The sequence below is a fragment of the Kitasatospora purpeofusca genome (assembly GCF_034043715.1).
Taxonomy (GTDB): Bacteria; Actinomycetota; Actinomycetes; order Streptomycetales; family Streptomycetaceae; genus Kitasatospora; species Kitasatospora purpeofusca_A.
Genome location: NZ_JAXCLC010000001.1, coordinates 170121 through 227498, shown reverse-complemented (window position 1 = coordinate 227498; position 57378 = coordinate 170121). Strand labels below are relative to the sequence as shown.

General features: G+C 73.9%; 47 protein-coding genes, 2 tRNA genes and 1 pseudogene (2 of these 50 running past the window's edge). 16 read left to right on the top strand and 34 right to left on the bottom strand.

Annotated elements, in window-relative coordinates:
* Positions 1–190, top strand: partial view of an RDD family protein gene (locus SM793_RS01045; protein WP_320436028.1) — the 3' end only. 281 nt of this gene lie to the left of the window's left edge; 190 of the gene's 471 nt are visible here — the last part of the coding sequence; its start codon lies off the left edge, out of view; the stop codon is at positions 188–190.
* Positions 191–369: 179 nt separating this feature from the next.
* Here SM793_RS01045 and SM793_RS01040 read toward each other — a convergent pair whose 3' ends face one another.
* The 7 genes from SM793_RS01040 to SM793_RS01010 form a co-directional block, all read right to left on the bottom strand.
* Positions 370–1062, bottom strand: a complete 693-nt coding sequence (locus tag SM793_RS01040; RefSeq protein ID WP_320436027.1) for a DUF4191 domain-containing protein — start codon at positions 1060–1062, stop codon at positions 370–372.
* 211 nt (positions 1063–1273) lie between these two features.
* Positions 1274–1483 carry a hypothetical protein gene (locus SM793_RS01035; protein WP_320436026.1) on the bottom strand — a complete coding sequence of 70 codons (210 nt, stop codon included), beginning with the start codon at positions 1481–1483 and terminating at the stop codon, positions 1274–1276.
* A gap of 235 nt (positions 1484–1718) precedes the next feature.
* Complete coding sequence (locus SM793_RS01030; RefSeq protein WP_320436025.1) at positions 1719–2708, bottom strand: lipoyl synthase; 990 nt, start codon at positions 2706–2708, stop codon at positions 1719–1721.
* A gap of 202 nt (positions 2709–2910) precedes the next feature.
* Positions 2911–3681, bottom strand: a complete 771-nt coding sequence (gene lipB / locus SM793_RS01025; RefSeq protein WP_413815847.1) for a lipoyl(octanoyl) transferase LipB — start codon at positions 3679–3681, stop codon at positions 2911–2913.
* Positions 3682–3788: 107 nt separating this feature from the next.
* Positions 3789–5924, bottom strand: coding sequence for a helix-turn-helix domain-containing protein (locus SM793_RS01020; RefSeq protein WP_320436023.1), 2136 nt, complete (start codon positions 5922–5924; stop codon positions 3789–3791).
* A 130-nt stretch (positions 5925–6054) separates the two neighbouring features.
* Entirely contained in the window at positions 6055–7437 is a 1383-nt protein-coding gene (locus SM793_RS01015) for an MFS transporter (protein ID WP_320436022.1), read from the bottom strand.
* Positions 7438–7652: 215 nt separating this feature from the next.
* Positions 7653–8414, bottom strand: coding sequence for a 3-hydroxybutyrate dehydrogenase (locus tag SM793_RS01010; RefSeq protein ID WP_320436021.1), 762 nt, complete (start codon positions 8412–8414; stop codon positions 7653–7655).
* A 309-nt stretch (positions 8415–8723) separates the two neighbouring features.
* On the opposite strand from SM793_RS01010, the gene SM793_RS01005 reads away from it, so the two are divergent.
* The gene (locus tag SM793_RS01005) at positions 8724–10679 is read left to right on the top strand and encodes a regulator (RefSeq protein ID WP_320436020.1); all 1956 of its coding nucleotides are present in this window, start codon (positions 8724–8726) and stop codon (positions 10677–10679) included.
* 28 nt (positions 10680–10707) lie between these two features.
* Here SM793_RS01005 and SM793_RS01000 read toward each other — a convergent pair whose 3' ends face one another.
* From SM793_RS01000 to SM793_RS00990, 3 genes are all read right to left on the bottom strand, one after another.
* Positions 10708–11940, bottom strand: a complete 1233-nt coding sequence (locus SM793_RS01000; protein ID WP_320436019.1) for a cation:proton antiporter — start codon at positions 11938–11940, stop codon at positions 10708–10710.
* A 245-nt stretch (positions 11941–12185) separates the two neighbouring features.
* Entirely contained in the window at positions 12186–13514 is a 1329-nt protein-coding gene (locus SM793_RS00995; RefSeq protein WP_320436018.1) for an NAD(P)/FAD-dependent oxidoreductase, read from the bottom strand.
* A gap of 453 nt (positions 13515–13967) precedes the next feature.
* On the bottom strand, positions 13968–14873 hold the full coding sequence (locus SM793_RS00990) for a TIGR01777 family oxidoreductase (RefSeq protein ID WP_320436017.1): 906 nt from the start codon (positions 14871–14873) through the stop codon (positions 13968–13970).
* Positions 14874–14971: 98 nt separating this feature from the next.
* On the opposite strand from SM793_RS00990, the gene SM793_RS00985 reads away from it, so the two are divergent.
* Both SM793_RS00985 and SM793_RS00980 read left to right on the top strand, forming a co-directional pair.
* Positions 14972–15493: an N-acetyltransferase family protein gene (locus tag SM793_RS00985; RefSeq protein ID WP_413815839.1), complete on the top strand. Its 522-nt coding sequence runs from the start codon at positions 14972–14974 to the stop codon at positions 15491–15493.
* Between the two features lie 130 nt (positions 15494–15623).
* Positions 15624–16664 carry a DUF2510 domain-containing protein gene (locus SM793_RS00980; RefSeq protein ID WP_320436015.1) on the top strand — a complete coding sequence of 347 codons (1041 nt, stop codon included), beginning with the start codon at positions 15624–15626 and terminating at the stop codon, positions 16662–16664.
* A 100-nt stretch (positions 16665–16764) separates the two neighbouring features.
* On the opposite strand, the gene SM793_RS00975 is transcribed toward SM793_RS00980, so the two are convergent.
* From SM793_RS00975 to cobU, 7 genes and pseudogenes are all read right to left on the bottom strand, one after another.
* Positions 16765–17280: a DUF4240 domain-containing protein gene (locus SM793_RS00975; RefSeq protein WP_320436014.1), complete on the bottom strand. Its 516-nt coding sequence runs from the start codon at positions 17278–17280 to the stop codon at positions 16765–16767.
* 201 nt (positions 17281–17481) lie between these two features.
* Positions 17482–19278: a 2-oxoglutarate dehydrogenase, E2 component, dihydrolipoamide succinyltransferase gene (gene sucB / locus SM793_RS00970; protein WP_320436013.1), complete on the bottom strand. Its 1797-nt coding sequence runs from the start codon at positions 19276–19278 to the stop codon at positions 17482–17484.
* A 59-nt stretch (positions 19279–19337) separates the two neighbouring features.
* Entirely contained in the window at positions 19338–20744 is a 1407-nt protein-coding gene (lpdA, locus tag SM793_RS00965; protein ID WP_320436012.1) for a dihydrolipoyl dehydrogenase, read from the bottom strand.
* A gap of 388 nt (positions 20745–21132) precedes the next feature.
* Complete coding sequence (locus tag SM793_RS00960) at positions 21133–22641, bottom strand: leucyl aminopeptidase (protein WP_320436011.1); 1509 nt, start codon at positions 22639–22641, stop codon at positions 21133–21135.
* A 297-nt stretch (positions 22642–22938) separates the two neighbouring features.
* A complete protein-coding gene (locus tag SM793_RS00955) occupies positions 22939–23712 on the bottom strand; it encodes an adenosylcobinamide-GDP ribazoletransferase (RefSeq protein ID WP_320436010.1) in 774 nt (257 codons plus the stop codon).
* Positions 23713–23805: 93 nt separating this feature from the next.
* Complete coding sequence (locus tag SM793_RS00950) at positions 23806–24921, bottom strand: nicotinate-nucleotide--dimethylbenzimidazole phosphoribosyltransferase (protein WP_320436009.1); 1116 nt, start codon at positions 24919–24921, stop codon at positions 23806–23808.
* Between the two features lie 154 nt (positions 24922–25075).
* Positions 25076–25636, bottom strand: a pseudogene (gene cobU, locus SM793_RS00945) (bifunctional adenosylcobinamide kinase/adenosylcobinamide-phosphate guanylyltransferase); the annotation flags it as partial.
* A 175-nt stretch (positions 25637–25811) separates the two neighbouring features.
* Here cobU and SM793_RS00940 point away from each other — a divergent pair.
* A complete protein-coding gene (locus tag SM793_RS00940; protein WP_320436008.1) occupies positions 25812–26015 on the top strand; it encodes a hypothetical protein in 204 nt (67 codons plus the stop codon).
* A gap of 63 nt (positions 26016–26078) precedes the next feature.
* Here SM793_RS00940 and SM793_RS00935 read toward each other — a convergent pair whose 3' ends face one another.
* Positions 26079–26774, bottom strand: a complete 696-nt coding sequence (locus tag SM793_RS00935; RefSeq protein WP_413815846.1) for a class I SAM-dependent methyltransferase — start codon at positions 26772–26774, stop codon at positions 26079–26081.
* A 230-nt stretch (positions 26775–27004) separates the two neighbouring features.
* Entirely contained in the window at positions 27005–27604 is a 600-nt protein-coding gene (locus SM793_RS00930) for a DUF3043 domain-containing protein (protein WP_413815838.1), read from the bottom strand.
* A gap of 299 nt (positions 27605–27903) precedes the next feature.
* Between SM793_RS00930 and SM793_RS00925 the strand changes: the two genes are divergently transcribed.
* Both SM793_RS00925 and pspAA read left to right on the top strand, forming a co-directional pair.
* Complete coding sequence (locus tag SM793_RS00925) at positions 27904–28707, top strand: PspA/IM30 family protein (protein ID WP_266310872.1); 804 nt, start codon at positions 27904–27906, stop codon at positions 28705–28707.
* 71 nt (positions 28708–28778) lie between these two features.
* Complete coding sequence (gene pspAA, locus SM793_RS00920) at positions 28779–29072, top strand: PspA-associated protein PspAA (RefSeq protein ID WP_320436006.1); 294 nt, start codon at positions 28779–28781, stop codon at positions 29070–29072.
* A 127-nt stretch (positions 29073–29199) separates the two neighbouring features.
* On the opposite strand, the gene nadA is transcribed toward pspAA, so the two are convergent.
* The gene (gene nadA / locus SM793_RS00915) at positions 29200–30384 is read right to left on the bottom strand and encodes a quinolinate synthase NadA (protein WP_320436005.1); all 1185 of its coding nucleotides are present in this window, start codon (positions 30382–30384) and stop codon (positions 29200–29202) included.
* A gap of 200 nt (positions 30385–30584) precedes the next feature.
* Between nadA and SM793_RS00910 the strand changes: the two genes are divergently transcribed.
* The 5 genes from SM793_RS00910 (at position 30585) to SM793_RS00890 (ending at position 37394) form a co-directional block, all read left to right on the top strand.
* Complete coding sequence (locus SM793_RS00910) at positions 30585–31508, top strand: NADP-dependent oxidoreductase (protein WP_320436004.1); 924 nt, start codon at positions 30585–30587, stop codon at positions 31506–31508.
* 222 nt (positions 31509–31730) lie between these two features.
* The gene (locus SM793_RS00905) at positions 31731–32195 is read left to right on the top strand and encodes an Lrp/AsnC family transcriptional regulator (protein WP_320436003.1); all 465 of its coding nucleotides are present in this window, start codon (positions 31731–31733) and stop codon (positions 32193–32195) included.
* Between the two features lie 211 nt (positions 32196–32406).
* The gene (locus SM793_RS00900; RefSeq protein ID WP_320436002.1) at positions 32407–33789 is read left to right on the top strand and encodes a pyridoxal phosphate-dependent decarboxylase family protein; all 1383 of its coding nucleotides are present in this window, start codon (positions 32407–32409) and stop codon (positions 33787–33789) included.
* Between the two features lie 251 nt (positions 33790–34040).
* Positions 34041–34274: a hypothetical protein gene (locus tag SM793_RS00895; RefSeq protein WP_320436001.1), complete on the top strand. Its 234-nt coding sequence runs from the start codon at positions 34041–34043 to the stop codon at positions 34272–34274.
* Positions 34275–35306: 1032 nt separating this feature from the next.
* Complete coding sequence (locus tag SM793_RS00890) at positions 35307–37394, top strand: glycosyl hydrolase family 18 protein (protein ID WP_320436000.1); 2088 nt, start codon at positions 35307–35309, stop codon at positions 37392–37394.
* A gap of 289 nt (positions 37395–37683) precedes the next feature.
* On the opposite strand, the gene SM793_RS00885 is transcribed toward SM793_RS00890, so the two are convergent.
* The 3 genes from SM793_RS00885 to SM793_RS00875 all read right to left on the bottom strand — a co-directional run bounded on the left by SM793_RS00885 (position 37684) and on the right by SM793_RS00875 (position 40578).
* Positions 37684–38661: a ribose-phosphate diphosphokinase gene (locus tag SM793_RS00885; protein WP_320435999.1), complete on the bottom strand. Its 978-nt coding sequence runs from the start codon at positions 38659–38661 to the stop codon at positions 37684–37686.
* A 201-nt stretch (positions 38662–38862) separates the two neighbouring features.
* Positions 38863–40332, bottom strand: coding sequence for a bifunctional UDP-N-acetylglucosamine diphosphorylase/glucosamine-1-phosphate N-acetyltransferase GlmU (gene glmU / locus SM793_RS00880; protein WP_320435998.1), 1470 nt, complete (start codon positions 40330–40332; stop codon positions 38863–38865).
* Between the two features lie 172 nt (positions 40333–40504).
* A tRNA-Gln gene (locus tag SM793_RS00875) sits at positions 40505–40578 on the bottom strand.
* Between the two features lie 243 nt (positions 40579–40821).
* Between SM793_RS00875 and SM793_RS00870 the strand changes: the two genes are divergently transcribed.
* Both SM793_RS00870 and SM793_RS00865 read left to right on the top strand, forming a co-directional pair.
* Complete coding sequence (locus SM793_RS00870) at positions 40822–41877, top strand: acyl-CoA desaturase (RefSeq protein WP_320435997.1); 1056 nt, start codon at positions 40822–40824, stop codon at positions 41875–41877.
* Between the two features lie 173 nt (positions 41878–42050).
* Entirely contained in the window at positions 42051–42653 is a 603-nt protein-coding gene (locus tag SM793_RS00865) for a TetR/AcrR family transcriptional regulator (protein WP_320435996.1), read from the top strand.
* Between the two features lie 76 nt (positions 42654–42729).
* Here the strand turns inward: SM793_RS00865 and SM793_RS00860 are convergent, their stop codons facing one another.
* Entirely contained in the window at positions 42730–43524 is a 795-nt protein-coding gene (locus tag SM793_RS00860; RefSeq protein ID WP_320435995.1) for a methyltransferase domain-containing protein, read from the bottom strand.
* A gap of 109 nt (positions 43525–43633) precedes the next feature.
* On the opposite strand from SM793_RS00860, the gene SM793_RS00855 reads away from it, so the two are divergent.
* Positions 43634–44128, top strand: coding sequence for a MarR family winged helix-turn-helix transcriptional regulator (locus SM793_RS00855; RefSeq protein ID WP_320435994.1), 495 nt, complete (start codon positions 43634–43636; stop codon positions 44126–44128).
* 88 nt (positions 44129–44216) lie between these two features.
* Here SM793_RS00855 and SM793_RS00850 read toward each other — a convergent pair whose 3' ends face one another.
* From SM793_RS00850 to SM793_RS00810, 9 genes are all read right to left on the bottom strand, one after another.
* On the bottom strand, positions 44217–45851 hold the full coding sequence (locus tag SM793_RS00850; RefSeq protein ID WP_320435993.1) for a nucleoside-diphosphate sugar epimerase/dehydratase: 1635 nt from the start codon (positions 45849–45851) through the stop codon (positions 44217–44219).
* A gap of 65 nt (positions 45852–45916) precedes the next feature.
* Positions 45917–46936: a response regulator transcription factor gene (locus tag SM793_RS00845; protein WP_320435992.1), complete on the bottom strand. Its 1020-nt coding sequence runs from the start codon at positions 46934–46936 to the stop codon at positions 45917–45919.
* Positions 46937–47368: 432 nt separating this feature from the next.
* Positions 47369–48331, bottom strand: a complete 963-nt coding sequence (galE, locus tag SM793_RS00840; protein WP_320435991.1) for a UDP-glucose 4-epimerase GalE — start codon at positions 48329–48331, stop codon at positions 47369–47371.
* A gap of 117 nt (positions 48332–48448) precedes the next feature.
* Positions 48449–49117 carry a response regulator transcription factor gene (locus SM793_RS00835; RefSeq protein WP_320435990.1) on the bottom strand — a complete coding sequence of 223 codons (669 nt, stop codon included), beginning with the start codon at positions 49115–49117 and terminating at the stop codon, positions 48449–48451.
* Positions 49118–49285: 168 nt separating this feature from the next.
* Positions 49286–49358 (bottom strand) — tRNA-Thr (locus SM793_RS00830).
* 64 nt (positions 49359–49422) lie between these two features.
* Entirely contained in the window at positions 49423–50757 is a 1335-nt protein-coding gene (locus SM793_RS00825; protein ID WP_320435989.1) for an MFS transporter, read from the bottom strand.
* A 117-nt stretch (positions 50758–50874) separates the two neighbouring features.
* Positions 50875–52158 (bottom strand): type VII secretion-associated serine protease mycosin, encoded by a 1284-nt coding sequence (gene mycP / locus SM793_RS00820; RefSeq protein ID WP_320435988.1) that lies wholly within the window; start codon positions 52156–52158, stop codon positions 50875–50877.
* 98 nt (positions 52159–52256) lie between these two features.
* Positions 52257–53894 (bottom strand): hypothetical protein, encoded by a 1638-nt coding sequence (locus SM793_RS00815; protein ID WP_320435987.1) that lies wholly within the window; start codon positions 53892–53894, stop codon positions 52257–52259.
* A gap of 43 nt (positions 53895–53937) precedes the next feature.
* Complete coding sequence (locus SM793_RS00810) at positions 53938–54462, bottom strand: hypothetical protein (protein WP_320435986.1); 525 nt, start codon at positions 54460–54462, stop codon at positions 53938–53940.
* Between the two features lie 406 nt (positions 54463–54868).
* Here SM793_RS00810 and SM793_RS00805 point away from each other — a divergent pair, with 406 nt between their 5' ends.
* Positions 54869–56923 (top strand): FUSC family protein, encoded by a 2055-nt coding sequence (locus tag SM793_RS00805; protein WP_320435985.1) that lies wholly within the window; start codon positions 54869–54871, stop codon positions 56921–56923.
* 98 nt (positions 56924–57021) lie between these two features.
* Here SM793_RS00805 and SM793_RS00800 read toward each other — a convergent pair whose 3' ends face one another.
* Positions 57022–57378 carry the 3' end of an ABC-F family ATP-binding cassette domain-containing protein gene (locus SM793_RS00800; RefSeq protein ID WP_320435984.1) on the bottom strand. 1488 nt of this gene lie beyond the right edge of the window, so the window shows 357 of its 1845 coding nt (coding positions 1489–1845); its start codon lies beyond the right edge, outside the window; its stop codon occupies positions 57022–57024.

Below are 57378 nucleotides of genomic sequence, written 5' to 3'. Positions count from 1 at the left end.
CACCGGGACGACCGTCGGCAAGCGGCTGTTCGGCCTGCGGGTGGTCCGGCTCGACGGCGGCCGGGCGACCATCCCGCAGGTGCTGCTGCGGACCGCGCTGCTCTTCCTGGTGGTGCCGGCCCTGGTCTGGGACCGCGACACCCGGGGGCTGCACGACAAGGCGGTAGGCACCGTCGAGGTCCGGATCTGAGCCGGATCTGAGCCGGATCTGAGCCGGACCTGAGCCGGACCTGAGCCGGACCTGAGCCGGATCTCAGCGGGATCCGAGCGCGGGATCTCAGCCGGATCCGGCGCGAGCGCCGGAATGCCGAACGGCCCCGCCGCGGAAGCTCCGCGGCAGGGCCGTTCTGGTGTCGACGGGGGAGGGACTCAGCGAGCCTGGCCGCCCTTGGGCATCCGGGCGCCCTTGGGCATCGGGCCCTTGGGGATGGGCGCCTTGGAGAGCAGGTCGCCCAGCGCGCGCAGCCGGTCGTTGGTCTCGGTGACCTGGGCGGGCGTGATGGCGCGCGGCAGGCGCATCAGGTGGATCTGCAGCTTCTTGAGGGGGACCTCGTCCTTGCCGTCGCCCACCACGATGTCGTGCACCGGCACACCGTCGCCGACGACCCGGGCCATCTTCCTCTTCTCGGACGCGAGCAGCTGGCGGACCCGGTTCGGGTTGCCCTCACCGATCAGCGCGATGCCGGCCCGGCCCACGGCGCGGTAGACCGCGTCCTGGCTGCGGGTGACGGCCACCGGGGTGGAACTCGCGCTCCAGCCGCGCCGGATGTTGTTCAGCACGGCGGCGACCGCGCCCGGCTGCCCCTCCATCTGCCCGAACGCCGCGCGCTCGGCCCTGCGCCCGAAGACGATCGCCATGGCCAGGAAGGCCACGATGAAGCCCAGGATGCCCAGGTAGACGGGGTGCTCGATCGCGAAACCAATGGCCAGGAACACGCCGAAGGTCAGCAGGCCGACGCCGGCGATGATCAGGCCGATCTTGGTGTCGACCTTCTTGGTCATGGTGTATGCCAGGCGGATCTGCTTCAGTCGCCCGGGGTTCTCGGATGTTTCCCTCGCCATAATGCTCATGGTACGTGGCGTGGGTACGGGATATCCAAGCCCGGGTACCCGTTCGCCCCGAACCGTGACCCGGGTGACCCTGTTCCGCCCGGTGCGCCGACCCCCGAAGCGCCCCTCTTCCACCCCCGGCAGCCCCTGCGACGCCCATCGCCGCAGCCCCCGCGGCCCCGCGGCGCCCGACCACCGAAGCCCCCGCGGCGCCCGACCGCCGTCAGCGGCGCGCGGCCTTCGCCGGTCCGCCCGCGGGGGCGCCCGCCGGTCCGCCGTCGAGCTCCCGCGCCGCCGCGTACCTGCGGTTCTCGCAGACGGCGGCCCAGGCGTTCTGCCGGGCCTGGCGCTGACCGCCCGCCAGCAGCATGCTCTCGGCCAGCCGGAGCGCGGTGCCCACCGACCGGAGTTCCACCCGGAAATCGACCCGCATGGCGAAACAGCTCCCCTCGGACCGAGCGAACGCGCGGGCGGACCCGGGACCGGGTGCGCGCGGAGGTGCGGAAGCGCTCGGAGGTGTGGCTGAGAAAAATCGAACACTCATGGAGACGCCATCATCCCCACTCCGTGTTACCAGTCCGTGACCAGCCAGTCAAAGTCCGGTGAAGCGAAAGGGGCGGAGCCGAAGCCCCGCCCCTCCGATGGCGTGAAACCGTCGTCGCCGCCCGTCAGACCGCCGCGACCGGGGCCGCGACCGGGGCGGCCGTCCCGCTCTGCCGCTCGCGGTGCTCCAGCGCCTGTCGGTACAGCCGTCCGGCGCGGTACGAGGAGCGGACCAGCGGGCCGGACATGACCCCGGCGAAGCCGAGCTCCTCGGCCTCCTGCTGCAGCTCCACGAACTCGTGCGGCTTGACCCAGCGCTCCACCGGGTGGTGGCGCAGCGACGGCCGCAGGTACTGGGTGATGGTGATCAGCTCGCAGCCGGCCCCGACCAGGTCGGCCAGCGCCTGGCTGACCTCCTCGCGGGTCTCGCCCATGCCCAGGATCAGGTTGGACTTGGTGACCAGCCCGGCCTCGCGCGCCTGGGTGATGACGTCCAGCGAGCGCTCGTAGCGGAACGCCGGGCGGATCCGCTTGAAGATCCGCGGCACGGTCTCGACGTTGTGCGCCAGCACCTCGGGGCGCGAGGAGAAGACCTCGGCCAGCTGCTCCGGCACCGCGTTGAAGTCCGGGATCAGCAGCTCGACGCCGGTGCGCCCGGCCTCGCGGGCGGCGGTCAGGGCGTGCACCTGGCGGACGGTCTCCGCGTACAGCCAGGCGCCGCCGTCCGGCAGGTCGTCGCGGGCGACGCCGGTGATGGTGGCGTAGTTGAGGTCCATGGTGACGATGGACTCGGCGACGCGGCGGGGCTCGTCCCGGTCGAAGTCGGCGGGCTTGCCGGTGTCGATCTGGCAGAAGTCGCAGCGGCGGGTGCACTGGTCACCGCCGATGAGGAAGGTCGCCTCGCGGTCCTCCCAGCACTCGAAGATGTTGGGGCAGCCGGCCTCCTGGCAGACCGTGTGCAGCCCTTCCTTCTTCACCAGCGAGTGGAGGGCGTTGTACTCCGGCCCCATCTTCGCGCGGGTCTTGATCCACTCGGGCTTCCGCTCGATGGGGGTCTCGCTGTTGCGGACCTCCAGGCGGAGCAGCTTCCTGCCGTCGGGCGCGACAGCGGACACGTGCGACTCCTAGAACTAGACGGGGTACCCCCAGGGTACGCCTGTGCTTGTACGGCCTTGGCCGGGGCCGGGACCCCGCAATCGCAGGGCAACAGGGCTACCGGCAAGTAGATTCCCGGGAGCGGTCCGGCATCCGGGACCAGCTCCCGGACCGGTGCCAGGAACCGGCTCCCGGACCGGCGTCCGGGCCCGGCTCCCGGGCTCAGCGCGGGGCCGTCGGCTCCGGCAGCTCGGCGAGCACCTCGGCCAGGTGCTTCTCGACCAGCGGCAGCGCCTCGGCGACGGGGAGGGCCCGCCCGAGCTCACCGGCCAGCGAGGCGACCCCGGCGTCCCGGATACCGCACGGCACGATCCGGTCGAACCAGGTCATGTCCGGGTCGCAGTTCAGCGCGAAGCCGTGCATGGTCACCCCGCGCGCGACCCGGACGCCGATCGCGGCCAGCTTGCGGTCGTCGCCGCGCTGGCCCGCGTTGGACGGCGCGTACTCCGGACCGGCCAGTCGGGGGTCGATGCCCAGCGGCAGGCCCATCCGCAGGGTGAGCTTGCCGATGTCCACCACCTGCGCGGGGTCCACCACCGCGTCCGGGATGTCCCCGCCCAGCACCCAGACGCCGCTGCGGCCCTCGACCCGGGTGGTCCCCACGCCGAACGCGGCGCAGGCCCGGATCAGTGCCTCCTCCAGCCGCCGCACGTACGCGATCACGTCGATCGGGTCGGGCAGCTTGACGATCGGGTAGCCGACCAGCTGGCCGGGGCCGTGCCAGGTGATCTCGCCGCCCCGGTTGACCTCGACCACCGGGGTGCCGTCCAGCGGCAGGTCCGCCGGATTGGTGCGCTTGCCCATCGTGTACACGGGCTGGTGCTCCAGCAGCAGCACCGTGTCGGGGATCTCGTCGGCGACCCGCAGGGCGTGCAGCCGCTGCTGCTCCTCCCAGGCCTCCTGGTACGGGACGGCGCCCTCGCCTATGCCCATCCGGACGAACCGAACGTTCTCGCTCACCGCTGCTGCTCCTTGCCAGGCGTTCGAGACCAACCTCGCCACTGTACGCCCCGGCCCGTACGGACCGTCCAGGCGCCCGCTCAGGCCCCCGACAGCAGCTGGAGCCGCAGGGCCAGCTGGAGTTCCAGCGAGCGCTCGGGGCCGTTCCAGTCCTGGCCCAGCAGCACCTCGACCCGGTCCAGCCGCTGGACGACGGTGTTCACATGGACGTGCAGCTCGTCCTTGGCCCGGGTGAGGCTGCCGCCGCAGTCGAAGTACGCGCGCAGGGTGCGGACCAGCTCGGTGCCGCGCCGGGCGTCGTAGTCCAGCAGCGGTCCCAGCGTCGCGCCGACGAAGCCGGAGACGTCGTGGCCGTCGCCGAGCAGCACCCCGAGGAAGCCGAGCGACCCCGCGGAGGCGCCCTCGCCGTCCCGGCCGAGCACCCGCAGCGCCCGGACGCAGCGCAGCCCCTCGGCGTACGCGGTGGCCAGCGCGACCGGCCCGGCGGCGGGGCGGCCGGCGCCCACCGTGACCGGGAAGCCGGCCAGCCGGGCGAGCCGCTCGGCGGCCTGTTCCGCCGCCCGCTGGGCGATGTCCCCGGCCGTACCTCCACCGGCCGCACCCCCGCCGGCCGTACCTCCACCGGCCGCACCCCCGCGGGTCGTACCTCCACCGGCCGCACCGCTGCTCGCCGTACAGCCGCCCGCCGCCTCCGGCAGAGCCCCGAACTCGGCCGGAGCCCCGGCCCCGCCGCCGCTCCCAATCCCACTCCCGCTCACGCCCCCGGCCCCGCCGCCGCTCCCGCCACCGTCCGGGACCAGCAGCACCACCGCCTCGCCGTGCTCCGCACTGATGCCCCGCGCGCCGAACAGGTACCGCCCGGCCGCCCCCGCCAGCCGGGAGCGCACGGCAGCCGCACCCCCGCCGACCCCGCCGCCCGCGCCCCGCCCCGGCTCGGCGACCAGCACCAGGTGCGGCCGGCCGAGGTCGACGCCCAGCCGGCGCCCCCGCGCGGTCAGTCCGGCCGGATCCCGGTCGGGGGCGGTGAGCAGGTCGGCCAGCAGCTCGCCGCGGACCCGGTTCTCCGTCTCGGCGACCGACCGCCGCAGCAGCAGGAGCAGCGCGGTCACCACGCCGGCCCGTTCGAACAGCCTGCGGTCGGCGTCGTCGAGGTCCGGCCGGCCGCGCAGCACCAGCGTGCCGAGCTGCTCCTGCCCGGCCAGCACCGCGCACACCCAGGCTCCGCCGTGGCGCACCGCGCGCCCCTCGGCCCGGGACGCCGCCGCGGCCTCGGCCGGCCCGGCGCCCGGTGCGGCGGCCCGTCCGGCGAGCGGCTCACCCTCGCTGTCCAGTACGGCTATCCCGCCGCCCAGCAGGGCGGCCACGGCCGCGGCGACGTCCGGCACCTCGGCCCCGCGCAGGACCAGGTCGGTGAGCCGGTCGTGGCCCCGCTCGGCGCGCTGGACGGCGGCGGAGTGGGCGCGGATCAGCTCGTTGGCGCTGTTCAGCTCGGCGAGCGCGGCCCGGGTGTCGGCGAGTGCCTTGGCGGTGTCCAGCGCGATCGCGGCGTGCGCGGCCAGGGTGCAGAGCAGCGCGACCTCGTCGGGGGAGAACGCCCGGGGCGAGCGGTCGGCGGCGAACAGCACCCCGATCACCCGCCCGCCGAGCAGCAGCGGGACACCGATGATCGCCACCAGGCCCTCGTCGACCACGCCCGCGTCGATGACGTCGGTGTGGTGGAAGCGGTCGTCGGTGCGGTAGTCGGGGGTGGCGTACGGGCGGGCGCTCTGCGCGACCAGGCCGCCGAGACCGTCGCCGAGGCTGAGCCGCAGGGTCTGGAAGAGGACCGACACCGAGCCGTCGGTGACCCGCATGTAGGTGTCGCCGGCGGCCTCGTCCGGGAGGGTGAGGTAGGCGGTGTCGGTGCCCAGCAGCATCCGGGCCCGGCGGACGATCGCGTGCAGTACGGAGTCGAGGTCGCGGGAGGCGGCGAGGTCGCCGGCGGTGTCGAAGAGGGCGGTCAACTCGGCCTCGCGGCGCCGGTGCTGGCGCAGCGTCCGGTGGACCCGCAGCGCCTGCCAGGTCGCGTCGTCGATCTCGCCCAGCACGTCGGCCGGCGCGCCCCGCCGGCGTGCGTCGGCCAGCACGTCGGCGAAGTCCTCGGTGGCGGCGCCGGAGGCGAGCAGGTCCAGCAGTCGCCGCAGTGCGGGCGCCGAGCCGGCGTGGAGGTCGTTCATGGTACGGCCGCCAATCGGCAGTGGGTGTTCGTGTCCCGGGGAGGGAAGCGCGATGCTAGCCGCTCGGCCCGGGGGGCCGTAGCCCGTCGGCGCCCGTACGGGGACGGGCGCCGACGGGCCGGACGGCGCGTCAGACGGTGGCGGCCTTCCCCGCCGTCGCCGTGCCCGGCTCCGCGCCGTCCTCGGCCGGCCGGGCGCCCGTCACCTCCGCCAGGTCGTGCCCGCGCGTCTCCCGCCCGCACAGGACCGCCAGAACGGTGATCACGGCGGCGATCGCCACGTAGACCGAGATCGGGGTCGAGCTGCCGTAGTCCTTCAGCAGCGCGGTGGCGATCAGCGGCGCGGGTGCGCCGGCGGCCACCGAGGCGAACTGCGCGCCGATCGACGCACCCGAGTAGCGCATCCGGGTGGCGAACATCTCGGAGAAGAAGGCGGCCTGGGGCGCGTACATGGCGCTGTGGAAGACCAGTCCGACGGTCACCGCGAGCACCAGCGACCCGAAGGAGCCGGTGTCCACCATCCCGAAGAAGACGAACGCCCACACCCCGACGCCGACCGCGCCCACCAGGTACACCGGTTTGCGCCCGACCCGGTCGGAGAGCGCTCCGAACACCGGGATCAGCGCGAACTGGACCGCCGAGGCGATCAGGACGGCGTTCAGGGCGGTCTGCTTGGGGAAGTGCACGTGCGAGACCGCGTACGCGAGGACAAAGGTGGTCATCACGTAGTACGAGATGTTCTCCGCCATCCGCGCGCCCATCGCGACCAGTACCTCGCGCCAGTGGTGCCGCAGGACCCCGACCAGCGGCGGCTGTTCGGCCTTCCCGCGGGTGGCCGCCCGGGCCAGCGCCTCCTTGAACAGCGGCGACTCGTCCACGGCCAGCCGGATCCACAGGCCGACCCCGACCAGCACCGCCGAGAGCAGGAACGGTACCCGCCAGCCCCAGGCCAGGAAGGTCGCCTCCGACTGGATGCCCGTGAGCAGCGAGAGCACACCGGCCGCCAGCAGGTTCCCGGCCGGGGCGCCGCCCTGCGGCCAGGACGCCCAGAACCCGCGTCGTCGGGCGTCGCCGTGCTCCGACACCAGCAGCACCGCGCCGCCCCACTCGCCGCCGAGGGCGAAGCCCTGCACCAGCCGCAGCAGCGTCAGCAGCACCGGGGCCGTCACCCCGACCGACGAGTAGGTCGGCAGGCACCCGATCAGCGTGGTCGAACCGCCCATCAGCAGCAGGCTGACCACCAGCAGCCGCTTGCGGCCGACCCGGTCCCCGAAGTGCCCGAAGACCAGTGCCCCGAGCGGACGCGCCGCGAACCCGATCGCGTAGGTGAGGAACGACAGCAGCGTGCCGGTCAGCGGGTCGCTGTTCGGGAAGAACACCTTCCCGAACACCAGCGCCGCGGCTGTTCCGTAGAGGAAGTAGTCGTACCACTCGATCGTGGTACCGATCAGGCTCGCCGCCACGACTCTGGGCAGTGAGCGGCTCCGTGCTTGATCCGAGACGGCGGTTGTCATGGGGTCACCACTTCCGGGCCGGGGACAGGACAGGACGGGGGAGCGGGCAGGAAGGAACGGTGGAACGGGGTAGGACGGGGGAGCGGGCATCGCGCGAGAAGCGGGCGGGACGGGGACGTCGCCACAAGGTAGGGAGCCGCGGTGCCGGGGACTATGTGACCGACCCACACACCCCGGCCGACAGCCATGGTCGGAGGAACCATCACGCCCTCCGCTCAGTGCGCCGTCCAGGCGCCGTCGAGCGGGAGCGAGGCGCCGGTGAGGCAGGCGGCGTGCGGGAGGCAGAGGTAGAGCGCGAGTCGGGCCACCTCGACGGGCTCGATGAGGCGCTTGACGGCGGTGCGCTCCAGCAGGACGCGCTCGACCACCTCCTCCTCGGGGATGCCGTGGGCCCGGGCCTGGGCCGCGATCTGCTGCTCCACCAGGGGGGTGCGGACATAGCCGGGATTGATGCAGTTGCTGGTGACCCCGTGCGGCGCGCCCTCCAGGGCGACCGTCTTGCTGAGGCCCTCCAGGGCGTGTTTGGCGGTCACGTAGGCCGATTTGAAGGGGCTCGCCCGCAGACCGTGGACGGAGGAGATGTTGACGACCCGGCCCCACCGTCGCGCGTACATGTGGGGGAGGGTGCGGCGCAGGATGCGGAACGGTGCCTCGACCATCACCCGCTGGATCTGGGTGAAGCGTTCGAGCGGGAACTCGTGGACGGGGGCGACGTGCTGGAGGCCGGCGTTGTTGACCACGATGTCGGCATCGGCCGGCAGGGCCTCCACGGCCTCCGGGTCGGCGAGGTCGGTGACGTGCGCGACGCCGCCGATCCGCTCGGCCAGCCGACGGGCGGGGTCGGCGGCGAGGTCGACGACGTAGACCCGGGCGCCGGCCTCGGCGAGGACCTCGGCACAGGCCCGGCCGATGCCGGAGGCGGCCCCGGTCACCAGGGCGGTGCGGCCGTCGAGGGGGCGGGCTGAAGTGGTGTCCATGGCCGAGAACGGTAGGAATCCGACGGCCCGACTCCTATGTGGTGGTCCTCTACAGCACCCCGGAGAACTGTGGCGTTCTCCGCTATGACGGCCGGCGGCCGGCCGAAGCCCCGAAAGCCAAACCCGGCCTGAGGGGTCTTCCCCACAATGGGCGCGGATGCTTCACCCGTTCGGAGGATTGCTCGGTCAGAACCACCCATAGCGCCCGAATGCTCGCTACATTCACGCCGATTCCCGACAGGGGGCGTCGCCACAGGCAGCCGAACCGCTGGTGGAGCCGGTGCGGCGTCCGAGAGGTGTTGACTGACTATGCCCCAAAGGCCTGCAACCGACAGCCCGGCGTACGGACCGCTCGACCCGCTCGACCAGCACCGGGGTCCGGTCGGCCGGACCCTTCCGGACGCCCCCGACGCCCCGACCGCCGACGAACTGCGGTTGCCCGAGCAGGCCACGCCCGACCGGCACGCCCTCGACCGGCCCGGCCCTGACCGGCACACGCCCGGCCCTGACCGGCACACGCCGGACCAGTCCCCGCCCGCCCGGCCCGTGCCCGAGCGGCACGTCCCGGAGCGGCCGCCCACCGAGCGGCACCAGACGGCCGGCACCCAGAACCTCCAGCTGGCCGCCCTGATCGAGGAGGCCGGCTTCTCGCACGCCGGCCTGGCCCGCCGGGTCGACCAGCTCGGCCTGGAACACGGCCTCGACCTGCGCTACGACAAGACCTCCGTCACCCGCTGGCTCCGCGGCCAGCAGCCCCGCGGCGCCACCCCGGCCCTGATCGCCGAGGTGTTCACCCGCCGGCTCGGCCGCCGCCTCACCGCGCAGGACCTCGGCCTGGACGCCTGCGCCCCGGTCTACGCGGGCCTGGAGTTCGCCGAGACGCCGCAGGAAGCGGTGGACATCGTCGCGAGCATGTGGCGCAAGGACAACGGACCGCAGTCCGAGCTGCGCCGGATCGCCTTCACCCCGGCCGGCCTGGTGGTGCCGAGCCGGGACTGGCTGATCGGCCGGACCGACGAGCGGGTCGCCCGCGACGGCTCCACCCTGGCGCGGCCCGACCCGAGTACGGGCGTGCCGCCGGCCGGCCCGCCCGGGGCGTCCGCCGGCCCCGCCGCGCGCGGCCAACTGCCCGGCGCCCAGGCTTCCCACGGCACGCCGGGCATTCCGGTCACCCGCACCGCCGCCACCTCGGCCGGGCCCGCCGGCGGACCGGGCGCCTCGTCCGCGGGCGGCCCGACGACCGGCCCCGCCGCCGGGGCGGCCGCGTTCGGGGCCCGGGTGCCCACTCAGAGCCGCCGCCCGCCGATCGCCGTCGAGCCGCCGTTCCAGGACGCGGCCCGCGAGTCGCGCCCTGCCCTGCGCGTCGGCCGGGGCGATATCGCCGCCATCCGCGCCGTCGGCGACCTGTTCCGCGCGCTGGACCACGCCTACGGCGGCGGCCACGCCCGGCAGGCGCTGGTCCGCTACCTGGAGAGCGAGGCCGAGCCGATGCTGCGCGGCCGCTACGGCGAGCAGATCGGCCGGGCCCTGTTCGGCGCGGTCGCCGACCTCACCCGGCTGGCCGGCTGGACGAGCTTCGACATCGCCGCGCACGGTCTGGCCCAGCGCTACTTCGTCCAGGCCCTGCGGCTCTCCCAGGCCGCCGGGGACCGCGCGCTCGGCGGGTACGTCCTGGTGACGATGAGCCAGCAGGCCGTACACCTCGGCCACGGCCGGGAGGCCGTCCAGCTGGCCCGGGTGGCGCAGCAGGGCGTGGGCACGGCGGTGCCGCCGACCGTTCAGGCGCTGCTGCACGCCGCCGAGGCGCGCGGACACGGCCTGCTCGGTGACGTCCGCTCCTGCACCACGGCGCTGGTCCGGGCCGAACGGGCGCTGGCGGCGGCCCGCACCGGCGACGAGCTGCCGGCCTGGGCGCGGTTCTTCGACGAGGCGCAGCTCTCGGACGAGTTCGCGCACTGCTACCGGGACCTCCAGCAGTGGCGGACGGCCGCCCAGCACGCCGAGAAGTCGCTGCGGCTGCGCTCGCCCGCCTACGCCCGGAGCCGGATCTTCTGCCGGCTGGTGCTGGCCACCGCCCGGCTCGGCATGGGGGACCTCGACGAGGCCTGCGGCATGGCGACCGACGCCCTGCGGGCGGCGGGGGAGATGCGGTCGGCCCGGTCGCTGGAGTACGTGCGCGACTTCCACCGCCGCCTCACGCCCTACCGGGGCAGCCCGGTGGCCCGGGCGTTCGAGGAGACGGCCCGTCAGGCGGGGGTGATCTGAACCGGGGGCTCCGACCGGACCGGCGGAGTCACCAGCTCTCGGCGTTCACCCGCGGCCGGTCGCCCTCCACGGCGGCCGGCGGCCGGACGTCCCCGCGCAGGCGCTGCGCGGCCAGCGGGAACAGCAGCACGGAGAGCATGCCCGCGCCGACCAGGGCCGCCGAGGTGGAGGACGCCAGATGGCCGGCGTCCACCTCGATCGTGGTGATCACCACGACCAGCGGCAGCGCCGTCGAGCCGTAGAGGCCGAGCGCTCCCCGGTCGCGCCGTCCCAGACCGGCGGGGGCGAGCAGCGCCGCGGGCAGTCCGCGCACGGCCAGCAGCAGGACCAGGAAGACCGGCACGAGCAGCAGCGTGCCCGGATCGCCGAGCAGCGCCTCCAGATCGAAGTTCATCCCGCTGACCACGAAGAACACCGGGACGAGGAAGCCGAAGCCGATGCCCTCCAGTTTGGCCTCGATCACCTCCTCGGCGGGCTCGGGGATGTCGGAGAGCAGCAGCCGGGAGACGATGCCGGCGGTGAACGCGCCGAGCAGCATGTCGAGTTCCAGCCAGACGGCGGCGGCCACCATGGTCGCGAGCACCAGCATCACGGTGCGGACGGCGAACTGGCCGGAGGTGCGCAGGGTGCGGCGGATCAGCCGGGTCATCCAGGCCGGCCGCGGCCGCCGGGCGCCGCCGATCGCGGCGGCGGTGATCACCGCGAAGGCGGCCAGGATGACGGCGGTGCGGCCCGCGCTGTTGCCGCTGAGCAGGACGGCGACGGCGATGATCGGTCCGAACTCGCCGACCGCGCCGGTGGCCATGACCAGCGAGCCGAACGGGGTGGGAAGTTCGCCGGCGTCGCGCAGGATCGGCAGGATGGTGCCGAGTGCGGTGGTGGTCAGCACGAGCCCTGTGAAGGCGCCGTCCAGGGGCTTGGGGTTGACGATCGCGCCCACGACGAGGGCGACCGCCACGCTGATCAGCCACGCGGTGCCGGCCCGGCGGAGCGGTCCGCCGCGCAGTCTGGCGAAGTCGATCTCGTAGCCGGCCAGGAACATCAGCATCGCCAGGCCGAACTGGGAGAGCACCTCGATCAGGTCGTCCACGTGCACCCAGTTCAGGGCGTCGGGGCCGATCAGCACGCCGAGCAGGATCTCGAACACGACGGTGGGGACGGCGACCCACCGCAGCAGCCGGTCGGCGATCAGCGGGGCGGCCACCGCGGCGGCGGGGACCAGGATCAGCGAGAGCGGCTGTACCTCGAAGTCGGCGCTCACCGGGCGGCCGACAGGGGAGCGGAAATCGTCCGATCAGCGGTCATATCGGCATATTGGCACGCGGACCGGCACCGTCCGGGCAGCCGGGCCGCGCGCCGCCCCTCACGCGCCGCCCCTCACGCGCCGCCCGTCACGCGCCGTCCCTCATGCGCCGCACGCCGCGTGCCGCACGCCGGGCGCCGCTCCGCACGCCGAGCGGCGCCGGGGGGTGTCCCGCACAGAACACCCCCCGGCGCCGTCCGTCGTCAGGCCGCCTCCGCCTCCTGTACCGCGAGCGGCAGCCCGAGGTCGCGCGCCACGGCCTCGGCCGCGCGCCGCCCCGACACCAGCGCCCCCTGCACGCTGCTGGTGTCGCGGTGGTCGCCGCAGACGTAGAGCCCGGCGAGCAGCCGGACCGGCCGCCGGGTGTTGTGCGGCGGCGGCATGGCGGGCACCGCGTCCGGCAGGTGCCGCACGCTCAGGAACTGCCAGCCGCCGGTCGGGGTGCCGTACAGCTCCGCCAGCCGGGCCCGGACGGCCGGTTCCAGCGCTGCCGGCCCGCCGGCGTCGAAGGTGCGGCGGCCGAGCACGGTGGTGGCGATCAGGGCCTGTCCGGTCGGGGCGTACGAGGGGTGCAGCTCGCTGAGCACCAGCGAGTGCGACACCAGGGACGGCTGTCCGCCCGGCCGGTCGCCGTCCAGCAGCAGGGCGGCCTCTCCCAGCGGGGTGCGGTCGGCCGCGTGGTAGAAGGTCGTGACGGGGTGGAAGTCCGGCAGCCGCAGTCCGGGCAGCAGGTCGGCGGCGGAGCGGGGGTCGGTCGCGACGACCACGGCCTGCGCGCCGATCCGCCCATGGGTGGCGGTCTCCACGCCGTCGGCCGTGATCGAGGTGACCCGCACTCCGGTGCGGACGGTGCCGGCGGGCAGCGCGGCGGCCAGTTGGGCCGGTACGGCCGCGATCCCGCCGGCGGGCAGACAGAGCCGGCCGCGCGCGTAACAGCGGAGCACCAGGTCGGCGACCCGGCTGCTGGTTCCGAGCGCGGGGTCGCTGAGCAGGGCGCCGAGCAGGGGCCGCAGCAGGCCGTCGACGGTGCGCGGGGCGAGGCCCCGGTCGCCGAGGGCCCGGGCGGCGGTGGTCTCCGGCCGGGCCTTCAGCCGGGCGGGCGGGGTGTTGGCGAGGCGGTTGAGCCAACTGCCGAGCCGCGCCTTGTCCAGCGGACTGCCCAGCGGTGCCCGGGCGGCGGCCTGCCGGGCGGTGGTCAGCTGCGGGTCCCCGACCCGGTACCGGCGCCCGCCGTTGTGCACGAGTACGCCCGGCGTGAGCGGGCGCGGATCGAGGCGGTCGAGGTCGAGCACGCGGCGGGGCTCGGGGAAGGCGGTGTTCAGCAGATGGCTGCCGTGGTCGAGCCGGAAGCCGTCGAGTTCGTGGGAGGCCGCTCGACCGCCGATCCGGTCCGCGGCCTCCAGGACCTGAACGGCGAGGCCGTTGGCGGTGAGTACGCGAGCGGCGGCAAGGCCCGCGAGGCCGGCTCCCACCACGACGACGTCCGGGTCGGACTGTCGGCGGGTGCGGCGGTTGAAGTCGTACGTGGGCACGGGTGGCTCCCTCCCTGGTCCCGGGATTTCGGGCCGGTGCAGGCAGCGGGTGCTGGGACACGGTCCGACCGGTGTGATGCCCAGTCAGTACGAGTGTCAGACAAGCGCACCGGCCCGGAACCCGGTGGGGAAGGGGAGTGGCCGCATCCGGTGGCAGTGTGGTCACGGACTGTGATCCTCCTCGCCCCTCTTGCCGTCCGACGGGCGCGCACGGTCACCAGGGGCGCGCAGCGCGCCCGCCGTGTGCTCCCGTGCGCCCCCTTTCGGGGCCCTGCGCCGCAGTCGCCCGGACTCCGCTCCGCATATGCCCCTGGCCAGGGCGGACGTCGTAGCGCGGCTACGCGAGGGGGCCGGACGCGACCACTCGCCCGACCCCGCCCGCCCCGCTGGCAATGCCGTGGACGGCCGCCCCGGAGCCGCCCGTCGGAGAGCCGCCCCTCGGAGAGCCGCCCGTCAGAGAGCAGCCAGCGCCGCCGAGTCGACGTCCGGGTGCGCGAAGCGGAAGCCCGCGTCCAGCAGCCGGCGCGGCATGACCCGATGGCTGCCGATCACCTCGACCGCCAGCTCGCCCAGTACGGCCTCCAGTACGGCCTTCGGCACCGGGAACGGCGTCGGCCGGCGCAGTACCCGCCCGAGCGCCGCCGTCAGTTCGGCGTTGGTCACCGGTTCGGGGGCGGTGAGGTTGACCGCCCCGTCGAGGTCCTCCCGGTCGATCAGGAAGCGCAGGGCCGCGACCTCGTCGGCGAGCGAGATGAAGCTCCAGTACTGCCGGCCGTCGCCGAGCCGGCCGCCGAGGCCCAGCCGGAACAGCGGGAAGAGCCGTCCGCCCGCGCCTCCGGCGGCGGAGAGGACCAGCCCGGTGCGCGGGTGGACCACCCGGATCCTGGCCCGCTCGGCCGGCCGGGCGGCGGCCTCCCACTCCACGCATACCTCGGCCAGGAAGTCGTCCCCGGCGGGCGAGGACTCGTCGACCACCCGGTCCCCGGTCTGCCCGTAGTAGCCGACGGCCGAGGCGCTCACGAAGACCTTCGGCGGTTCGGCCAGCCCGGCCAGCGCGGTCGCCAGGGTCTCGGTGCCCAGGACCCGGCTCTCCCGGATCTCCCGCTTGTAGGACTCGCTCCACCGGCGGTCGCCGACGCCGGCGCCCGCCAGGTGCACGACCGCCTCGACCCCGGCCAGCCCGGCCCGGTCGATCTGGCCCAGCAGCGGGTTCCAGCCGATGGCGGTGGTGCCGTCCGGCCGGGGCCCGGTCCGCGAGCGGTGCCGGACCAGCCGCACCACCTCGTGCCCGTCCGCCAGCAGTGAGCCGACGAGTGCCGCGCCGATCAGTCCCGTGGATCCTGTGACCGCGATTCTCATGGGCCCATCCTCGCAGCCGGTCGGGGGCCCGCCGGGGAGCGGCGGTCCGGCGGGGTCGCGGGAAATTGCCGTGTACGTCCCGGCCGGGGGTGATTAGCATGCGGCGCATGCACGAAAACGATCAGCTGATCATCCGCCCCGCCCGGGCCGAGGACGAGAAGGAACTCGCCGCCCTCAACCGCTCCACCTGGACGCCGCTGGCCGAGGTCGCCCCCCGGCCCGACGAGGACGCGGGGGTGTTCGACGAACGCCACACCCCCGACCAGTTCCACCTCGCCGTGCTCGACGGCCGGGCGGTCGGCTACGTCCGGGTCGTCCCGCCGACGCCGCTGGCCAGCAACCGGCACGTGCGGCAGATCCAGGGCCTCGCGGTCGACACCGCCGTGCGCGGCCGGGGCATCGGCGTCGCGCTGGTCGAGGCGGCCTGCCGGCTCGCCCGGGAGCAGGGCGCCCGCCGGATCACCCTGCGGGTACTCGGACACAACGCCCCGGCCCGCGCCCTCTACGAGCGCTGCGGCTTCGTGGTCGAGGGTTCGCTCAAGGAGGAGTTCCTGATCGACGGCGCCTACGTCGACGACATCTGGATGGCCCGGTCCCTCGACGACCGGCCGACCGGCTGAGCGGCCCCCACCGTTCCCGCACGACCCGCCCCACTGTGCTGACACACGGTCAGATCATGTGCGCGGGTGGTGCAGAGTCGTGACAGACCCGCCCTGTCTGGAGCGTCACCCGGACGGGTAGGTTACGGCCGTGAGCAACTCGACGCCTCCCGGGTGGTACCCGGTACCGGGTGCGGACGGCACGGCCGGTCATGAGCGCTGGTGGGACGGCACGGCCTGGACCAGTGACGTGCGCCCCGTCCAGGCCGGCGGCGGCCCGATTGCCGACGCCCCGACGCAGGTCGCCTGGCAGAACCCCTCGGGGGGTTCCGCACCCGCGCCGCCGGCCTACGGCTACGGAGCCCCGCAGCAGGGGCAGCCTGGGTACGGCTACCCGGCGCAGAACCCGCCGGCCTACGGCTACCCGCCGGCCGCCTATCCGCCGCCGGAGCGGCCGAACCGGATCAGGACCGGGACGGCCGTCGGCATCGTGGTCGGCGTGCTGGCCGTGGTCGGTGTGGTGGCCGCGGTGGCGCTCAACAGCGGCGGTGCCGGCCCCACCGCCAAGCCGACCCAGCCGGTGGCCACCGTCACCGTCACCGACACACCGAGCCCGAGCGCCACCACCCCCGCCCCGACCAGGTCCTCCCCGCCGCCGCCGACCACGCCGCCGAAGCCGAGCCCGGTGCTCAAGGACACCGTGGCGGACCCGCAGCACGCCATCACCGTGCCGGTGTTCGAGGGCTGGGAGGCGAACACCACCGGGTCCCACTCCACCGTCTTCCTCGGCAACGGCCAGTACACCTGCCCCGGCGGCGGCAGCTGCATCCGGGGCCAGTTCTCGGTGGAGAAGGACACCATCGCCGGCACCACCGCCCGGGCGGCGGCCGAGGCGGCCATGCCGGCCTACGCGGCGGCGATCTTCAACAACATCACCGGGCACACCGACGCGGGCTCCTCCAGCACCACGGTCGCGGGCATCTCCGGGTACGCGGTGCGCTGGCACATCACCACCTCGGACGGCAGCAAGGGCTACATCCTGATGGCGGCCGTCCCCGCCAAGGGCGGCGGGTTCGTGGCCTTCGAGGGCGGGGTGGACGACGCCGCGGGCGCGCCCGACCCCTCCGTGCTGGACCAGATCCTCAAGGGCGTCAAGCAGGACACCAGCGAGGCGGCGGGCTCCAACACCTGAGCCGCCGCCGGGCCGCCGCCGGGGCGGGCCCGGCGGCGCCCCGGGCCCGCCGGGTTCGCCCGGCCCCCTCCCGGTCCGTCCCCGGTCCGCCCGTGCGCGGTCAGTCCCCGTACCGCTCCCAGAGCTTGGGAAACCGTTTCGCCATGACCTCGGAGTCGTCGAAGTCGAACGCGGCCCCGAACGGCTGCGCGGGCTGGCGTCCGCCCACCTCGGGCAGCGGCAGCCCGGTCAACTGCTCGTACGCCTCGTCGGCCGCGTAGCCGAGGTCCTCGGCCTCGCCGTCCTCCTCCTCGTCGAAGCCGGGCAGCAGGTCGGCCAGGTCGTCCGGCTCGTGCAGCCCGCCCTCGAAGACCTCCCGGCCCTGGCCGATCAGCCAGCACCGGAAGTAGTCGAAGGAGTCCTCGGAGGCCCCGCCCAGCAGCAGGTACGCCGCGCCCCACAGGTCGTGGCGGTAGGCACGCTGGAACCGGGCCTCGAAGAGCCGGGCGAAGTCGATGACGTCGTCCGGGGCCAGCTCGACGAGCCGCTCCACCAGACGGTCCGCCTGCTCGTCCGGGTCGCCCTCGGCGTCCTCCCGGGTGTCGTCGATGATCTGCCAGAAGTCGGTCTCGTCCATCACCGCTCCAGCATCCCTGTTCGGCCGCACGCGCGCATGCGAAGAGCGGGTGAATCGCCCGGAACCACACGAAAAACCCGGAACGGCGCGAAGACGCCCGCCGTCCACCGCCACCACCCCGCCCCGGACGCGCGGAACCCCGCGCCGTCCGGGGACGACGCGGGGTTCCGGTGCTGCCGGAGGGAGACCCCGGGCGGAGCCTTACAGGCCGAGCTCGACCTCGAACTCGCCGCTCTCCAGGATCTCCTTGACCGCGACCAGGTAGCGGGCGGCGTCGGCGCCGTCCACCAGGCGGTGGTCGTAGGAGAGCGACAGGTAGGTCATGTCACGGATGCCGATGGCGGTGCCGCCGTCGGCCTCGATGACGACCGGGCGCTTGACCGTCGCGCCGATGCCCAGGATGGCGGCCTGGTTCGGCGGCACGATGACGGTGTCGAACAGCGCGCCGCGCGAGCCGGTGTTGCTGATGGTGAAGGTGGCGCCGGACAGCTCGTCCGGGGTGATCTTGTTGTTGCGCACCTTGCCGGCCAGCTCGGCGGTCTTCTTCGAGATACCGGCGATGTTGAGGTCACCGGCACCCTTGATGACCGGGGTCATCAGACCCTTCTCCGAGTCCACCGCGATACCGATGTTCTCGGTGTCGAAGTAGGTGATGGTGCCCTCGGCGTCGTTGATCCGGGCGTTGACGACCGCGTGGGCCTTCAGCGCCTGGGCGGCGGCCTTGACGAAGAACGGCATCGGGGACAGCTTCACGCCCTCGCGGGCGAGGAAGGAGTCCTTGGCCTTGGCGCGCAGCGACATGATCCGGGTGACGTCCACCTCGACCACGCTGGTGAGCTGCGCCTGCTCGTGCAGGGCCTTCATCATGTTGTCGCCGATGACCTTGCGCATGCGGGTCATCTTGACCGTCTGGCCGCGCAGGGCCGACGGGGCGGCAGCGGCCTTCGGCGCGGCGGCGGCCGGGGCTGCGGCGACCGGGGCCGGCGCGGCCTTGGCGGCCTTGGCCGCCTCGGCGGCGGCCAGGACGTCCTGCTTGCGGATGCGGCCGCCGACACCGGTGCCGGTGACAGCGGTCAGCGCGACGCCGTGCTCGGCGGCGAGCTTGCGCACCAGCGGGGTGACGTAGGCGTCACCGGCGTCGGCCACCGGGGCGGCCGGAGCCGGGGCGGCCACCGGAGCCGGAGCAGCCGGAGCGGCAACGGGAGCCGGAGCAGCGACCGGAGCCGGAGCGGCCACCGGAGCCGGAGCGGCAACGGGGGCCGGAGCGGCCGGGGCAGCGACCGGAGCCGGAGCAGCCGGAGCAGCGGCCGGAGCCGGAGCGGCCACCGGAGCCGGAGCGGCCACCGGAGCCGGAGCGGCGGCGACGGCGCCCGCGGCACCGATCAGCGCGAGCTGGGCGCCGACCGCGGCGGTCTCGTCCTCGCCGACCAGGATCTTCACCAGGGTGCCGGCGACCGGCGACGGAATCTCGGTGTCGACCTTGTCGGTGGAGACCTCGAGCAGCGGCTCGTCGACCTCGACCGTGTCACCCTCGGCCTTCAGCCAGCGGGTGACGGTGCCCTCGGAGACCGACTCGCCCAGGGCCGGCAGCAGCACCGGGGTGGCGTCGGCGGCCGGGGCCGCCGGAGCGGCGGCGACCGGAGCGGCCGGCGCGGCCGGAGCCTCGGCGACCGGAGCCGGAGCGGCGACCGGGGCCTCCGCGACCGGGGCCGGGGCCGGGGCAGCGGCGGCCGGAGCCGCGGCGGCGACCGGTGCGCCCGAGCCGTCGTCGATGATCGCCAGCTCGGCGCCGACCGCGACGGTCTCGTCCTCGCCGACCTTGATCGAGGCCAGAATGCCGGAGGCCGGGGCCGGAATCTCGGTGTCGACCTTGTCGGTGGAGACCTCGAGCAGCGGCTCGTCGACCTCCACGCGCTCACCCTCGGCCTTCAGCCAACGGGTGACGGTGCCCTCGGAAACGCTCTCGCCCAGCGCGGGCAGTGTTACTGAGACCGCCATGGTTTCAGCGACTCCTATTCAAGTCTTGCGAACTGGAAGATGGGGGTGTGGGGGCGCGATCAGTCGTGCGCGTGCAGCGGCTTGCCGGCCAGCGCCAGGTGCGCCTCGCCCAGGGCCTCGGACTGGGTCGGGTGCGCGTGGATGAGCTGCGCGACCTCGGCCGGGAGAGCCTCCCAGTTGTAGATCAGCTGGGCCTCTCCGACCTGCTCGCCCATGCGGGCGCCGACCATGTGGACGCCGACCACGGCGCCGTCCTTGACCTGGACGAGCTTGATCTCGCCGGCGGTCTTCAGGATCTTGCTCTTGCCGTTGCCGGCCAGGTTGTACTTGACGGTGACGACCTTCTCCTTGCCGTACAGCTCGACGGCCTTGGCCTCGGAGATGCCGACGGAGGCCACCTCGGGGTTGGAGTAGGTCACCCGCGGGACGCCGTCGTAGTCGATCGGCACCGGCTTGAGGCCGGCCAGGCGCTCGGCGACGAGGATGCCCTCGGCGAAACCGACGTGGGCCAGCTGCAGGGTCGGGGCCAGGTCGCCGACGGCCGAGATGGTCGGCACGTTGGTGCGCATGTACTCGTCGACGAGGACGTAGCCGCGGTCCATCGCGACACCGTTCTCCTCGTAGCCGAGGCCGGCCGAGACCGGGCCGCGGCCGATGGCGACGAGCAGCAGGTCGGCGTCGATCTGCTTGCCGTTCTCGGTGGAGACGCGGACACCGGTCTCGGTGTACTCGACGCCGGAGAAGCGGGCCTTGAGCTCGAACTTGATGCCACGCTTGCGGAAGGCGCGCTCCAGCAGCTTGGAGGAGCTCTCGTCCTCCAGCGGGACCAGGTGCGGCAGGGCCTCGACGATGGTGACGTCGACGCCGAACGACTTCCAGACGGAGGCGAACTCGACACCGATCACGCCGCCGCCGAGGATGACGGCCGACTGCGGGATGCGGTCGAGCTTGAGGGCGTGGTCCGAGGAGATGACGCGGTTGCCGTCGATCTCCAGGCCCGGGATCGAGCGCGGCACGGAGCCGGTGGCCAGGACGATGTGGCGGCCCTCGATGCGCTGGCCGTTGACGTCCACCGAGGTCTGCGAGGAGAGCTTGCCCTCGCCCTGGACGAAGGTGACCTTGCGGGAGGCCACCAGGCCCTGGAGGCCCTTGTACAGGCCGGCGACGACGTCGTCCTTGTACTTGTGGACGCCATTGATGTCGATGCCCTGGAAGGTGGCCAGCACGCCGAACTCGGCGGCCTCCTTCGTCTCGTCGGCGATCTCGGCCGCGTGCAGCAGCGCCTTGGTCGGGATGCAGCCGCGGTGGAGGCAGGTGCCGCCGAGCTCGCCCTTCTCGACCAGGGCGACGCTCAGGCCCAGCTGGGCGCCGCGGAGCGCCGCGGCGTAACCGCCGCTTCCGCCTCCGAGAATGACTACGTCGAAAACGGTGCTGGCGTCGTTCGCCACGTCACGTCCTCCATGCAATGGGATGTGGATCGCCGGGCCGGTCGCGGTCCGGTGGGTCGGAAGCCCTTGTGGGGCGCCCAGTCGTGCCGGAAATACATCTTCGCACTTGTTCGCGGCGGCTGATGTCCGGGTCCGCCCCAGCGGTGTCCCCAAGGGCGGTCGCAGGGGTGGGAATACCCCGGACGGAGGGGCATCGTCGCAGCTCAAGGCGGGGTTGACAGGGGGCGGGAGGGGGTTTTCCGGGACCCTCGCGGCCGGCGGTTCCGCAGGGTGGAACAAAGTTTCGCCCGCAGCGAACACGGGTGCGGCGCGCGCCCGCGTCCCCTACCCGCAGGTAACCCGCGGTGGAAGCCGGACGGGGTCCGGCGCGTGCGCGCCGGACCCCGTCCTCGGTCGTGCCCCTCCGTCAGCCCTTGCCGCCCGCGGCCTTCTGCTCGGCGAAGCGGACCAGGGTGCGGACCGCCGTCGCGGTGCCGCCCTTCGGGGTGTAGCCGAACGGCGCGGCCTCGTGGAACGCCGGGCCGGCGATGTCCAGGTGCGCCCAGTCGATGCCCTCGGCCACGAACTCCTTCAGGAACAGGCCGGCCACCAGGCCGCCGCCCATCCGGTCGCCCATGTTGGCCAGGTCGGCGATGGTCGACTCGGTCATGCCCTTGCGCAGCTCGGCCGGCAGCGGCATCGGCCAGGACGGCTCGCCGACCTCGCCGGCGGCGGCGTGCAGGCTCGCGCGCAGCTCGTCGTTGTTGGCCATCACACCGAAGGTGCGGTTGCCCAGGGCCAGGATCATCGCCCCGGTCAGGGTCGCCACGTCGACGATGACGTCCGGGTTCTCCTCGCCGGCCCGCACGATGGCGTCGGCCAGCACCAGACGGCCCTCGGCGTCGGTGTTCAGCACCTCGACGGTCTTGCCGCCGTACATCCGCAGCACGTCGCCCGGGCGGGTGGCCGTACCGGACGGCATGTTCTCGGCCAGCGCCAGCCACGCGGTGACGTTGACCTGGAGGCCGAGGCGCTTGGCGGCGACCACGGCGGCGAACACCGCGGCGGCGCCGGCCATGTCGCACTTCATGGTCTCGTTGTGGCCGGCCGGCTTCAGCGAGATGCCGCCCGAGTCGTAGGTGATGCCCTTGCCGATGAACGCCAGCGTGGCCTTCGCCTTCGGGTGGGTGTACGCCACCTTCACCAGCCGCGGCGGGTTGGCCGAGCCGTTGCCGACGCCGAGCAGGCCGCCGAAGCCGCCCTTGAGCAGGGCCTTCTCGTCCAGCACCTCGACCTTGAGGCCGTGCTCCTTGCCGGCGGCCTGGGCGATCGCGGCGAAGGACTTCGGGTTCAGGTCGTTCGGCGCGGTGTTGACCAGGTCGCGGGCGCGGTTCATCTCCTCGCCGACGGCCACGGCACGCTCGACGGCCGCCTTGGCGTCCTTGCTGCCCTTGCGGGTCGAGAGCACCAGCAGCTCGCCGACCGGCTCCTTGCCGCCGTTGCCGTTCTGCTTGTAGGTGCCGAACGCGTAGGTGCCGAGCAGGGCGCCCAGCGCGACCGCCTCGACCTCCTCGGCGGACTCGGCCGGCAGGGCCAGCGCGACCTTCTTGCTGCCGGCCAGCGTGCGGGCGGCGACACCGGCGGCGCGGCGCAGGGCCTCCAGCTCGTACCCGCCCTCGACGGCGTCGCCGAGGCCGACCGCGAGCACGAGCGCGGCCTTCAGACCGGCCGGGGCGGGCACCTTGACGGCCTCGCCCTCGGCGCCGGTGGCGCCCAGGGTGGCGAGAACCTCGGCCAGCTTGCCCTCGAACGCCTCGGCCACGGCCTCGCCGCCCGGGGCCGGCACGAGGCCCTTGGAGCCCTTCGCCACGCCGATCACCAGGGCGTCCGCGCGCAGCGAGGCGGCGGCGGAGGTGCTCACAGACAATGCAGTCACGTAATGCGTCCTGTTCTTTCGCGGTCCACGACCGGTCGCGGCGCGAGTGCCGTACCGGCGCAGCCCGCAGCCGCCGGCCAGGCCGACCGGCCCGGCGGTGTCGGACCCGGGGCCCCTGGCTGCGCGCCCCCACCGTCGCGGCGGCCGCGCGCACCAGAGGCCCCGGCGCCGCGACGGGCGCCGGACGGGCAGGACCTGCGACGGTGCAGGGCTGCGGTGCTCCCCGCATGGTAGTCCGCATGGTGGGATCGCGCGCCGCCCGGTCCACCGCCTTTCGGCACCGGGGCTTCGGAGCCCTTATCCGCGCAGCAGCGCCAGGGCCAGCAGCGCACCCGTCGCGGCGGTCTCCACCGTCGCACCGAGCACGTCCCCGGTGATCCCGCCGAACCGCCGCACGCACCGCCGCAGCAGCGGCCGGGCGGCGCCGGTGCCGATCACAACGGCCAGCGGCAGCACGAGGGCTGACCATCCGTCAAGCAGGCCGACGACTCCGAGCAGGGCCGCCGCGGCCGCGGTCGAGGCGAGCGCCGCAGCCGGCGTCACGGTGCTCGCCACCATCGCGCCCAGCCCGCCCGGCCGGGCCGCCGGCACCGTGCGCAGGCAGCCCCAGGCGAGCGCGCAGCGCCCGGCCACCGCCGCTGCGAGCACCGCGAGCGCGCCCCGCAGCGGGGAACGGTCGAACTGCCCGGCCAGCGCGGCCACCTGCGCGAGCAGCACGAGGACGAGGGTGAGCACGCCGAACGGGCCGATGTCCGACTGCTTCATGATCCGCAGCGCGTCCTCGGCGGGCTTCCCGCTGCCCAGGCCGTCCGCGACGTCCGCCAGGCCGTCCAGATGGAGTCCCCGGGTGAGCACCGCGAGCACGCCGACCGCCGCGACCGCCCCGAGCGGCCCGCCCGCGCGCCAGGCGACCAGCGCCCCCGTCGCCCCGGCGAGCGCCCCGAGCACCACCCCGACCAGCGGCGCGGCCACCATCGCCCGCCCCCCGGACGCCCGGTCCCACCGGTCGACCCGCACCGGCAGCACCGACAGGGTCCCGAACGCGAACCGCAGCCCGTCCCGCACCGTCAACCACCCACTCCTGTCCGGCACCCGGCCGGGTGCCGGAAGCGCGCGTGCCAGGGGCCCGGGACCCGTCCGACGGATCCCGGGCCCCTGCCCTTCCTACAGCCTGCCCAGCAGCTCCGCCGCCGTCGGCAGCCGCGCCGGCTCCTTCGGCGCCGCCGGCACGTACGCCGTCGGCGGCTCGTCGGCCAGCGTGTCCGCCGCGGCCTGGAGCAGCGGCAGCGCCATCAGCGCGCCGACACCCTCGCCCATGGTGATCCCCTGCTCCTGCAGCGGCGTCAGGGTCAGCCGGTCGTAGGCCTTCGCCTGGGCCGGCTCGCCGCTGGTCTGCCCGGCCCGCCACCACTCCGGCGCCCGGAACGCGATCCGCTGCGCGACCAGCGCGCAGGCCGCCGAGACGACCCCGTCCAGCACCACCGGCAGCTTCCGCACCGCGGCCTGCAACAGGAAGCCGGTGATCGCCGCGAAGTCCGCGCCGCCGGTGGCCCCCAGCAACGCCAGCTGGTCACCCAGCACCGGCCGGGCCCGCCGCAGCGAGTCGCGCACGGTCGCGCACTTGACCATCCACACCCGGTCGTCGATGCCCGAGCCGCGCCCGGTGACCGCCGCCGCGTCCGTCCCGCAGAGCGCGCCGACCAGGACCGCCGCCACCGTGGTCGAGCCGACCCCGAGGTCGCCCAGCACCACCAGGTCGGTCCCGGCGTCGGCCTCCTCGTCGGCGACGGCCATCCCGGCCCGGAACGCCTTCGCGGTCTCCTCGGGGCTCAGCGCGTCCTCGACGTCGATCCGCCCGGAGCCGCGCCGCACCCGGTGCGCCGTCACGTCCTCGGGGAAGTCCGCGGCCTCGGCGTCGACCGCGACGTCCACCACCCGCACCCCGGCGCCGAAGCGCCGGGCGAGCAGCGCGACCGGCGCGGTGCCGTCGAGCACGGCCCGCACGCGCGCGGCCGTGCCGCCCCCGGCGGGCAGCCGGGAGACCCCGACCCGGGCCACCCCGTGGTCGGCGGCGAACAGCACCACCTTGGGCGCGGACAGCGGCCGCACGGGGGAGCGCCCCTGCACGGAGGACAGCCAGGCGCCCAGCTCCTCCAGCTTGCCGAGGCCGCCCAGCGGCCGGTCCAGCTCCTGCCACCGCTCCTCGGCGGCGCGCCGGGCGCTCTCGTCGGGGCGCTCGACGAGCGAGGAGAACGTATCGAGATCCACGGTCGTGTCCATCGTCCGGAAGGCTACACGCCGCGGGTGTTCACCGGACGGGCGCGCCGGTGCCGAACGGGAGAAGGGCCGAGCCGCCGACGAAGGAGGTGGCGCCGTGCCCGCCGACCTGTCGGTGCCGGGCCGGAACGCCCCGGAGGGAACCGGGCGCAGGTCGTCACCCGGCGGCGGGCTTGACGGTGAGAACCTGCCCCGCCACCACCAGCAGCACACGCTCGGAGGCGTCGGCGACCGCCATGTTGAGCCGGCCCAGGGTGTCGCGGAACCGGCGGCCGGCCGGGGTGGCCGGGACGACGCCCATGCCGACCTCGTTGCTGACCGCCACGACCCGCCGCCGGGTCCCGGCCCAGGCGGCCGCCAGCGCCGCGCAGCGCCGGCCCACCTCGGCCTCGCCGCCGTCCGCCCAGACCGCGTCGTCCCAGGCGCCGCACTCGTCCATCACCGAGGTGAGCCACAGCGCCAGACAGTCGATCAGCACCGGGGCCGGGTCGGCGGTGTCGGCCAGGACGGCCTCCAGCCCGCAGGTCTCGGCGGTGCGCCAGCTCGCCGGGCGCCGGTCCCGGTGCAGGGCGACCCGCTGCGCCCACTCCGCGTCGCCGTCCCGGGTGCCGCCGGTGGCCACGTACAGCACGTCGTCGTACCGGGCCAGCAGCTGTTCCGCCCGGGTCGACTTGCCGGACCGCGCGCCGCCGAGGAGCAGCGTGCGGGGGAGCGGTGCGTCAGATGTCATGGGCCCATCCTCGCCCACGGCGCTTACCGAAGATCCGGCCGGGCAACCTGAGGGCAGGTCCTCTCTTCCGGGTCACGTCGGATCATGCCTGGCGTGACCCGGAAGAGAGGACCTAGGGTGCGCAGCACAGCGCATCGCTGGTCGTCGGCGGGAGGAGCCGGGCATGGTCTGGACGTGGCGGTACGAGAAGGCGGACGGCACCGTGGTGGCCCCTGGCAGCGGGCAGGCGGAGGAGTTCGCCGGCCAGGGGGACGCGGAGACCTGGATCGGGGAGAACTGGAAGCAGTTGGCCGAGGACGGGGTGGACCGCGCCGTCCTGCTGGACGACGACCGCGAGATCTACACGATGGGTCTGCACGAGGGCTGATCCGGCCCGGACGGGGGCCGCTCGCCGGTGCGCGGGCGGCCTACCCCGGGCTGCCGGTCGGGGCTACTTCATCCCGACGACGTGCAGCAGCGCGGCGACCTGCCGGTACGGGTCGGTGCGGCCGGCCCGCTCCTCGGCCTCCAGCAGCTGGGCGAGCTGGCGGCCGTCCACGGGCGGCGCGTCGTCGGGGGCGCTCTCGGTGAGGACCCGGACGCCGTACCAGTGCCGCAGCGGCACGGACACCTCGGAGAGGGTGACGGCGAGGTCGCCGATCCGGTCGGCGCGGGCCGCCAGACCGAGCCGGTTGTAGTACCGGTCGCTCTCGAAGGCTTCCAGGGCGGCGCGCCAGTCGCCGGCGGCGGCGGGCCGCAGGGCGAGCGCGTCGCGGTTGCGGACCACCAGCGAGAGCAGCCCGCCCGGGGCGAGCAGCCGGGCCAGCGAGGCGATCATCGGATCGGGGTCCGGCAGGTACATCAGCACGCCGTGGCAGAGGACGACGTCGAAGCTGCGGGCCCCGAACCAGCGCCCGCACTGGTGCCCGTCGCCGATCAGCAGCTGGACCCGCTCGCGTACGGCGTCGGGCTCCTCGGCCAGCGTCTCCTGGGCGGCGCCGAGCGCGGCCGGGTCGGAGTCGATGCCGGTGACGTAGTGGCCGGCCCGGGCCAGCCGCAGGGCCTGGGTGCCCCGGCCGCAGCCGATGTCGAGGACGCGCTGGGCGGTGCGTCCGGTGAGCTGCTCGGCGAGCTGCCGGGCGACCATCTCCTGCCGGACGAGGTTGCGCAGGGTGCCGGAGCGCCCCGGCGCGGGGCCGGTGCCGCCGGCGAAGGAGCCGCTGCGCGAGGGCAGCCGCCGCTCCTGGCCGTGCCGCTCGTACCCGTCGCGCTCCTGGGCGAACCGGTCGTGGCCGCCGCCCCCCTGGCCGGGGAGCGCGTACAGGCCGGGCCCGTCCCACAGGGGAGGGGCCCAGCCGGAGTCCACCGGTTCGGCGGTCAGGGCTTCTCCCCGCGCCGCACCTGCGGCTTGGGCAGTCGCAGCCGGCGCATCTGCAGGATGCGCATCAGGCCGTACGCGACCGCGCCGCGGCTGTTCTGCCCGGCGAAGCGCTCGGCGAGCTGCTTGCGCAGGCCGAGGCCGAGTCGGACGAAGTCCAGGATCACCAGGACGAAGAAGAGCAGGAACAGCACGGTGGAGAGCAGCTGCAGGGCCGGCACCTTGACGATGCTGAGCACCAGGATCAGCACGGCGGCGGGCAGGAAGAACTCGGCGAGCGACCAGCGGGCGTCCACGTAGTCGCGGGTGAACTTCCGCACCGGGCCCTTGTCACGGGCCGGCAGGTGGCGTTCGTCGCCGTCCACCAGCGCCTGGCGCTGCTTCTCGCGCTCGGAGCGCATCCGCTCGCGGGCCTGGCGGGAGGCCTCCTTGCGGTCCTTGGGCACGGTGACCCTGGTCCGGCGGTTGGTCTCGGCCTCGCTGCGCTTGGGCGTGGGCCGCCCCTTCTTCGCCTGCGGGTCGCGGGTCTGCGTCTTGCCGTCCTGCTTCTCCAGCACGGTGGCGGAGGCGGCGGCATCATCTGAACGGCGTCGGAACACACCACCAGCCTACGGGGTGCGGCGCCGCTTCTTCGGGCCCCCCGGGAACCGAACGCGTATCGATCGCGTCCCGGACCGGCCGCGACGGGTCGGCCGGGGCTGTCCCGTAGGGGATCACTCCGCTGACCGGCGGGTGGAATGAGGGCGGGATCCACCCCGCGGATGAGGCTTCCCGGGACCGACCTGTAGCAGGCTTGTTGCAGGCAGGTGCACTGCGGCGACGGGCTCGCTGCACATACACTCGTCGTGTCTGGTAAGAGACTTAGACCGCAGGCCGGAGAAGGGGGCACCCGAGGCCCATGAGCGACGGAATCATGAAGCGTATGGGGCTGATCTTCCGCTCCAAGGCGAACAAGGCCTTGGACCGGGCGGAGGATCCGCGTGAGACGCTCGATTATTCGTACCAGAAGCAGCTCGAGCTGCTGCAGAAGGTGCGTCGTGGTGTCGCGGACGTGGCCACCTCGCGCAAGCGTCTGGAGCTCCAGCTGACCCAGCTGCAGCAGCAGTCGGCGAAGTACGAGGACCAGGGCCGCAAGGCGCTCTCGCTCGGCCGGGAGGACCTCGCCCGCGAGGCTCTCACCCGCAAGGCGAACATGCAGTCCCAGATCAACGACCTGGAGGTGCAGTACCAGCAGCTCCAGGCCGAGGAGGAGAAGCTCACGCTCGCCTCCCAGCGGCTGCAGGCCAAGGTCGACGCCTTCCGCACCAAGAAGGAGACCATCAAGGCCACCTACACCGCGGCCCAGGCGCAGACCCGGATCGCCGAGTCCTTCTCCGGTATCTCGGAGGAGATGGGCGATGTCGGTCTGGCGATCCAGCGGGCCGAGGACAAGACCGCGCAGATGCAGGCCAGGGCCGGTGCGATCGACGAGCTGCTGGCCTCCGGCGCGCTCGACGACGCCAGCGGTCTCGGCCGCAAGGACGACATCGAGGCCGAGCTGGAGCGGGTGGCCGGCGGTTCCGACGTCGAACTGGAGCTGGCCCGGATGAAGGCCGAGCTGACCGGGGGCTCCCCGGCCGGCCCGCAGGCGATCGAGCAGGGCCGGCCGCAGGATGCCGCGCCGCAGCAGCAGGACGGCCCGCGGATCAACTACAACAAGTAGGGCAGCAACCGACCTGAGCTCCACCCCGGAGCACCTCCGGGAACATCCCCAGGAACAGGGAGACGCACGGCATGATCATGCGGGTCATGGGTGAGGGACAGTTCCAGGTGGGCGAGACCCATCTGAACCGGCTCAACGAGCTCGACGAGGAGCTTCTCACCGCACTGGAGTCGGGGGACGAGGAACAGTTCCGCCGGGCGCTCGTCGAGCTGCTCGGCGCCGTGCGGGAGTTCGGCACCCCGTTGGCGGACGATTCGCTGGAGCCGTCGGACCTGATCCTGCCGGATGCCGAGGCCACCATCGCCGACGTCCGCGAGATGCTGCGGGCGGAGGGCGACGGCCTCATCCCGGGCGTTCCCGAGTAGCCGCCGTCTCGCGCCAGACACAGGGGCGGGCCCCCTCCGCACGGAGGGGGCCCGCCCTTTGTCGGTGCCCGCGCCGGGGCCGGCGCCGGCGCGGGAACCCGCGGACCGGCGGCGGACCGGCGAATCGTTACGGCAGGGCCAGCATCCGGTCCAGCGCCGCCTTGGCGTACTTCTCGGTCTCCGGGTCGACCTTGATCACGTTCGGCACCCGGCCCTCGACCAGCGACTCCAGCGCCCAGACCAGGTGCGGGAGGTCGATCCGGTTCATGGTGGAGCAGAAGCAGACCGCCCGGTCGAGGAAGACGACCTCCTTGTCCGGGTGCGCCTTGGCGAGCCGGCGGACGAGGTTGAGCTCGGTGCCGATGGCCCACTTGGAGCCGGGCTCGGCGGCGTCCAGCGCCTTGATGATGTACTCGGTCGAGCCGACCATGTCGGCCGCCGAGACGACCTCGTGCCGGCACTCCGGGTGCACCAGGACGTTGACGCCGGGGACCCGCTCGCGCACGTCGTTCACCGAGTCCAGGGTGAACCGGCCGTGCACCGAGCAGTGGCCGCGCCAGAGGATCATCTTCGCGTCCCGCAGCTGCTGGACGGTCAGGCCGCCGTTCGGCTTGTGCGGGTTGTAGAGGACGCAGTCGTCCAGCGAGAAGCCCATGTCCCGCACCGCGGTGTTGCGGCCCAGGTGCTGGTCGGGCAGGAACAGCACCTTCTGGCCCTGCTCGTACGCCCACTCCAGCGCCCGCCGGGCGTTGGAGGAGGTGCAGATGGTGCCGCCGTGCCGACCGGTGAAGGCCTTGATGTCGGCGGAGGAGTTCATGTACGAGACCGGGACGGTGACGTCGGCTATCCCGGCGTCGGTCAGGACGTCCCAGCACTCGGCGACCTGCTCGGCGGTGGCCATGTCGGCCATCGAACAGCCCGCGGCGAGGTCCGGCAGGACGACCTGCTGGGCGTCGCCGGTGAGGATGTCGGCGGACTCGGCCATGAAGTGCACACCGCAGAAGACGATGTACTCGGCCTCCGGGCGGGCCGCCGCGTCCCGGGCGAGCTTGAAGGAGTCGCCGGTGACGTCGGCGAACTCGATCACCTCGTCGCGCTGGTAGTGGTGGCCCAGGATGAAGACGCGGTCGCCGAGCGCGGCCTTGGCCGCGCGGGCGCGCTCGACGAGGTCCGGATCGGACGCCGGGGGCAGGTCGCCCGGGCACTCGACGCCGCGCTCGCTGTTCGGATCGGCCTGGCGGCCGAGCAGCAGCAGAGCGAGCGGCGTCGGAGTGGGGTCGACGCCGTAGGTCTCGGTGATGGTGGTGGTCACGGGCGAGTGCCCTTCTGTGCGGCCGATCGGGCGTGCAGCCTTTTCGTCTATCTGACGCGATCTATCATAACCGGTTAGCGTCAGAGTGACGATGGCCATCCTGTCGATGTGACGAGAACCGCTCGCCGGTTCGGAGCCTTCCCGGGCCCCTCCGGCGTGGCCGGAACCGGATCCAGGTCCGGCCGGGTTTCGCTGGTGGCATGAAGGCAATCGCGATCCACCGCTACGGCGGCCCCGAGGTGGTCGAGTACACCGACCTGCCCGACCCGAAGGTCGGCCCGGACTCGGTGCTGGTGCAGGTCAGGGCGGCCGGGGTGAACCCGGTCGACTGGAAGGTGCGGGACGGGCTGCTGGACGGCCTGCTCGACGCGCACTTCCCGCTGGTGATGGGCTGGGACGCCGCGGGGGTGGTCCGGGCCGTCGGCGGCGGCGTCACCGAGTTCGCGCCCGGCGACGAGGTCTACGGCTGTGTGCGCAAGGACACGGTCGAGCACGGCACCTATGCCGAGCTGGTGGCCGCGCCGGTCCGCACCCTGGCCCGCAAGCCGGCCGCGCTGGACTGGGCGCAGGCCGGCGGACTGCCGCTGGCCGGGCTCACCGCCCTCCAGTCGCTGCGGGCGGTGGACGCGGGCCCCGGCGACACCGTCCTGGTGCACGCCGCCGCCGGCGGGGTCGGCCACCTGGCCGTCCAGATCGCCCGCGCCCTGGGGGCCCGGGTGATCGGCACCGCCGGCGAGCGCAACCACGCCTATCTGCGCGAGCTCGGCGCCGAGCCGGTCCGGTACGGCGAGGGACTGGCGGAGCGGGTCAGGGCGCTGGCCCCGGACGGGGTGGACGCGGCCCTGGACCTGGTCGGCGGCGACGCCGTCGAGGTCTCGGCCGGACTGGTCGCCGACCCGGCGCGGATCGCCTCCACCGCCGACTTCGGCGTCAAGGCCCGCGGCGGCCGGTACGTCTGGGTCCGCCCGGACGCCACCGGACTGGCCGAGCTGGCCGCGCTCGCCGACGAGGGGCGGCTGACCGTGACCGTCGCCTCCACCTTCCCGCTCGCCCAGGCCGCCTCCGCCCAGGCGCTGAGCGCCGAGGGCCGCACCCGGGGCAAGATCGTCCTGCTCACCGGCTGACCGGTTGACCGGTTGACCGGTTGACCTTTTGACCGGCCGACCGGCCGACCGGCCGAGTGGCGCCCGGCCGACGGACGGACGTCCTCCCGTTGTCATCCGTCAGCGGTGAACTCGCTCCTGACATCCGCCAGAATGGAGCCGAACCGTTTCGGCGGGCCGCCGCCCCGGCGGGCGAGGCCCGCCCCGATCCCGACGCCGCACGACCCGTGGAGCCCCGCACCGATGAGCAGCAGCCGAGCGAACGAGACGGTCGGGACCTCCCTGGACGAGACCGACCGCCTCCTGCTCGCCCGGCTGGCCGGGGACGGCCGCGCCTCGTACGCCGAGATCGGGCTCCAGGTGAACCTCTCCGCCACCGCCGTCCGCCGCCGGATCGACCGGCTGCGGGCGCGCGGGGTGGTCCGCGGCTTCACCGTGGTGCTCGACCCCTCGGTGCTCGGCTGGCAGACCGAGGCCTTCGTCGAGGTCTACTGCCGTGAACGGACCGCCCCCGAGGAGATCCTCGCCAGCCTGCGGCAGTTCCCCGAGGTGATCGCCGCCTGGACGGTCACCGGCGATCCGGACGCGCTGGTGCACCTGAGGGCCGCCGACATGCGCCATCTGGAGGCGGTCATCGAGCGGATCCGCCGCGAGCCCGGCGTCCAGCGCAGCCGCTCCTCCGTGGTCCTCTCCCAGCTGATCGGTTAGGCGGGGGAACCTCCCCGTTCGGCCCAATTCGCCCCCCGCGCAGGAATCCTGCGCGGGGCTCGCCGAAGACGCCCGAAAGCTGCCCGACCGGCCGCGTTCCGACGCGCGGGGAGGGCCTGCGGCTGCCTACGCTGATCACGTCCGGTCCGTGCGGTGCAGACCCCCCGTGCCACCGGACTTCCCGACCCCCACAGATCCGAGAGGGACACCCGTGTCCGCAGCCCCCGACCGCATGCACCGGCCCGACAGCGACCTGGTCGACCTGGTTTTCGACTACATGCGCGAGCGGCTGCAGTACGACCCCGTCCCGCTCGACCACCCCGGTGACGGCGAGCACCTGCGCGCCCAGCTGTCCGGCCTGCTCAACCAGGACGGCAACGACCCGGCCGACGTGCTCAAGCTCTACGACCACGAGCTCTCCCGCGCGGTGATCTCCGCCGACAGCCCGCGCTACCTGTCCTTCATCCCGTGCGCCCCCACCAAGGCCGCGCTGCTCTTCGACATGGTGGTCTCCTGCGCCTCGCTCCAGGGCATCTCCTGGCTGGAGGCGGCCGGCGCGATCGCCGCCGAGAACCAGGTGCTGCGCCTGATAGCCGACCGCGCGGGCATGCCGGCCTCGGCCGGCGGCACCTTCGTCTCCGGCGGCTCGGCCGGCAACCTCTCCGCCCTGGTCGTCGCCCGGGACACGGCCCGCCGCCGGCTCGCGGCGGAGGGCCGGCCCAGCGGTCCTGAGGTCCGGCTGCGGATCGCCGTCGCCGACCAGGTGCACTCCTCGGTCAAGAACACCTTCAACATCATCGGCGTCGAGGCGTTCAAGGTCCCGACCGTCGACCGCCGGTTCACCGGCGAGGCGCTGCGCGCCGCCCTGGCCGCCGACCCGGACCCGGAGACGGTGATCGCGATCGTCGGCACCGGCGGCACCACCAACGAGGGCATCGTCGACGACCTCCAGGGCCTGTCCGAGGTCGCCCGCGAGCGCGGGCTGTGGTTCCACGTGGACGGCGCCTACGGCGGCGCGGGCCTGTTCGCCCCCTCCGTCCGGGAGCGCTACAACGGCATCGAGCACGCCGACTCCTTCGTCGTCGACCCGCACAAGTGGCTGTTCGCGCCGTTCGACTGCGCCGCGCTGATCTACCGCAACCCCCAGCTCGCCCGCGCCGTGCACACCCAGGACGCCTCCTACCTGGACGTGCTGCACACCGAGGGCGACGAGTGGAACCCCACCGACTACGCCTACCACCTGACCCGGCGCGCCCGCGGCCTGCCGCTGTGGTTCTCGCTCGCCGTGCACGGCGTCCAGGCGTACACCGACGCCATCGAGACCGGCCTGACGCTGGCCCGGGACACCGCCCAGCTGATCCGTGACAGCGAGCACCTGGAGCTGCTGTTCGACCCGCAGCTCTCCGCGGTCTGCTTCAAGCGCAAGGGCTGGACCGGCGACGACTACTACCGCTGGTCGCAGCAGCTGCTGGCGGACCAGATCGGCTTCGTCACCCCCACCGGCTGGGACGGCGAGACGGTCGCCCGCTTCGCCTTCCTGCACCCGGGCACCACCATGGAGATGGTCAAGGAGATCCTCGACACCATGGAGTGACGGCCGCCGCGCACCCGCCTGGACGCCGGGGGCCCCCCCCCCCCCCCGGGGGGGGGGGGGGGCCGGCCCCCGCCCCCCCCCCCCCCCGGGCGGCCACCGTTCCCGCGCCGGCCACCGGCGCCCCCGCCGACTCCCCGGCCCCGGCCGACCCCGGCAAGCCGCCGGCCGAGCCCCCGGCCGCGCCGAAGCCGGCGCCGCCCACCGACGCGGGACTGCCCGGCAAGCCCGCCGCCGACGCCACGGCGCAGCTGGTGGCCGCCCTGGACGCGATCGATCCGGCGATCGTCGGCGGCAAGCCCGAGCAGGCCGTCGACCGGGCCCGCAACCAGTGCCAGGCGATGTACCAGTTCCCGAAGGACCGGGCCAAGTTGATCGACCTGGCCAACCAGCGCTTCACGGATCCCGCCCACCCCCAGGGTTTCGGGGCCGAGAAGGCGGAAAAAATCCTCGATGCGCTGCGTACCGTTCTCTGCCCGTCGGTCTGAGCCAGGCCCGACGGGCCCCGATCGGCCCGGTGTCCTGAGCGCCGGGCCCGCCGTGGCCGCGCGCGACGACCAACCGCGCGGCCACGGCACACACCTGCCGCCGGCTCAGACGGCACTCCAGGCAGTGTCCTTGTCGTCGGACGAGACGAAGTTCATGGTTCCTCCTCTCCAGGGGTCGGCGGGCGTACGGGCATGAGCGTCGGCGCGGAGGTGCCGGCGGACCGGCGCAGCCGCGGACGGACGCGTACAGGTGGAACGGACAACGGGACGGCGGACGCACCGCGCGCGCCGACCGGTGCCCCAACGGACCGGAACCCGGCCCGACCGGGGCACGCCCGTCGGCGTTCCGGCAGGCCGGCCCGGACCGGTGGGGGGACCCGACGCGAGGCATCACGACGCGAGGCGGTATGGCGCGAGAGGGTGTTGGGGCCCGCCGACGGGCAGGGCGGCGGACGAGCGGCGAGGCGAACGGCGAGGCGAACGGACACGGTCCGACCGCCGGCCACCGAAGGCGGCGGGCGGGGACCCGGGGGCCGGGGGCTCACCCCTGCGGGCGGCAGCCGCCCTCTCTGTCGAGCTTCCAGTCGAGGTCTCGCATGACTCCGATGATGTCGGAGTGTCCGCACCGGTCACAACCGGATTGTTCGACGGTTGACCGATCCTCGGCCAACCTCGCCCCTTCGCCGACGAACTGTTAGGACTCTTGACAGAGCAGTGGTCTAGTCCAACCATAGGCATGTCGATCCGACCGGGATGCACTGTGGGGGTGTGACCACCGGCGGCTGAGGCGCTGCCCTGCCCTGCTCCGCTCCGCCCCCAGGCCCCGTCACGGTCCATGCGCGCGTCCGCGTACGCCGCCCGCCGTGCCCTGCGTCCTGGGGGTCCGCACACCCCCGAGCACCGCCCCCGCCGTACGGCCGAAAAGCTCCTCTCCCGGCCCGGCAGTCCACCCCGCGCGTCCACCGCGGACGCCGCGGAACAGTCCCGCACGCTTCACCAACGTCCTGCCCCACCACGTCTGTTGGAGAACCCATGCGTCTACCCAGAACACTCAGGGCCGCCCTGACGGCCTGTGTCACGCTCGTCGCGTCCGCCGGCCTGGTCGCCGGCGCGATGCCGGCGGGCGCGGCGCCGACCGGCCCGGCCACCGCCGAGGTCACGGCCGCGACCCCGCTCCCCACCCGGGTGTTCGCCCCCTACTTCGAAGCCTGGACCGGCGAGAGCCCCGCCACGCTGGCCGCGCAGTCCGGCGCCAAGTACCTGACGATGGCGTTCCTGCAGACCGCCACCAAGGGCTCCTGCACGCCGTACTGGAACGGCGACACCTCGCTGCCCGTCGCGCAGTCCTCGTTCGGCGCCGACTTCGCCAAGATCCGTGCCAACGGCGGCGACGTCATCCCGTCGTTCGGCGGCTACACCGCCGACACCACCGGCACCGAACTGGCCGACAGCTGCACCGATGTCAACCAGATCGCCGCCGCCTACGAGAACCTGATCACCACGTACGAGATCAGCCGGATCGACCTCGACATCGAGGTCGACTCGCTGGACAACGCGGCCGGTGTCGACCGCCGCAACAAGGCGATCAAGCTGGTCCAGGACTGGGCCGCCGCCAACGGCCGGCAGATCCAGTTCTCCTACACACTGCCGACCACCACCAGCGGGCTCGCCGCCAGCGGACTCGCGGTGCTGAAGAACGCCGTCACCAACAAGGCCCGGATCGACGTCGTCAACATGATGACGTTCGACTACTACGACAACGCCGCGCACGACATGGCGGCCGACACCCAGACCTCCGCCACCGGCCTGTACAACCAGCTGGCGAAGCTCTACCCGACCAAGACCCCGGCGCAGCTGTGGGGTTCGATCGGCATCACCGAGATGATCGGCGTCGACGACTTCGGCCCGGCGGAGACCTTCACCCTCGCCAACGCCACCACCGTCTACAACTGGGCGGTCTCGAAGGGCATCAACACGCTGTCCTTCTGGGCGCTGCAGCGCGACAACGGCAGCTGCGCCGGCGCCGCCGCCCGTGACGACTGCTCCGGAATCGCCCAGAACACCTGGGACTTCACCAAGATCTTCGCCCCGTTCACCAGCAACACCCAGCCGGTGAACGACTTCTCGGTCGGCGTGAACCCCAACTCCGCGACGGTCGTGGCCGGTTCCTCGGCGACGGCGACCATCAGCACCGCGGTGGTCTCCGGTTCGGCGCAGAGCGTCAACCTCACCGTGAGCGGCGCCCCGGCCGGGGTCACCGCCACCGTCAACCCCGGTAGCGTCACCGCCGGTTCCCCGGCGACGCTCACCGTCGCCACCACCGCCGGGGCAACCCCGGGCAGCTACCCGCTCACCGTGACCGGCACCGCCGCCTCCGGCAGCCACACCACCACCTTCACGCTGAAGGTGACGAGCACCCAGCCCGGCAACGACTTCTCGGTCGGCGTGAGCCCCGCCGCCGGTTCGGTGACCGCCGGCTCCTCGGCGACCGCGACCGTCGGCACGACCGTCGTCTCCGGTTCGGCGCAGAGCGTCAACCTCACCGTGAGCGGCGCCCCGGCCGGGGTCACCGCCACCGTCAACCCGGGCACCGTGACCGCCGGCTCCTCGGCCACGCTCACGATCGCCACCACCGCCGCCACCACCCCGGGCAGCTACCCGCTCACCGTGACCGGCACCGCCGCCTCCGGCAGCCACACCAGCACCTACACGCTGACCGTCACCGGCGTCACGCCGCCCGGCGGTCTCGTGAACGGCGGCCTGGAGACCGGCAGCCTCGGCCCGTGGACCTGCCAGACCGGCGGCAGCGTGGTGGGCACCCCGGTCCACTCGGGCTCGTACGCACTGCAGGCGGCGGCCAACGCGTCCCAGACCGGCCAGTGCTCCCAGACGGTCACCCTGGCGCCCAACAAGGCCTACACCCTGAGTGGCTGGGTGCAGGGCAGCTACGCCTACGTCGGCGTGAGCGGTGGCGCCACCGGCTCCGCCTGGACCAGCGCCTCCGGCTGGACCAAGCTCAGCGTCCCGTTCACCACCGGTGCCTCCGGGACCGTGACCGTCTACCTGCACGGCTGGTACGGCCAGGGCAGCGTCTACGGCGACGACTTCTCGATCGCCTGACGGTCGGACCGGCCGCGCGGGCGGGGAGGTGGTGGAGGGCGACCGGCGGCGACCGGCTGACCCCCTGCCTCGTTCCCCGCCCACCGGCCGGGCCGCCCACTCCCCCGCCCGGGGGGGGGGGGGGGGGGGGGGGGGGGCGCCGCGGGGCCCCGCGACCCCGCGGCCCGGGCGGGGCCCGCCCCCCGCCGGCGTTTCTCCTCCCCCGCCCCCCCCGCCCCCCCCCCCCCCCCCCCCGCGGCCCCCCCCCCCCGCCCCCCCCCCCCCCCCCCCCCCCGCCCTGGGGCCTGGATCAGTGCACGCCCTCGAAGAGGCTCGTGACCGAGCCCTCCTCGAACACCTCGCGGATCGCGGCCGCGATGGACGGGGCGATCGACAGCGTGGTGATCTTGTCCAGCTGCAGCGAGGCCGGGGTCGGCAGGGTGTTGGTGAACACGAACTCGCTGACCCGGGAGTTCTTCAACCGGTCCGCGGCCGGGCCGGAGAGCACCCCGTGGGTGGCGGCGACCAGGACGTCCGCGGCGCCGTTCTCGAACAGCGCGTCGGCGGCGGCGCAGATCGTGCCGGCGGTGTCGATCATGTCGTCCACCAGGACGCAGACCCGGTCCTGGACGTCACCGACGACCTCGGCCGACAGGATGGTGTTGGCCCGGGTCATGTCCCGGCGCTTGTGGATGATCGCCAGCGGGGCGTCCAGCCGGTCGCACCACTGGTCGGCCACCTTCACCCGGCCGGCGTCCGGCGAGACCACGGTGAGCTTGTCGCGGTCGACCCGCCCGCCCACGTAGTCGGCCAGCAGCGGCAGCGCGAACAGGTGGTCCACCGGGCCCTCGAAGAAGCCCTGGATCTGCGCGGTGTGCAGGTCCACGGCCATCAGCCGGTCGGCGCCGGCCTGGCGCAGCAGGTCGGCGACCAGCCGGGCCGAGATGGGCTCGCGGCCCAGGTGCTTCTTGTCCTGGCGGGCGTACCCGTAGAACGGCAGGATCGCGGTGATGCTCCGGGCGGAGGCCCGTTTCAGAGCATCGATCATGATCAGCTGTTCCATGATCCACTGGTTGATCGGAGCCGTGTGACTCTGCATCACGAAGCAGTCGGCGCCACGCGCCGACTCCAGGAAGCGGACGTAGATCTCACCGTTGGCGAAGTCCAGGGCCTTCGTCGGAACCAGCTCGGTTCCCAGCGACGCGGCCACCTCGCTCGCCAGCTCCGGGTGGGCACGGCCGGAGAAGAGCTTCAGTTTCTTCTCGCCCGACGTCGTGATCCCGCTCACTGCCACCGTCTCCTCGCGTTGCTGACACCGGTCCCGTCCGCACCGCGGGCAGGCTTCCGCCAGCCGGCGAGTGGGGTCGGGAATGGTCGGTACGCCGGGACAGGGGCGGTAGGCCCTATGGCGCACGTATGACCCCAAGGTTACGCGCCCGCGCGCGAACCGTCCGCCCCGGGATCGTCCGCCGGCCCACCGCCCGTCCGCTCAGGCCTCCGTCGGGACCTCCGCGCCGCGGTCGGCCGCGGCGGCGGCGGCCTGCGCCGACGTGCTCCCGGGACGCTTGCGCTCGACCCAGCCGGCGATGTTGCGCTGCTGCGCCCGGCCGACCCCGAGGCCGCCGGCCGGCACGTCGTTGGTGATCACCGAACCGGCCGCGGTGTAGGCGCCGTCGCCGATCGTCACCGGGGCGATGAACATGTTGTCCGAGCCGGTCCGGCAGTGCGCACCGATCACTGTGCGGTGCTTGTTGACGCCGTCGTAGTTGACGGTGACCGAGGCCGCGCCGACGTTGGTGCCCTCGCCGATGGTGGCGTCGCCGATGTAGGAGAGGTGCGGCACCTTGGCGCCCTCGCCCAGCTCCGAGTTCTTCACCTCGACATAGGTGCCGACCTTGGCCTTGCGGGCCAGCCGGGCGCCCGGGCGCAGGTAGGCGTAGGGGCCGGCGGTGGCGAGCTCGCCGACCTCGGCGCCGTTCGCCGTGGTGTTGCTCACACAGGCGCCGGCGCCGATCCGGGTGTCCTTGAGGGTGGAGTTCGGACCCACCTCGCAGCCCTCGCCCAGGTGGGTCTCGCCCTGCAGCTGGGTGTTGGGCAGCACCACCGCGTCCGGCTCGTAGGAGACCTGGACGTCGAACCAGGTGGTCGCCGGGTCCACCACGGTCACACCGGCCCGCATCGCCCGCTCCAGCAGCCGGTCGTTGAGCAGCCGGCGGGCGTGCGCCAGCTGCACCCGGTCGTTGATGCCGAGGATGTCCCGGTAGTCGGCGGCGACCACCGCGCCCACCCGGTGGCCGGCCCGGCGCAGGATCTCCAGGGTGTCGGTCAGGTACTCCTCGCCCTGCGCGTTGTCCGTGGTGACCTCGGCGAGCGCGCCCACCAGCAGCTTGGCGTCGAAGGCGAAGACCCCGGAGTTGATCTCGTCGATCGCCCGCTGGGCGTCCGAGGCGTCCTTCTCCTCGACGATCGCGGCGACCGCGCCGTCCGCCTCGTCGCGCAGGATCCGGCCGTAGCCGAACGGCTCCGGCACCACGGCGGTGAGCACGGTGACGCCGTTGCCCTGCTCGGCGTGCGCCCCGGCCAGGGCGCGCAGCGTCCCGCCGGTCAGCAGCGGGGCGTCCCCGGTGGTGACGATCACGGTGCCGTCGAGTTCGATCCCGTCGGCCGCCAGCGCCTCCAGGGCGGTGCGCACGGCGTGGCCGGTGCCGTTCTGCTCGGCCTGCACCACCGGGCGGGCACCCGGGTGATGCGCCGCCAGGTGCTCGGCCACCTTCTCCCGCATGTGCCCGATCACCACGACCAGCTGCCCGGGCGTCAACTCCTCCGCCGCCGCCACCGCGTGGCCGACCAGCGACCGCCCGCACACCTCGTGCAGCACCTTCGGCAGACGGTTGGACTTCATCCTGGTCCCGCCACCGGCGGCGAGCACGACAACGGCGGCAGGCGAATTGGCACTCACGGGGGGAGGCTCCTCATTCGGTTACACGGGGAGGGCAGAGCAGCCGGGGACGGGACCCGCACGTCGGCGACCCGGCGGCTTCGAGGATAGTGCGCGGAGGAACTCCGGCCCCCCGGCCCCGGAAGTCGTCACGGAGCCGCCACGAACCAGGCCGGGCCGACCGGCCCGCAGATGGCTCCCGGAGGAGGATTCGAACCCCCATAAGCTGGACCAAAACCAGCTGTCCTGCCCTTAGACGATCCGGGACCGGCGCATCCGCTCCCGTCACCGGGGGGCGCGCTGCGCCAAGACTACGGGGTATGGGCCGTCACATCTACCTCCTCACGGCTCTCCCCCGGGGGGCCTCCCGCGCACGGGAGGGCAGCCATCCAGTCGGGTGAATTCACTCAAGAGCCGCCCGGCGGCGTATTCCCTCGGCGGCGGCGAACAACCTACGATTCCGTAGGTTACGCACACGTAGCCTCCGCCCTCCCCCTTCAAGGGACACCCATGACCATCCAGGCCGACGAGGCGCACGCCGATTCCGCGCGCCCCCTCGATACCCCCGCCCCCGGGCCCGACACCCCCGACCGATCCGTACCGGCCCCGGCCGCGCCCGCCGCCGCGGACGCCCCGGACGACGGCACCGACCCGCAGCTGCTCTCCGCCACCCGCGGCGGGGAACGCCAGGGCGCCGCCGAGCGGATCGCGCTCGGGCTGTTCATCGCCCTGCCCTTCGCCGCCCTGGTCGCCGCCGTCCCGGTGGCCTGGGGCTGGGGCCTCGGCTGGACCGATCTCGCGATCGCCACCGTCATGTACTTCCTCACCTGCCACGGCATCACCGTCGGCTACCACCGCTACTTCACCCACGGCGCCTTCAAGGCCAACCGGCCGGTGCGGATCGCCCTCGCGGTGGCCGGCTCGCTGGCGATCGAGGGCCCGCTGGTGCGCTGGGTGGCGGACCACCGCAAGCACCACCGGTTCAGCGACAAGGACGGCGACCCGCACTCGCCCTGGCGCTACGGCGAGACCGTCCCCGCCCTGCTCAAGGGCCTGTGGTGGGCGCACATGGGCTGGCTCTTCGACGAGGAGCAGACCCCGCAGCTCAAGTACGCGCCCGACCTGATCGACGACCCGGCCATAAGGCGGATCTCCCGGCTGTTCTGGCTCTGGACCACCCTGTCGATGCTGGTGCCGCCGCTGGTCGGCGGGCTGGTCACGCTCTCCTGGCAGGGGGCGCTGTCCGCCTTCTTCTGGGGTTCGCTGGTCCGGGTGTCGCTGCTGCACCACGTCACCTGGTCGATCAACTCGATCTGCCACGCGCTCGGCAGCCGGCCGTTCCGCTCCCGGGACCGCTCCGGCAACGTCTGGTGGCTGGCCGTGCTCTCCTGCGGCGAGTCCTGGCACAACCTGCACCACGCCGACCCCACCTCGGCCCGGCACGGCGTCCTGCGCGGTCAGATCGACTCCTCGGCCCGGCTGATCCGCTGGTTCGAGCTGGCGGGCTGGGTCCGGGACGTCCGCTGGCCGGACGCGCAGCGGATCGCCGCCCGCCGCGCCGCATGAGGGCGCACCTGCAGCATGATGTAGGGGTGAACGGGAGCAGCGCAGACAGCACAGGCGGCCGCCGGAGCACGCGGACGGACGCCGGGCCGGGCCCGGCGCAGGACCGTCCGCGTGCCACCGCCGGGGCGGACGGCGCTGCGTCGGCACCGCGCCGGCGGGGTGGCCGGGTGCGGATGACCGGCAAGCAGCGCCGGGAGCAGCTGCTGGAGATCGGCCGCACGGTGTTCGCCGAGCGCGGCTACGACGGCACCTCGGTGGAGGAGATCGCCGAGCGGGCCGGGGTGTCCAAGCCGGTGGTGTACGAGCACTTCGGCGGCAAGGAGGGGCTGTACGCCGTGGTCGTCGACCGCGAGATGCAGCTGCTGCTGGACATGGTGACGGGGGCACTGACCGGGGGGCACTCGCGCGAGCTGCTGGAGCAGGCCGCGTTCGCGCTGATGGACTACATCGACACCTCGACGGACGGCTTCCGGATCCTGGTCCGGGACTCCCCGGTCGCCCAGTCGACGGGCACCTTCGCCTCGCTGATCAGCGACATCGCCACCCAGGTCGAGGACATCCTGGGCCTGGAGTTCAAGGCCCGGGGCTTCGACGCGCGACTGGCCCCGATGTACTCGCAGATGCTGGTGGGCATGGTCGCGCTGACCGGCCAGTGGTGGCTGGAGGTGCGCAAGCCGGACAAGGCCGAGGTGGCCGCCCACCTGGTGAACCTGGCCTGGCACGGCCTGGAGGGGATGGAGCGCCACCCCAAGCTGGTCGGCGACCGCAAGACCTGAGGCCCCGCTCCGGCACCGCCCGAGGCCAGGCCCACCGCGCTCCGCCCCGACGGTCAGGCCCCCTTCACTCCGAGGGTCAGGCCCGCTTCACCCCGACCGCGAAGATCCGCCGGAACGGGAAGACCGTGCCGTGCGGCCCGGCCGGGTAGGCCGCGCGCAGCAGTGCCCCGTACTCGGCGAGGAACGCGGACCGCTCGGCCTCGTCGGTGAGCCGGGTGAGGACCGGGCGCAGGGCGGTGCCCTTGACCCACTCCAGCACCGGGTCCGGGCCGGGGAGCAGGGTGCTGTAGGTGGTCTCCCAGACGTCGGCGGCGCAGCCGGCCCGGGCGAGCGCGTCCAGGTAGACGCCGGGCTCGTGGACGCCGGCCCGGGTGGCGTCCGCCCCGAGCAGGGCGCGCCAGCGGGGGGACCGGCGCAGCTCGGCGAGGGCCAGGTGGCTGGGCGCGTCGAAGTTGCCGGGCACCTGGAAGGCGATCACCCCGCCGGCCCGGAGCGCCCCGGCCCAGCGCGGCAGCAGCCCGAGGTGCCCGGGAATCCACTGGAGCGTCGCGTTGGAGACGATCGCGTCGGGCGCCGCCCCGGCCGGGTCGTAGTCGCCCGCGTCGGCGAGCAGGTAGTCGGCGTCGGGCTCACCCCCGCCGCGGGCGGCGGCGAGCATCTCGGCCGAGTTGTCGATCCCGGTGATCCGGGCCCCGGGCCAGCGTTCGCGCAGGACGGCGGTGGAGTTGCCGGGCCCGCATCCGATGTCCAGGACGGTGGCGGCCGGTTCGTGCGGGAGGGCGGGGACGCGGGCGAGCAGCTCGCGCAGCGGGCGGGTCCGTTCGTCGGCGAAGCGCAGGTACTGCCGCGGGTCCCAGACGGGGGAAGTCATGATCGGCCTCGCAAGTATCTCGACGTCAAGATATATCGCCAGCTTTCAGGCTGGATTTCTCGATGTCAAGAGACTTCACATCGACACAACCCCCGATACACTGATCGCCATGGAGGACGAGGTCGATCGGCTGGTCGCGGCATGGCGCAGAGAGCGCCCCGACCTCGACGTGGAACCGCTCGAAGTGCTCAGCCGGGTCAGCCGGCTCGCCCGCCACCTCGACCGCGCCCGTCGCACCGCCTTCGCCGAGCACGGGCTGGAGCCCTGGGAGTTCGACGTCCTGACCGCCCTGCGCCGGGCCGGCTCCCCGTACCAGCTCTCCCCCGGCCAACTGCTCACCCAGACCCTGGTCACCTCCGGCACCATGACCAACCGGATCGACCGGCTCACCGGCAAGGGCCTGGTCAAGCGGCTGCCCGACCCCGACGACCGGCGCGGCGTCCTGGTCCGGCTCACCGACGACGGGCGCGACCGCGCCGACCAGGCACTCGCCGGACTGCTCGCCCACGAGCGCGAGCTGCTGGCCCAGCTGACCTCCGCCCAGCAGGGCGAGCTCGCCGGACTGCTCCGGCAGCTGGTCGCACCCTTCGACAACATCCCCTGAGGCTCCGCCCCGGCCGGCAGCGCCACGACCCGCAGCGCCACGACCCGCAGCCCCACGACCCGCAGCCGTCCGGCCGGAGACCGTCCGGTCAGAAACCGTCCGGATAGGGCGTGCTGAGCACCGGAACGGGCGCGGGCTCCGGCGTCCGGTAGCCCGGCAGCAGCTCGGCCAGCCGGCGGCGCACCTCGTCGTCACTGTTCACCGCCGCCGCCCCGTACAGTCCGGTCAGCCCGCCGGCCAGGTCCTCCGGCCCGCCCGCGGTGTCCGCGACGGTGGCGTAGATCCGGGCGTGCTCGGTCGCCAGCCGCTCCTCGTCCGCCGAGAACAGCGCCTCGTTGAGCTTCTCCCCGGCCCGCAGCCCGGTGTAGCGGATCTCCACCTCGTCCCGGGCCAGCTGCACCTGCTCGGCAAAGTTGTGCACCAGGTCGACGATCCGCACCGGCTCGCCCATGTCCAGCACGAACACCTCGCCGCCGCGCGCCATCCGGCCGGACTCCAGCACCAGGCCGACGGCCTCCTCGATGGTCATGAAGAACCGGGTGACATCGGGGTGGGTGACGGTCACCGGCCCACCGCTGCGGAACTGTTCGGCCAGGACCGAGAGCAGCGAGCCGCGCGAGCCCAGCACATTGCCGAACCGCACCGCGGAGAACACCCCGGTGCCCAGGTTGCGGGCGTCCCTGGCATTGGCCTGGACGATCAGCTCGGCCAGCCGCTTACTGGCACCCAGCACCGAGGTCGGGTCGGCCGCCTTGTCGGTGGAGATCAGCACGAACCGCTCGACGCCGGTGGCCAGCGCCGCCTCCACCAGGTGGTCGGTACCGAGCACATTGGACTTCACCGCCTCACTGGGATGGCGCTCCAGCAGCGGCAGGTGCTTGTGGGCGGCGGCGTGGAAGACCACCTCGGGCCTGAGGTCACGGAAGATCTGCTGGATCCGCGGCCGGTCCCGGATGTCGGCGATCACCAGCGACTCGTCGGTGAGCAGCGCCTCGCCCCAGATGTCCAGCTGGAGCCGGTGCAGATTGGACTCGTCGTGGTCCAGCATGTACAGCGCGCTCGGGTTGAACGCGTGCACCTGGCGGCAGAGTTCACTGCCGATCGAGCCGCCCGCGCCGGTCACCAGGACCCGCCGGCCCTCGATCACGTCCCGGACGTCGGCGGAGGCCACGTGCACCTCGTGCCGGCCGATCAGCCGGTTGACGTCCAGGCTGCGCATGTCCGAGCCGACCACCTCCCGGCGCAGCGCGGCGAGGAAGGACGGCAGGTAGCGGACGGCCGCCCCGGCCGCGGCGGCGGCGGTGGCCAGCGCCCGGACCCGCTGCGGGGCGAGTCCGGGGATCGCCAGTGCCACGACCTCGGCACGGTGCTCGACCGCGAGCGCGGTCAGCTCGGCGAGCGTGCCGCGGACCGGCACGGTGTCCACCGACTGCCCGGCCTTGGCCGGATCGTCGTCCAGCAGGCCGATCGGGTCGAGGCCGAACTCCGGAGCCCGGCCGAGGTCGCGCACCAGCGCCGTCCCGGCCGCCCCGGCGCCGACCACCAGGGTGCGCATCCCCGTCGGCGGCGCGGCGCGCCCGGCGGCCGCCGGACCCGGCGCGACCTCCGGTGACTCCGGACGGGCGCCCGGGGCGCTCACGGCAGCGTTCGCGTTCTTGTCCGCGGCCCCGTCGACGCCCTGCGGCGTCGGGTGCGGGCGTGCGGAACTACTGTGCGGCGACATCTGTCCTCCGGAGTTCCCTGACCTGACGGAGCCGAACCGGTGTGCTGGGGTGACGGGCGGGCGGATCAGCCGGGGCCGGGAGAGGTGGTCGTGGCGACGGACGGCGGGACGGCGGGAGCCGCGAGCTCGGACGGGCTGACGCCCGCCCGGCGGGCCACCGCGACGGCGGCCAGGGTGGAGTGCACCCCGAGCTTGCCGAGGACGTTCTGCATGTGCGTACGGACGGTGTGCGGGGAGAGGTAGAGCCGCTCGGCGACGGCCTGCCGGCCGAGGCCGGCGACCATGCAGCGCAGGATCTGCTTCTCCCGCGGGGTGAGCGTGTCGACCAGCCGTTCGCTCTCGGTGCGGTCCCGGCGGGCGGTGGTGAGTTCGCGGATCACTCCGGTGAGCAGCGCGGGCGGCAGATGGGTCTCGTCCCGCAGGACACCCCGGATCACCGCCAGCAGCCGGGCCAGCGAACTCTCCTTGGCCACCCAGCCGGTGGCGCCCGCGTGCAGGGCGCGGGCGGCCCGGTGCGGATCGTCGGCGGTGGCCAGGACGATCGCCCGCAGGCCGGGGTGGTGGCGGCGGATCCGGCCCAGCAGGGTGATGCCGTCGGGGATCTGGCCGACGGCCGGGACGGCCACGGGGACCGCCGGGGCGGCCACCGGGATCACCGGCGCCGTCGGATACGGTTCCGCCGCGAGCGGGCCGGCCGGGTGAGCGGCCGGGCGGCGATCGGTCGGATGACGGCCGGCGGCCGGGGGTGGGGCGGCCGTCGCGGGCGGTCCGGCGGCCTGGGCCACCGCCGGCCGGCGGGGCGAGGGCAGGGTCATCGGCGGTCGGCGGCGAAGGAGGTCCGGCGGGTCTGCGACCGGCTGGCGGGGCTTGCGGGCGGCCACGGCCTCCGCCACCCCGAGGTCGGCGTCGACCAGCACCACGTCGAACACCCGCCCCTCGGCGGCGGCACGCTCCAGCGCCCGCTCCGCCGCGGCCGCGCTGCCCGCCGCGCCGACCTCGACGTCGGGCTCGGCGGCGAGCGCCGCGGCCAGCGCCTCGGCGAAGATCCGGTGGTCGTCGACCACCAGGACGCGGATCCGCCCCATCGTCACTTCCCCCCTGCTCAGCTGCGGCCCGCGTCCGGGACGGCACGCCGGTCCCGCCGCCGCCGTCCGGGCGCTCCCGCGCCGCTCACCTCCCGGGTGCCCGGAAGGGCCGAGGTGCCGACCCCCACCGGTACCGGAATCAGCGTACGGGGTGGGGGCGGGCCCGGTGGGGGTTTGGTGAAGTTTCGTCAGGAGGTGCGAAATTGGCGGGACTTGATGCCCCGATGCGGCCTCCTGGCGCCGTTGTCCCATCGGCTCGGAAGGTCGGACCGCCGCAGCGCCGTCGGGAGCACCGGACCGCCGTCGGGAACACCGGCGCGCCGTCGGGGACACCGGCGCGCCGTCGGGGACACCGGAGCGCCGCCCCCTCGCCGTGCGGCGGGGAGCGGCGCCCGGTCGTCCGCCGGGCCGGGGCAGGCCCCGGCCCGTGCCTCAGCCGGCGTTCTTCTCCAGGGTGAACTTCCAGGCGTCGGCCACGATGTCGTCCAGGTTCGGACGGCGCGGGGTCCAGCCCAGGGCCTGGTGGGCGCGCTCGGCGGAGGCCACCAGGACCGCCGGGTCGCCGGCGCGGCGGCCGGAGACCACCACCGGGATCTCCCGGCCGGTGACCCGCTTGACCGACTCGATCACCTCGTGGACCGAGAATCCGCTGCCGTTGCCCAGGTTGCAGATCAGGTGCTCGCCGGAGACGGCCGCGTCCAGCGCCAGCAGGTGCGCGTCGGCCAGGTCCGCGACGTGGATGTAGTCGCGGATACAGGTGCCGTCCGGGGTCGGGTAGTCGTCGCCGTACACCGCGATGTGCTCGCGCTGCCCGAGCGCGGCCTGGAACACCAGCGGGATCAGGTGCGACTCCGGGTCGTGCCGCTCGCCGTACGCCCCGTACGCACCGGCCACGTTGAAGTAGCGCAGCGAGACGGCGGCCAGGCCGTGGGCGACGGCCTCGCTGGTGATCAGGTGGTCCACGGCCAGCTTGGTGGCGCCGTAGGTGTTGGTCGGCGCGGTGCGGGCGGTCTCGGCGATCGGCACCGACTCCGGCTCGCCGTAGGTGGCGGCGGTGGAGGAGAACACCAGCTTGCGCACACCGGCCACCCGCATCGCGGCGATCAGCTCCAGCGAGCCGGCCACGTTGTTGCGCCAGTACTTCTCCGGGTCCACGACCGACTCGCCGACCTGCGAGGAGGCCGCGAAGTGCAGCACCCCGTCGAAGGAGCCGTCGAGGACCTGGCCGGCCTCCTGGATCCGGCCCTCGACGAACTCGGCACCGGCCGGCACGCCCTCGCGGAAACCGGTCGAGAGGTCGTCCAGGACGGTCACCCGGTGCCCCGCCTCCAGCAGGTGGGCGGCGACCACGCTGCCGACATAGCCGGCGCCACCCGTGACCAGGTACTTACTCATGATGCGACCTCCAGCGGGCGATGGTCCGCGGTCGGCGGACCATCGGGGACGTTCGTACGACAGGGGCCCATTCTCCCTGTCCACCGGAGGTGCTCGGGCCACCCGGACGGCCGTCCGTCAACCTCGCGCCATCCGGTCCAGCAGACCGGTGCGCGCCGCCACCGCCGCCGCCTCCAGCCGGGTCCGCGCGCCGAGCTTCATCAGCACCCGCTGGACGTGCGTCCGGGCCGTGCTCGCCGCGATCCGCATCCCGGCCGCGATCGCCGCGGTGTCCTCGCCGTCCGCGATCCGCGCCAGTACCTGCACCTCGCGCCGGGTGAGCAGCCGCAGCAGCCGGACCGCCTCGTCGTCCGGCTCCGCCGCCGGCCTCAGCAACTGGTCGAACGCGCCCCGCAGCACCTCCACCGCGACCGCCGCCTCACCGGCCCGGGCCCGCGCGATCGCCCGCTCGACCACCTCGATCCGCTCGTCGCTCGGCACGTAACCTGCCGCGCCGGACGCGAACGCGGCGGCCACGCCGCGGAGTTCACCCACCGGACCGAGCACGATGACAGCCACCTCGGGCCGCTCCCTGCGGATCCTGCGCAAGCCGTCGAACGCCCCCGGGTCGGCCGGCACGGCCACCCCCAGCAGACATACCTCCGGACGCCGTCCCGCCACCAGATCGGCCGCCGACGCGGCCGGCGAGCCCACCGCGAGCACCCGGTGGCCCCGCAGTTGGAGCGCGGTGGCCAGCGCCTCGGCCAACAACCGGTGGTCGTCGACCACCACGAGGCGAACACCCATGAGACCCCTCCAGGTCGGCGTCCCGCCCGCAGCCCCGCGGCGGGAACGGGCGGCCGGTGACGCACCATCAGAGCGCATTCCGTACCCGACTTGCCAGACCGTCTCAACGCCACCACCGGGCGGACACAACGAAAAGGACCCCCGCCTCGACGGCGGGGGTCCTGACCGAGCCCCCATGCGGAATCGAACCGCAGACCTTCTCCTTACCATGGAGACGCTCTACCGACTGAGCTATAGGGGCCTGTTACCTGTCCGAACCGTTGGCTTCGCTTGCGCTCCGACCGCCCGCTCGAACAAGGAAGACATTACACGGCAGGGGGGCGGATTGGGAAATCGGTCCCGGTGGTCCGCGCGACCGGCCCGGAGGCCACCGAGAGGTCGTTCCCGCTGGTCTCCGGCAGCAGCCGCAGACACAGCAGCGCCACCACCCCGAAGCCCGCCAGGTACCAGCCGACCGGCTCCGCGGTCCCGTACGTCCCGGTCAGCCTGGTCGCGATCAACGGCGTGGTCGCCCCGCCCACCACCCCGCCCAGGTTGTAGGTCAGCGCCGCCCCCGTGTACCGCACCCGGGTCGGGAACAGCTCCGGCAGGAACGCCGCCAACGGCCCCAGCAGACAGCCGAGTACCACCATCGCCCCCGCCAGCGAGAGGAACATCAGCCCGCGCCGCTCCGTCTCCAGCAGCGGGAACAGCACCAGCGACCACACCACCGCCAGACCCGTCGCCCCCTGCAGCGTCCGCCTGCGCCCCCAGGTGTCACTGCGCCGCGCGCTCAGCCACACCGTCACGCCCTTCCCCACCGCACCGGCCAGCAGCATCGACAGCACCACCGTGCTCGGCACCCCGAGGTCGGTCGTCGCGTACGCCAGCGAGTACGTCGTGGTCAGGTAGAACAACGCGTACCCCACGGTGATCGCGCCGCACCCCAGCAGCACCGTCCGCCAGTGCCCTCGCAGCACCTCCACCACCGGCGCCCGCTCGGCCCCCGTCCGCACCTCGCCCCGGAACAGCGGCGTCTCCTCCAGTCGCAACCGCACGAACAGCCCCACCGCCACCAGCCCCAGCGAGGCCAGGAACGGCACCCGCCAGCCCCAGGACCTGAACGCCGCCTCGTCCAGCCACAGTTGCAGCACCAGGAAGATCCCGTTGGCCAGCACGAACCCGGTCGTCGGCCCCAACTGCAGATACGCCCCGTACCGCCCCCGCCGACCGGCCGGCGCGTTCTCCGCCACCAGCAGCGCCGCGCCGCCCCACTCCCCGCCCAGCCCCACGCCCTGACACACCCGCAGCACCACCAGCGCCGCCGGCGCCCACCACCCCCACTCGGCGAACCCCGGCAACACCCCCACCACCGCCGTGGACAGCCCCATCAGCAGCAACGACACCACCAGCGTGGTCTTCCGCCCCAGCCGGTCCCCGAAGTGCCCGAACACCACCGCCCCCAGCGGCCGCGCCAGGAACGCCACCGCGTACACCGAGAACGCCGCCAACAGCGCGCCAACCGTGCCGAGTCCGGGAAAGAACACCTCCCCGAAGACGAGCGCCGCCGCCGTCCCGTAGATGAAGAAGTCGTAGAACTCGATCGCCGTACCGATCAGCGCCGCCGCAGCGGCCCGCCGCATCTGCCCCGTCGCACCCATACCCCCAACCCTGGCGACCCCGCCCCACCCCGGACAGCACCCACCCGGGTGACACCCGCGCCCCACCCCGCCCCCCACGCCCCCGGGCACCGCCCGCACACCAGGGGGCGCGACCGCTCACCGCGCGTACGGGCCGCCCCCCGACGCCCCCCGCCGCCGCAGCACCACCACGACCACCGCGGCCAGCAGCACCAGGCCCCCGGCCACCGCGGCCACCACGACCGGGACCGAGCCCCCGCCCTCTTCGTCCGCCGCCACCGGCGGGGCGGAGGAGGAGGGCGAGGTGGGCGCGGGCTGCACCGCCGGGCTCTGGGACACAGCGGGCGTCGAGGACGTAGACGGTGTCGCCGACGCCGCACTGGCCGAGGGCTCGACCAGAGGACTCACATCGGCTGGGCCCGGGTCCCCCGGCATCGTCAGCGCGACCCGAGGACGGACGATTCCGTAGCCGATGAAGTCCGTTCGATTCGAACCGTCCTTCGGCTTCCCCGCAGTTCCGATCAGCACCCTGGTGATCTGATTCGGAGCCCAATCGGGATGAGCGGCCCAGAGCAGAGCCGCCGACGCCGAGACAAGCGCGGTCGCATCGGATGTCCCGTGCTTCTTGCAGTAGCCGGACTCCGCGACACACGACGTGTAGATGTCCACTCCGGGGGCCGCGATGTCGACCTGCGGGCCGTGTTCGGACTCGTCGGTGGCCGTTCCGGCCCGGTCGGCCGCAGCTACCGCGATGATGCTCGGGAGCGCGGCGGGATACAGGGCGGGATTTCCTTCCTGCCCGCTGTTTCCAGCACCCGCGACAACCAGCGCGCCCTTGCCGTTTGCATACTTCACTGACTTCTCGAGTTCGGCGATGTCCCCCATGGAGACCCCGGAGGACCCGGCTACCGAGGAGACATTGATGACCTTCGCCCCCTGGTCCGCGGCGTAGGTGATTCCTTGGCCCACTTGCTTGAGGTAGCCGGAGGCATCGATCGGCTGCGCCGGGTCGTCGTTGATGTTTATCTTGATCGGGAGAACCTTGGCGTCCGGCGCCAGACCGTACGCGCCCTTCCCACCGAGGCCCTTTCCGGATCCCGCGATCAAACCGGCGATTCCCGTGCCATGACCACTCTTGTCGACACCGATCCCACCGGGCACTCCGCTCAGGTCCTTGCCGGGGAGCAGTTGGCCGACGAGGTCCGGATGATCGAGCCGGAAGCCGCCGTCGACCACCGCCACGACGATCCCCTGCCCCTTGCTCGTCTGCCAGATCTCGGGCGCCTTCATGGTGTCCAGGTGCCACTGCTGCTCGCGGATCGAGTCCACCGCGACCGCCGGACCCACAGCCGGCCCGGCCACGATCCCGGCCGCCACCATCGCCGCGGCGAATCCCCGCGCCCGTACGTTCGTCCGCCGCATCGCTGCTCCCTCGTCACTTTCCCCGTCGGGCCCGAACCCCGCCTGGCGCAGGACTGCCCGGCCACCGGGAGGCCCAGTGGCCGGGCAGTCGTTCCGAACTACTCAATCACGCCCGGGTTGCTCTTCGGAGTACCGCTGGTCCAGGTCTCCTCGTCCTCGTGCAGGTAGTCGGCCCGGTTGCGACGGTCGCGCTCGCGCCGCTCACCCGCTCCGCCCGCCATGCCCGGGCCCATCATGCCGTTCTGGCCCGGCCGCGCCGCGCCCTCGGCGGACGCCGCACCGGCCGCGGTGGCCCGGTTGCGCAGACCGCTGCCGCCCGGGGTGAACTCCCCGCCGGCCACCGGCCCCTTCGCCCCGCCGACCACGCCGCCGCCGGTCGAGCTGTAGCCCCGCCCCCGCGAACCGCCGACCGCGCCACCACCGTGGCCGCCCCCCTGGTGCATCCCGCCACCCGGACCACCGAAGCCACCGGCGCCGGACCCGCCGGAGCGGCCCTGGGCCTCACGCGCCCCGAAGACCGTGCCGCCGTTGCTCGCGCCCGGACCGCCGTTCTTCGTCGGCAGATTGCCCCCGACGGTGCCGGTCCGGCTCAGGGGCACAGGGCCCCCGCCGCTCTTCGGTGCGCCGGTTCCACCGATGAACGGACCGGTCCCGCCGAACGGGATCGGCCCTCCGCCGGGCGTACCCGGGTACCCGGGACCACCGCCCTGGGGGTGCACCGGCGCGGGACCGCCCCCGGGACCCACCGGCCCGGTCGGTCCGGTCAGGCCGGTCGGCGTCGGTACCGTCGGCAGGCTGTCGAGCCCGGTGCCGGGACGGTCCCCGGGGTGCGTCGGTCCCGTCGGCACCGCTCCCGGCGTGTTCGGGTCGCCCGGCAGCGGCGCCGGAGTTCCGTGGCGCGGCGGCGGTGTGACGTTCCCCGGCGGCGTCGGCCCGGGCGTCACCAGCACCGGCGGACGCGGCGTCACGGAATTGCTTCCACTCCGGTCGCCGCCGGAGGGCGGGCTGTAGCCGCTGCTGCCGGTGCTCCCGCTGCGGGTGCCCCGACTGCTTCCTCCGGAGCCGTAGCGTCCGCCACCGGACTCCACCGGCACGGCGGTTCCTCCGTCGACCGCTTTCGGCCCGTCGCCGGGAGTTCCCGGCAGATCGGGCATCTTGAGCGAGTTCAGCTTGGTCGTCGCCGCCTCGTACGCCTGCCCCAGCTTCTCCATCTGGTGGATGGCTTCCTGGTGCGCGGTGTCCACCCGCTTCTGCGCCGCCGTGGCTTCCATGGAGGAGACCCAGGTCGGGTCCTCCTTCTTCATGATCGCGTCGGTGGACACGGACGGGTTGCCGAAGCCGGCGATGCTCAACGGCGAAGGCTTGAGGCACGGCTGCTCGGAGTGCCGCTTCACCATGTCGATGTCCTTGGTCGGGACCTCCGGCACGCCCGTCTTCGCGGTGCTCAGGGCCTCCCCGGCCTGCACCATGGCGTCGCCCGCGCCCTTCGAGTACTCGCTGATCATGGACGCCGACTTGTGCAGGTCACCGGCCCACGACTTGAAGTTCTCGGCGGCCGGCCCCTCCCACTGGATCTGGGTCACGTGGGCGGCCAGCGCCTTGCTGAGCTCGTCCAGCACACGCCCGGCGGCCTTGAGCTGGTTGCCACGGCCGGTCACCCTGGACGGATCACTGCCGGCCACCATGGACTTGAGCTGCGGATGATTGATTCCTTCGAAATTGGTTCCGCCCGCCATCAGTTGTCCCCCGTCCCGGTCGACCCCACGGACATGCGCACCATCAGTAGTCACCGCTCTTCGACCCCGGCCCGCCCGGTCCGCCGTCCGCGTTCTTCGCGACCGCGTTGACCGCCGCCGTCTGGTGCTCCTCGTTGTTGCCGTAGCTGCCCGCCGTCTGCGCGACCGCACTGCTCATCTTGTCGATCTGCTCCGCGAACGACTTCGAGAGCTGCGCGATCGCCGCGTGCGTCCGGTCGTACGCGGTCATCAGGTCCGCGGACTCGTGGAAACCGCTACCGAGGTTCCCGGCGTTCAGCTTCTGTTCCTTGATCTTGTGCTGCGCCGCCTCCGAGCCCTCCAGCGAGGCCAGCAGCGCGTCGACCTTCTTCTTGAAGGTGGTGAGCGTGTCGAGCTCGATCTTGACGTCCTTGGACCCGAACGCCGCCACCAGCGCGGTGGCACTGACGTCGACCTGGACCTGGCCGACCACACGGCCGACCCAACTGTTGTCCAGCGTCCACGGCTTCACCTCGCCGTTGGGGCCCTCGGCCCAGCCTGCGCCACCCGGTCCAGCTTCGCCTGGCACAGCAATCCACCTCTCCCCCGTGCGCGGCGCGAACCCCCGCAGGTCGCCGCACCGCGACACACCGTCAACTACTCGGTCCTACCGGCCGTACCGGTCGACCGGATCGGTCAGCTCGATCCGGCAGAACCGTCCGCCCGTCGGGACGGACGGCGCCTCAATCATCGTAGCCACCGCCTCCGTCGGACCGGCAGGGCCCTTGCCCCGCCCGCAAGCGATCGGTACGAACTTGACACGTGCGCCCCGCACAGGGGCCGGGCCGGGGGCCGACGGGCGCCGTTAGACTGGCCCGGTCCGCTCGCCCCGGACGAGACCTCCACTGCCGCGCAGCGTCGCACAGCAGCGCCCCGGGCCGCCGCCCAGCCCCGCACCCGCCGGGCCCGGCCCCGCCGCGGATCGGACGCCCCGCATGCCCCCCAGCACCCCCAGCACCCCGATCACTTCCAGCACCCCTGGCGCCGGCAACACCCCCGCCACCCCCTGGTGGGCCCGTGCCGCCCGCCCGGCCCGGCCGCCGCTGCCGTGGGCGCCGATGACCCGGGCCGCGTTCGCCATGGTGTCGGCGCTGGCCGCCGGGCTGCTGGCGCACCGGGTGGACCTCGGGGTGTTCGCCGGGCTGGGCGCGATGCACGCGACCATGAACGACCGCGTCGAGCCGGTCCGGCTGCGGGCCCGCCGGATCGCCACCGCCGTGCCGGCCTCGGCGCTCGGCATGCTGATCGGCAGCGCGCTCCAGCACGCCCAGGCCGGCGCGCTGGCCCTGGGCGCCGGGCTGACCGTGACGGCGTTCGTCTCCGGCGCGCTGAGCGCGACGGGCCCGCGCGGTTCGGCGGCGGGGCTGCTGCTGCTCGTCTCCGCCACGCTCGGGAGCGGTATGCCGCTGCCGCACCCGTGGTGGGGCGCCGCGGCGGTGCTGCCGGCGGGTGCGGTGCTGGTGCTGCTGCTCGGTGTGTCCCTGCGCGGTCGCCGGGCTCCCGGCGCCGACCCGGGTGTGCGCGCGCTCGCCGCCGTGTACGACGCGCTCGGCCGGATGCTCGCGGATCTCGGGACTCCGCAGGGGCCGTCCGCCCGCCAGGTGCTGACCGGCCGTCTGAACCAGCTCCAGGACGTGCTCCCGCCCCTGCCCCGCCACCCACGGAACCCGCCCGGCCCGGCGGCCCCGGACCCCGCCCGCCGCGTCCACACGATGTACCGCGCCGCGCTCGCCGCCACCGAGGCGGCCACCGGCCTGCTGTGGGCCAGGCGGCCGGTGCCGCCCGAGGTGGCCGCCGTGCCGGGCCTGCTGGCCCGGGCGGTGGAGCGCGGTCACGGCATGGAACCCGGCAACGCGGTGGCACCCGGCGGCGGCATGGAACCCGGCGGCGCGGTGGCACCCGGCGGCAGCGAGGTACCGGTGCCGGACTGGGCGCCGGACACACCGTCCCGGCAGGCCCTGGACGCGGCGCTGCGCGCGGCCGCGGCCACGGTCGCGGGCCGGGAGGCCGCGCTGGACACGGCTCCCGCGCCCCCACCGGACCCGTGGCGGCTGCGGGTGCGGCTGGTCTCACCCGGGGCGGCCCGGTACGGCGCGCGGCTGGCGCTGTGCATCGCGGTGGGGACGGCGCTCATGGCCGCGCTGCCGCTGAGCCGGAGCTACTGGGTGCCGATGACGGTCGCCTTCGTGCTGAAACCGGACCTCGGCTCGGTGTTCCTGCGTTCGGTGAGCCGTGCGGTGGGGACGGTGCTGGGGGTGGCGGTGACGGCGGCGGTGCTGTCGCTGGCTCCCGGCCCGTGGGCGCTGGTCGCGATCGCCGCGCTCTGCGTGGCCCTGCTGCCGTACGCGACGGCGGCGCACTACGGGCTGAACACCGTGGTGATGACACCGATGGCGCTGGTCCTGCTGCAACTGGGCGGGCAGGACGGCGCGGCCGCGTTCTGGCCCCGAGTGCTGGACACCGTGCTGGCCAGCGCGGTCGTGCTGCTGTTCGGCCATCTGCTCTGGCCGGAACGGCCGCGACACCGGATCGAGCCGCGGCTGGTGTCCGCGGCGGTCGCGCTGAGGGCCTACCTGGCCTCGGTCGCACGGCAGGACGGCCCGGAGCCCGGGGCCGAGGTGTGGCTGCGGCGGACGGCCTACCGGGCGCTCGCGGACGCCCGCGCGGAGGTGGAGCAGGGGTTGGCCGAGCCGCCGCCGACGGGCCGGCACGCGGCCGAGTGGCTGCCCGCGACGGCCGCGCTGGAGCGGCTGAGCGGTGCCGTGGCGGCGTTCGCGGCGCAGCGCCGGTACGGCGGGCGGGTGCCGGAGCGGGCGGAGGTGGAGCGGGTCGGCCGGGCGCTGGACGAGCTGACGGCCGCGGCGCGCGCGCACCGTCCGCCGACCGGGGCGGCGGTGCGGCCGACCGGGCCGCACGACCCGTCGCGCAGCGCGCTGGGCCGGGCGGCGGACGAACTGGACGCCCTGCTCGCCGGCCGCCCGTCCCGCTGAGCCGGCCGCCCCCGGCCCTGCCCCGGTCGGACCCCGACGCCCCTGCCCCCTGGCCCCCCCGGCCCCGGTCAGACCTCGGCCTCGGCTCCGACTCCCGGTCAGACCTGCTCGGCCAGCTCCAGCCAGGTCATCTCCAGCTCCTCCTTCTCGTCCCGGACCGCCCGAAGCTGGCTGTCCAGCTCGGCGACCTTGGAGAAGTCGGCCGCGTGCTCGGCGAGCTGGGCGTGCAGCTTGGACTCCTTCTGGTCCAGTTTGGCGATCTGGCGCTCCAGCTTCTGCAGCTCCTTCTTCGCCGCCCGCAGGTCGCCGCCCGACAGCGCGGACCCCGAGTCCTCCGCACCGCCCGCGGCGGCACCACCGGGCGCTCCGGCCGCGACCGCGGCGGCGGCCGAAGCGGCGGCTGCGGCGGCCATCGCGGCCCGCCGCGCCAGGTACTCGTCGACGCCGTTCGGCAG

Bases quoted from the DNA above. Each gene is read 5' to 3' on its own strand.
- SM793_RS00950 (WP_320436009.1), bottom strand. From the start codon at position 24,921: ATGGACACGACCGTGGATCTCGATACGTTCTCCTCGCTCGTCGAGCGC.
- SM793_RS00910 (WP_320436004.1), top strand. From the start codon at position 30,585: ATGAAGGCAATCGCGATCCACCGCTACGGCGGCCCCGAGGTGGTCGAG.
- SM793_RS00815 (WP_320435987.1), bottom strand. From the start codon at position 53,894: ATGGCGGGCGGAACCAATTTCGAAGGAATCAATCATCCGCAGCTCAAG.
- lipB (WP_413815847.1), bottom strand. From the start codon at position 3,681: ATGGGCATAGGCGAGGGCGCCGTCCCGTACCAGGAGGCCTGGGAGGAG.
- SM793_RS00975 (WP_320436014.1), bottom strand. From the start codon at position 17,280: ATGGACGAGACCGACTTCTGGCAGATCATCGACGACACCCGGGAGGAC.
- SM793_RS00985 (WP_413815839.1), top strand. From the start codon at position 14,972: ATGCGGCGCATGCACGAAAACGATCAGCTGATCATCCGCCCCGCCCGG.
- SM793_RS01015 (WP_320436022.1), bottom strand. From the start codon at position 7,437: ATGACAACCGCCGTCTCGGATCAAGCACGGAGCCGCTCACTGCCCAGA.
- SM793_RS00845 (WP_320435992.1), bottom strand. From the start codon at position 46,936: ATGGGGCGGATCCGCGTCCTGGTGGTCGACGACCACCGGATCTTCGCC.
- mycP (WP_320435988.1), bottom strand. From the start codon at position 52,158: ATGCGGCGGACGAACGTACGGGCGCGGGGATTCGCCGCGGCGATGGTG.
- SM793_RS00990 (WP_320436017.1), bottom strand. From the start codon at position 14,873: ATGAGAATCGCGGTCACAGGATCCACGGGACTGATCGGCGCGGCACTC.
- SM793_RS00855 (WP_320435994.1), top strand. From the start codon at position 43,634: ATGGAGGACGAGGTCGATCGGCTGGTCGCGGCATGGCGCAGAGAGCGC.
- SM793_RS00835 (WP_320435990.1), bottom strand. From the start codon at position 49,117: ATGGGTGTTCGCCTCGTGGTGGTCGACGACCACCGGTTGTTGGCCGAG.
- SM793_RS00865 (WP_320435996.1), top strand. From the start codon at position 42,051: ATGACCGGCAAGCAGCGCCGGGAGCAGCTGCTGGAGATCGGCCGCACG.
- galE (WP_320435991.1), bottom strand. From the start codon at position 48,331: ATGAGTAAGTACCTGGTCACGGGTGGCGCCGGCTATGTCGGCAGCGTG.
- SM793_RS00905 (WP_320436003.1), top strand. From the start codon at position 31,731: ATGAGCAGCAGCCGAGCGAACGAGACGGTCGGGACCTCCCTGGACGAG.
- SM793_RS00890 (WP_320436000.1), top strand. From the start codon at position 35,307: ATGCGTCTACCCAGAACACTCAGGGCCGCCCTGACGGCCTGTGTCACG.
- SM793_RS00925 (WP_266310872.1), top strand. From the start codon at position 27,904: ATGAGCGACGGAATCATGAAGCGTATGGGGCTGATCTTCCGCTCCAAG.
- SM793_RS00860 (WP_320435995.1), bottom strand. From the start codon at position 43,524: ATGACTTCCCCCGTCTGGGACCCGCGGCAGTACCTGCGCTTCGCCGAC.
- SM793_RS00870 (WP_320435997.1), top strand. From the start codon at position 40,822: ATGACCATCCAGGCCGACGAGGCGCACGCCGATTCCGCGCGCCCCCTC.
- SM793_RS00940 (WP_320436008.1), top strand. From the start codon at position 25,812: ATGGTCTGGACGTGGCGGTACGAGAAGGCGGACGGCACCGTGGTGGCC.
- SM793_RS01040 (WP_320436027.1), bottom strand. From the start codon at position 1,062: ATGGCGAGGGAAACATCCGAGAACCCCGGGCGACTGAAGCAGATCCGC.
- SM793_RS01020 (WP_320436023.1), bottom strand. From the start codon at position 5,924: ATGAACGACCTCCACGCCGGCTCGGCGCCCGCACTGCGGCGACTGCTG.
- SM793_RS00935 (WP_413815846.1), bottom strand. From the start codon at position 26,774: ATGGTCGCCCGGCAGCTCGCCGAGCAGCTCACCGGACGCACCGCCCAG.
- SM793_RS00825 (WP_320435989.1), bottom strand. From the start codon at position 50,757: ATGGGTGCGACGGGGCAGATGCGGCGGGCCGCTGCGGCGGCGCTGATC.
- SM793_RS01035 (WP_320436026.1), bottom strand. From the start codon at position 1,483: ATGCGGGTCGATTTCCGGGTGGAACTCCGGTCGGTGGGCACCGCGCTC.
- SM793_RS01005 (WP_320436020.1), top strand. From the start codon at position 8,724: ATGCCCCAAAGGCCTGCAACCGACAGCCCGGCGTACGGACCGCTCGAC.
- SM793_RS00850 (WP_320435993.1), bottom strand. From the start codon at position 45,851: ATGTCGCCGCACAGTAGTTCCGCACGCCCGCACCCGACGCCGCAGGGC.
- SM793_RS01010 (WP_320436021.1), bottom strand. From the start codon at position 8,414: ATGGACACCACTTCAGCCCGCCCCCTCGACGGCCGCACCGCCCTGGTG.
- pspAA (WP_320436006.1), top strand. From the start codon at position 28,779: ATGATCATGCGGGTCATGGGTGAGGGACAGTTCCAGGTGGGCGAGACC.
- sucB (WP_320436013.1), bottom strand. From the start codon at position 19,278: ATGGCGGTCTCAGTAACACTGCCCGCGCTGGGCGAGAGCGTTTCCGAG.
- SM793_RS00805 (WP_320435985.1), top strand. From the start codon at position 54,869: ATGCCCCCCAGCACCCCCAGCACCCCGATCACTTCCAGCACCCCTGGC.